At 69.8% G+C, this 54587-nt stretch carries 61 protein-coding genes, 1 tRNA gene and 1 pseudogene (1 of these 63 only partly in view); 35 read left to right on the plus strand and 28 right to left on the minus strand.

Annotation, left to right across the window (positions count from 1 at the left end; genetic code table 11):
• The first annotated feature begins 149 nt into the window (after positions 1-149).
• The 3 genes from rutA (at position 150) to ACFYXF_RS10160 (ending at position 2740) form a co-directional block, all read left to right on the plus strand.
• Entirely contained in the window at positions 150-1232 is a 1083-nt protein-coding gene (rutA, locus tag ACFYXF_RS10150; RefSeq protein WP_389349096.1) for a pyrimidine utilization protein A, read from the plus strand.
• On the plus strand, positions 1229-1891 hold the full coding sequence (locus ACFYXF_RS10155) for an isochorismatase family protein (RefSeq protein ID WP_389349097.1): 663 nt from the start codon (positions 1229-1231) through the stop codon (positions 1889-1891). The genes rutA and ACFYXF_RS10155 overlap by 4 nt, the downstream gene beginning before the upstream one ends.
• A 114-nt stretch (positions 1892-2005) precedes the next feature.
• Positions 2006-2740 (plus strand): ATP-grasp domain-containing protein, encoded by a 735-nt coding sequence (locus tag ACFYXF_RS10160; RefSeq protein WP_389349454.1) that lies wholly within the window; start codon positions 2006-2008, stop codon positions 2738-2740.
• A gap of 144 nt (positions 2741-2884) precedes the next feature.
• Here ACFYXF_RS10160 and ACFYXF_RS10165 read toward each other — a convergent pair whose 3' ends face one another.
• Positions 2885-3211, minus strand: coding sequence for a hypothetical protein (locus ACFYXF_RS10165; RefSeq protein WP_389349098.1), 327 nt, complete (start codon positions 3209-3211; stop codon positions 2885-2887).
• Positions 3212-3419: 208 nt separating this feature from the next.
• A complete protein-coding gene (locus ACFYXF_RS10170) occupies positions 3420-3545 on the minus strand; it encodes a hypothetical protein (RefSeq protein WP_389349099.1) in 126 nt (41 codons plus the stop codon).
• Between ACFYXF_RS10170 and ACFYXF_RS10175 the strand changes: the two genes are divergently transcribed.
• Positions 3544-4260 (plus strand): carbonic anhydrase family protein, encoded by a 717-nt coding sequence (locus tag ACFYXF_RS10175; RefSeq protein WP_389349100.1) that lies wholly within the window; start codon positions 3544-3546, stop codon positions 4258-4260. The genes ACFYXF_RS10170 and ACFYXF_RS10175 overlap by 2 nt on opposite strands.
• Here the strand turns inward: ACFYXF_RS10175 and ACFYXF_RS10180 are convergent.
• The 7 genes from ACFYXF_RS10180 to ACFYXF_RS10210 form a co-directional block, all read right to left on the minus strand.
• The gene (locus ACFYXF_RS10180) at positions 4235-5293 is read right to left on the minus strand and encodes an alpha/beta fold hydrolase (RefSeq protein WP_389349101.1); all 1059 of its coding nucleotides are present in this window, start codon (positions 5291-5293) and stop codon (positions 4235-4237) included. The genes ACFYXF_RS10175 and ACFYXF_RS10180 overlap by 26 nt on opposite strands.
• 159 nt (positions 5294-5452) lie before the next feature.
• Positions 5453-6487, minus strand: coding sequence for a hypothetical protein (locus ACFYXF_RS10185; protein WP_389349102.1), 1035 nt, complete (start codon positions 6485-6487; stop codon positions 5453-5455).
• A 160-nt stretch (positions 6488-6647) separates the two neighbouring features.
• Positions 6648-8657, minus strand: a complete 2010-nt coding sequence (locus ACFYXF_RS10190) for a beta-galactosidase (protein ID WP_389349103.1) — start codon at positions 8655-8657, stop codon at positions 6648-6650.
• Positions 8654-9994 (minus strand): glycoside hydrolase family 36 protein, encoded by a 1341-nt coding sequence (locus tag ACFYXF_RS10195; protein WP_389349104.1) that lies wholly within the window; start codon positions 9992-9994, stop codon positions 8654-8656. Before ACFYXF_RS10195 ends, ACFYXF_RS10190 begins: the two co-directional genes overlap by 4 nt.
• A 28-nt stretch (positions 9995-10022) precedes the next feature.
• Complete coding sequence (locus ACFYXF_RS10200) at positions 10023-10907, minus strand: carbohydrate ABC transporter permease (protein ID WP_389349105.1); 885 nt, start codon at positions 10905-10907, stop codon at positions 10023-10025.
• Positions 10904-11902: a carbohydrate ABC transporter permease gene (locus ACFYXF_RS10205; protein ID WP_389349106.1), complete on the minus strand. Its 999-nt coding sequence runs from the start codon at positions 11900-11902 to the stop codon at positions 10904-10906. Before ACFYXF_RS10205 ends, ACFYXF_RS10200 begins: the two co-directional genes overlap by 4 nt.
• Positions 11899-13212, minus strand: coding sequence for an ABC transporter substrate-binding protein (locus tag ACFYXF_RS10210; RefSeq protein ID WP_389349107.1), 1314 nt, complete (start codon positions 13210-13212; stop codon positions 11899-11901). Before ACFYXF_RS10210 ends, ACFYXF_RS10205 begins: the two co-directional genes overlap by 4 nt.
• Before the next feature lie 377 nt (positions 13213-13589).
• Here ACFYXF_RS10210 and ACFYXF_RS10215 point away from each other — a divergent pair, with 377 nt between their 5' ends.
• From ACFYXF_RS10215 to ACFYXF_RS10225, 3 genes are read left to right on the plus strand one after another with little or no spacing between them, the layout of a single operon-like run.
• The gene (locus ACFYXF_RS10215) at positions 13590-14885 is read left to right on the plus strand and encodes a glycosyltransferase 87 family protein (protein WP_389349108.1); all 1296 of its coding nucleotides are present in this window, start codon (positions 13590-13592) and stop codon (positions 14883-14885) included.
• A complete protein-coding gene (locus ACFYXF_RS10220) occupies positions 14836-17055 on the plus strand; it encodes an McrB family protein (protein WP_389349109.1) in 2220 nt (739 codons plus the stop codon). Before ACFYXF_RS10215 ends, ACFYXF_RS10220 begins: the two co-directional genes overlap by 50 nt.
• Before the next feature lie 4 nt (positions 17056-17059).
• Entirely contained in the window at positions 17060-18268 is a 1209-nt protein-coding gene (locus tag ACFYXF_RS10225) for an McrC family protein (protein ID WP_389349110.1), read from the plus strand.
• Here the strand turns inward: ACFYXF_RS10225 and ACFYXF_RS10230 are convergent.
• The 4 genes from ACFYXF_RS10230 to ACFYXF_RS10245 form a co-directional block, all read right to left on the minus strand.
• A complete protein-coding gene (locus tag ACFYXF_RS10230) occupies positions 18265-20133 on the minus strand; it encodes a copper resistance CopC/CopD family protein (protein ID WP_389349455.1) in 1869 nt (622 codons plus the stop codon). The two genes, ACFYXF_RS10225 and ACFYXF_RS10230, sit on opposite strands and share 4 nt — an antisense overlap.
• A gap of 222 nt (positions 20134-20355) precedes the next feature.
• Positions 20356-21123, minus strand: a complete 768-nt coding sequence (locus tag ACFYXF_RS10235) for an SDR family NAD(P)-dependent oxidoreductase (RefSeq protein WP_389349456.1) — start codon at positions 21121-21123, stop codon at positions 20356-20358.
• A gap of 5 nt (positions 21124-21128) precedes the next feature.
• Positions 21129-21608, minus strand: a complete 480-nt coding sequence (locus ACFYXF_RS10240; RefSeq protein ID WP_389349457.1) for a cupin domain-containing protein — start codon at positions 21606-21608, stop codon at positions 21129-21131.
• Positions 21609-21640: 32 nt separating this feature from the next.
• The gene (locus tag ACFYXF_RS10245) at positions 21641-24295 is read right to left on the minus strand and encodes a GNAT family N-acetyltransferase (RefSeq protein ID WP_389349111.1); all 2655 of its coding nucleotides are present in this window, start codon (positions 24293-24295) and stop codon (positions 21641-21643) included.
• Between the two features lie 91 nt (positions 24296-24386).
• Here ACFYXF_RS10245 and ACFYXF_RS10250 point away from each other — a divergent pair, with 91 nt between their 5' ends.
• From ACFYXF_RS10250 to ACFYXF_RS10270, 5 genes are all read left to right on the plus strand, one after another.
• Positions 24387-25157: a siderophore-interacting protein gene (locus tag ACFYXF_RS10250; RefSeq protein WP_389349112.1), complete on the plus strand. Its 771-nt coding sequence runs from the start codon at positions 24387-24389 to the stop codon at positions 25155-25157.
• A 133-nt stretch (positions 25158-25290) separates the two neighbouring features.
• Complete coding sequence (locus ACFYXF_RS10255; protein WP_389349113.1) at positions 25291-26778, plus strand: FG-GAP-like repeat-containing protein; 1488 nt, start codon at positions 25291-25293, stop codon at positions 26776-26778.
• Positions 26779-26857: 79 nt separating this feature from the next.
• Entirely contained in the window at positions 26858-27451 is a 594-nt protein-coding gene (locus tag ACFYXF_RS10260) for an HhH-GPD-type base excision DNA repair protein (protein ID WP_389349114.1), read from the plus strand.
• Between the two features lie 66 nt (positions 27452-27517).
• The gene (locus ACFYXF_RS10265; RefSeq protein ID WP_389349115.1) at positions 27518-27847 is read left to right on the plus strand and encodes a hypothetical protein; all 330 of its coding nucleotides are present in this window, start codon (positions 27518-27520) and stop codon (positions 27845-27847) included.
• 52 nt (positions 27848-27899) lie between these two features.
• Positions 27900-28031, plus strand: coding sequence for a hypothetical protein (locus ACFYXF_RS10270; RefSeq protein WP_389349116.1), 132 nt, complete (start codon positions 27900-27902; stop codon positions 28029-28031).
• Positions 28032-28059: 28 nt separating this feature from the next.
• Here ACFYXF_RS10270 and ACFYXF_RS10275 read toward each other — a convergent pair whose 3' ends face one another.
• Positions 28060-29706, minus strand: coding sequence for a helicase HerA-like domain-containing protein (locus tag ACFYXF_RS10275; RefSeq protein WP_389349117.1), 1647 nt, complete (start codon positions 29704-29706; stop codon positions 28060-28062).
• 104 nt (positions 29707-29810) lie between these two features.
• Between ACFYXF_RS10275 and ACFYXF_RS10280 the strand changes: the two genes are divergently transcribed.
• A complete protein-coding gene (locus ACFYXF_RS10280) occupies positions 29811-30107 on the plus strand; it encodes a type II toxin-antitoxin system VapB family antitoxin (RefSeq protein WP_003999914.1) in 297 nt (98 codons plus the stop codon).
• Positions 30108-30230: 123 nt separating this feature from the next.
• Complete coding sequence (locus ACFYXF_RS10285) at positions 30231-30878, plus strand: LytR C-terminal domain-containing protein (RefSeq protein ID WP_389349118.1); 648 nt, start codon at positions 30231-30233, stop codon at positions 30876-30878.
• A gap of 82 nt (positions 30879-30960) precedes the next feature.
• Here ACFYXF_RS10285 and upp read toward each other — a convergent pair whose 3' ends face one another.
• Positions 30961-31596, minus strand: a complete 636-nt coding sequence (upp, locus tag ACFYXF_RS10290; protein ID WP_369029007.1) for a uracil phosphoribosyltransferase — start codon at positions 31594-31596, stop codon at positions 30961-30963.
• 116 nt (positions 31597-31712) lie between these two features.
• Here upp and ACFYXF_RS10295 point away from each other — a divergent pair, with 116 nt between their 5' ends.
• From ACFYXF_RS10295 to ACFYXF_RS10340, 10 genes are all read left to right on the plus strand, one after another.
• Positions 31713-31895 (plus strand): hypothetical protein, encoded by a 183-nt coding sequence (locus tag ACFYXF_RS10295; RefSeq protein WP_369029263.1) that lies wholly within the window; start codon positions 31713-31715, stop codon positions 31893-31895.
• Between the two features lie 263 nt (positions 31896-32158).
• Positions 32159-32713 (plus strand): hypothetical protein, encoded by a 555-nt coding sequence (locus ACFYXF_RS10300; RefSeq protein ID WP_389349119.1) that lies wholly within the window; start codon positions 32159-32161, stop codon positions 32711-32713.
• Between the two features lie 62 nt (positions 32714-32775).
• Complete coding sequence (gene tadA / locus ACFYXF_RS10305) at positions 32776-33210, plus strand: tRNA adenosine(34) deaminase TadA (RefSeq protein ID WP_389349120.1); 435 nt, start codon at positions 32776-32778, stop codon at positions 33208-33210.
• Positions 33211-33272: 62 nt separating this feature from the next.
• Positions 33273-33357, plus strand: a tRNA-Ser gene (locus ACFYXF_RS10310).
• A gap of 74 nt (positions 33358-33431) precedes the next feature.
• Positions 33432-33608, plus strand: coding sequence for a hypothetical protein (locus tag ACFYXF_RS10315; protein WP_369029026.1), 177 nt, complete (start codon positions 33432-33434; stop codon positions 33606-33608).
• A 26-nt stretch (positions 33609-33634) separates the two neighbouring features.
• The gene (locus ACFYXF_RS10320; protein ID WP_389349121.1) at positions 33635-33928 is read left to right on the plus strand and encodes a Dabb family protein; all 294 of its coding nucleotides are present in this window, start codon (positions 33635-33637) and stop codon (positions 33926-33928) included.
• 175 nt (positions 33929-34103) lie between these two features.
• The gene (locus ACFYXF_RS10325; protein WP_389349458.1) at positions 34104-34985 is read left to right on the plus strand and encodes an RNA polymerase sigma factor SigF; all 882 of its coding nucleotides are present in this window, start codon (positions 34104-34106) and stop codon (positions 34983-34985) included.
• Between the two features lie 342 nt (positions 34986-35327).
• Positions 35328-36245 carry an RNA polymerase sigma factor SigF gene (locus tag ACFYXF_RS10330; protein ID WP_235476933.1) on the plus strand — a complete coding sequence of 306 codons (918 nt, stop codon included), beginning with the start codon at positions 35328-35330 and terminating at the stop codon, positions 36243-36245.
• Between the two features lie 72 nt (positions 36246-36317).
• Positions 36318-37049 carry a hypothetical protein gene (locus tag ACFYXF_RS10335; protein WP_389349122.1) on the plus strand — a complete coding sequence of 244 codons (732 nt, stop codon included), beginning with the start codon at positions 36318-36320 and terminating at the stop codon, positions 37047-37049.
• A gap of 244 nt (positions 37050-37293) precedes the next feature.
• Positions 37294-38148: an MHYT domain-containing protein gene (locus ACFYXF_RS10340; protein WP_389349123.1), complete on the plus strand. Its 855-nt coding sequence runs from the start codon at positions 37294-37296 to the stop codon at positions 38146-38148.
• 75 nt (positions 38149-38223) lie between these two features.
• Here the strand turns inward: ACFYXF_RS10340 and ACFYXF_RS10345 are convergent, their stop codons facing one another.
• The 4 genes from ACFYXF_RS10345 to ACFYXF_RS10360 all read right to left on the minus strand — a co-directional run bounded on the left by ACFYXF_RS10345 (position 38224) and on the right by ACFYXF_RS10360 (position 39985).
• Positions 38224-38427 carry a cold-shock protein gene (locus tag ACFYXF_RS10345; protein WP_389349124.1) on the minus strand — a complete coding sequence of 68 codons (204 nt, stop codon included), beginning with the start codon at positions 38425-38427 and terminating at the stop codon, positions 38224-38226.
• A gap of 206 nt (positions 38428-38633) precedes the next feature.
• The gene (locus tag ACFYXF_RS10350) at positions 38634-39191 is read right to left on the minus strand and encodes a GntR family transcriptional regulator (RefSeq protein WP_389349125.1); all 558 of its coding nucleotides are present in this window, start codon (positions 39189-39191) and stop codon (positions 38634-38636) included.
• Positions 39192-39249: 58 nt separating this feature from the next.
• The gene (locus ACFYXF_RS10355; protein ID WP_389349126.1) at positions 39250-39717 is read right to left on the minus strand and encodes a hypothetical protein; all 468 of its coding nucleotides are present in this window, start codon (positions 39715-39717) and stop codon (positions 39250-39252) included.
• Between the two features lie 70 nt (positions 39718-39787).
• Positions 39788-39985, minus strand: a complete 198-nt coding sequence (locus ACFYXF_RS10360; protein WP_164417708.1) for a hypothetical protein — start codon at positions 39983-39985, stop codon at positions 39788-39790.
• Positions 39986-40194: 209 nt separating this feature from the next.
• On the opposite strand from ACFYXF_RS10360, the gene ACFYXF_RS10365 reads away from it, so the two are divergent.
• The 3 genes from ACFYXF_RS10365 to ACFYXF_RS10375 are packed head-to-tail and all read left to right on the plus strand — an operon-like array spanning position 40195 to position 44031.
• Positions 40195-40665 (plus strand): MarR family winged helix-turn-helix transcriptional regulator, encoded by a 471-nt coding sequence (locus ACFYXF_RS10365; RefSeq protein WP_389349127.1) that lies wholly within the window; start codon positions 40195-40197, stop codon positions 40663-40665.
• A 51-nt stretch (positions 40666-40716) separates the two neighbouring features.
• On the plus strand, positions 40717-43197 hold the full coding sequence (locus tag ACFYXF_RS10370) for an MFS transporter (protein ID WP_389349128.1): 2481 nt from the start codon (positions 40717-40719) through the stop codon (positions 43195-43197).
• Between the two features lie 6 nt (positions 43198-43203).
• Entirely contained in the window at positions 43204-44031 is an 828-nt protein-coding gene (locus ACFYXF_RS10375; protein ID WP_389349129.1) for a YceI family protein, read from the plus strand.
• 21 nt (positions 44032-44052) lie between these two features.
• Here ACFYXF_RS10375 and ACFYXF_RS10380 read toward each other — a convergent pair whose 3' ends face one another.
• Positions 44053-44442 (minus strand): hypothetical protein, encoded by a 390-nt coding sequence (locus ACFYXF_RS10380; protein WP_389349130.1) that lies wholly within the window; start codon positions 44440-44442, stop codon positions 44053-44055.
• Positions 44443-44541: 99 nt separating this feature from the next.
• Positions 44542-44985, minus strand: a complete 444-nt coding sequence (locus ACFYXF_RS10385) for an ATP-binding protein (RefSeq protein ID WP_389349131.1) — start codon at positions 44983-44985, stop codon at positions 44542-44544.
• Between the two features lie 233 nt (positions 44986-45218).
• Here ACFYXF_RS10385 and ACFYXF_RS10390 point away from each other — a divergent pair, with 233 nt between their 5' ends.
• The 3 genes and pseudogenes from ACFYXF_RS10390 to ACFYXF_RS10400 form a co-directional block, all read left to right on the plus strand.
• Entirely contained in the window at positions 45219-46073 is an 855-nt protein-coding gene (locus ACFYXF_RS10390) for a helix-turn-helix domain-containing protein (RefSeq protein ID WP_389349132.1), read from the plus strand.
• A gap of 11 nt (positions 46074-46084) precedes the next feature.
• On the plus strand, positions 46085-46273 hold the full coding sequence (locus ACFYXF_RS10395) for a DUF397 domain-containing protein (RefSeq protein ID WP_389349133.1): 189 nt from the start codon (positions 46085-46087) through the stop codon (positions 46271-46273).
• 18 nt (positions 46274-46291) lie between these two features.
• Positions 46292-46438 (plus strand): annotated as a pseudogene (locus tag ACFYXF_RS10400) (hypothetical protein); the annotation flags it as partial.
• Here the strand turns inward: ACFYXF_RS10400 and ACFYXF_RS10405 are convergent.
• From ACFYXF_RS10405 to ACFYXF_RS10415, 3 genes are read right to left on the minus strand one after another with little or no spacing between them, the layout of a single operon-like run.
• Positions 46427-47275, minus strand: a complete 849-nt coding sequence (locus tag ACFYXF_RS10405) for a helix-turn-helix domain-containing protein (protein ID WP_389349134.1) — start codon at positions 47273-47275, stop codon at positions 46427-46429. The pseudogene ACFYXF_RS10400 and the gene ACFYXF_RS10405 sit on opposite strands and share 12 nt — an antisense overlap.
• Before the next feature lie 16 nt (positions 47276-47291).
• Positions 47292-47807 (minus strand): DUF6879 family protein, encoded by a 516-nt coding sequence (locus ACFYXF_RS10410; RefSeq protein WP_389349135.1) that lies wholly within the window; start codon positions 47805-47807, stop codon positions 47292-47294.
• Complete coding sequence (locus tag ACFYXF_RS10415; protein ID WP_389349136.1) at positions 47779-48033, minus strand: hypothetical protein; 255 nt, start codon at positions 48031-48033, stop codon at positions 47779-47781. The genes ACFYXF_RS10410 and ACFYXF_RS10415 overlap by 29 nt, the downstream gene beginning before the upstream one ends.
• 184 nt (positions 48034-48217) lie before the next feature.
• Here ACFYXF_RS10415 and ACFYXF_RS10420 point away from each other — a divergent pair, with 184 nt between their 5' ends.
• The 5 genes from ACFYXF_RS10420 to ACFYXF_RS10440 all read left to right on the plus strand — a co-directional run bounded on the left by ACFYXF_RS10420 (position 48218) and on the right by ACFYXF_RS10440 (position 50110).
• Positions 48218-48403, plus strand: a complete 186-nt coding sequence (locus ACFYXF_RS10420; RefSeq protein ID WP_389349137.1) for a hypothetical protein — start codon at positions 48218-48220, stop codon at positions 48401-48403.
• Positions 48403-48654 (plus strand): hypothetical protein, encoded by a 252-nt coding sequence (locus ACFYXF_RS10425; RefSeq protein ID WP_389349138.1) that lies wholly within the window; start codon positions 48403-48405, stop codon positions 48652-48654. The genes ACFYXF_RS10420 and ACFYXF_RS10425 overlap by 1 nt, the downstream gene beginning before the upstream one ends.
• Positions 48655-48759: 105 nt before the next feature.
• Positions 48760-48984 (plus strand): DUF397 domain-containing protein, encoded by a 225-nt coding sequence (locus tag ACFYXF_RS10430; RefSeq protein WP_389349139.1) that lies wholly within the window; start codon positions 48760-48762, stop codon positions 48982-48984.
• A gap of 94 nt (positions 48985-49078) precedes the next feature.
• A complete protein-coding gene (locus ACFYXF_RS10435; RefSeq protein ID WP_389349140.1) occupies positions 49079-49552 on the plus strand; it encodes a hypothetical protein in 474 nt (157 codons plus the stop codon).
• Positions 49553-49636: 84 nt separating this feature from the next.
• Positions 49637-50110: a PPOX class F420-dependent oxidoreductase gene (locus tag ACFYXF_RS10440; protein ID WP_389349141.1), complete on the plus strand. Its 474-nt coding sequence runs from the start codon at positions 49637-49639 to the stop codon at positions 50108-50110.
• Between the two features lie 42 nt (positions 50111-50152).
• Here ACFYXF_RS10440 and ACFYXF_RS10445 read toward each other — a convergent pair whose 3' ends face one another.
• The 4 genes from ACFYXF_RS10445 to ACFYXF_RS10460 form a co-directional block, all read right to left on the minus strand.
• Positions 50153-50563 (minus strand): RidA family protein, encoded by a 411-nt coding sequence (locus tag ACFYXF_RS10445; protein ID WP_389349142.1) that lies wholly within the window; start codon positions 50561-50563, stop codon positions 50153-50155.
• A 37-nt stretch (positions 50564-50600) separates the two neighbouring features.
• Positions 50601-51374 (minus strand): TetR/AcrR family transcriptional regulator, encoded by a 774-nt coding sequence (locus ACFYXF_RS10450; protein WP_389349143.1) that lies wholly within the window; start codon positions 51372-51374, stop codon positions 50601-50603.
• A 128-nt stretch (positions 51375-51502) separates the two neighbouring features.
• Entirely contained in the window at positions 51503-52996 is a 1494-nt protein-coding gene (locus ACFYXF_RS10455) for an MFS transporter (protein WP_389349144.1), read from the minus strand.
• 112 nt (positions 52997-53108) lie between these two features.
• Positions 53109-54587: the 3' portion of an ArnT family glycosyltransferase gene (locus ACFYXF_RS10460; protein WP_389349145.1), read on the minus strand. The gene runs 798 nt beyond the window's last position; the window shows 1479 of its 2277 coding nt (coding positions 799-2277); the start codon falls outside the window, past its right edge; it ends in the stop codon at positions 53109-53111.

Below are 54587 nucleotides of genomic sequence, written 5' to 3' on the forward strand. Positions count from 1 at the left end.
CCCTCAGGGCAAGTTGTGTGACATATCACCGTCATAGCGGCGATGTAGCGTCCCATTGACGGACAGTTGAGATTTGAACGTAACTGACTGTCGAGCGCTTCATATCGAAGCTTCTGTGTCGAGAACCGCACAACCGAGGAGCGATTCGCGTGGACATCGGCGTTTTCATCCCCATCGGCAACAACGGCTGGCTGATCTCGAAGAGTTCGCCGCAGTACATGCCGAGCTTCGAGCTCAACAAGGCGATCGTGCAGAAGGCGGAGGCCCACGATCTGGACTTCGCCCTGTCGATGATCAAACTGAAAGGCTTCGGCGGTGAGACGGAGTTCTGGGATCACAACCTGGAGTCGTTCACGCTGATGGCGGGCCTGGCGGCGGTGACGGAGCGCATCAAGCTCTACGCGTCGACCCCGATCCTGGCCCTGCCCCCGGCGATCGTCGCGCGCATGGCGGTCACGGTCGACTCGATCGCTCCCGGCCGCTTCGGCATCAACATCGTGACGGGCTGGGCCCCCGGCGAGTACGCGCAGATGGGCCTGTGGCCCGGCGACGACCACTTCGGCAACCGCTATGCGCGAGCCGTCGAGTACGTCACCGTCATGAAGGACCTGTGGCGCGACGGCGTCACCAACTTCAAGGGCGACTTCTACGAGATGGACGACTGCGTCCTCTCCCCGCGCCCGACGAACGGCCACATCGACATCGTGGCGGCCGGCCAGAGCGGCACCGGCATGAAGTTCGCGGCGGAGCACGCGGAGTACAACTTCATCCTGGGCAGCGGCGTGAACACCCCGACGGCCCTGTCGGGCAGCACGGCGACGCTGGTGGAGGAGGCGGAACGAACGGGCAGGGACGTGGGAGCCCTGTCGCTGTTCATGATCATATCGGCGGAGACGGACGAGGAAGCCCAGGCCAAGTGGCAGGACTACCACGACAACGCGGACCGCGCGGCGCTGGCGTACATGGCCGGCGAGACGGAGGCGGACACGACGTCCACGGGAACGTCGACGGCCCGCACGATCGCCCTGCCCGAGGGCGCGGTCAACTTCAACATGGGCACGCTGGTCGGCTCGTACGAGAGCGTGGCGAGGATGCTCGACGAGGTCGCCGCGGTGTCGGGCACGAAGGGCATCATGCTGGTCTTCGACGACTTCCTGGAGGGCCTGGAGAACTTCGGCACCCGCATCCAGCCGCTGATGAAGTCGCGCGCGGGGAGGGGGAGTTCGGCATGAGTGCGGCGGGTTCCCAGGAGTCTCAGAGGTCTCAGGAGGATGACTATGAACGGGCGGGACTGGCGGGCCAGTTGACGCCCGGCACCTCCCCCGCCCTCCTCCTGGTGGACCCGGCGCGGGCGTACGTCGATCCGGCCTGCCCCCTCTACGCGGGGGCGGGCGCGGAGGACGCGGCGAAGGCGATGCGGGAGTTGCTGTCCATGGCCCGCCGAGCCGGAATCCCGGTGATCGTGACGCGAGTCGTGCTCCGCCCCGACGGCAGCGACGGAGGAGTCTTCTACCGCAAGGTGCCGAGCCTGCGGGTGTTCGCGGAAGGAAGCCCGTACGGCGACTTCATCGAGGGCCTGGCCCCGACGGACACGGACCTGACGGTGACGAAGCAGTACCCGAGCGCCTTCTTCGGCACGGCCCTGTCCACGTACCTCACGTCCCAGGGCCTCGACACCCTCCTCATCGCGGGCCTGACGACCAGCGGTTGCGTACGGGCGACAGCGCTCGACGCCATGCAGCACGGTTTCGTTCCGGTGGTGGTGGAGGAGGCGGTCGGGGACCGGGACGCGAGGGTGCACGAAGCAAACCTGTTCGACATCCGGCACAAGATCGGTGAGGTTTGGGGGATGGGGCGGGTGGAGGCGTACCTGGCCCGGGGCGGGATCTGACGCGGGAGGGGACGGCTTGTGAGCGGCGCCGACGGGCGGAGGCCGGTGTTCCTCACCTCGGGACACCGGACCAGTACGACGGTGCTGCTCGCGGAGGCGGCGACCGGGCGGGGGATGGAGGTGCGGTCGCTGGCTGACGCGGGGGCCCTGACGGCATCGGCCGAAGCGGCGGTGCACTGGTACGGGGGCCCGCTCGCCGCCGACCGGATCGCCGACACCCTCGCCCTCGGACTGCTGGAACCGTCCGACAGCTGGCTGGCGGAGCTGCCGGAGGAGTTCACGGGACGGCACGTGGAACTGACGACGCTCGCGGAGGCGTGGCAGGGCCGGCGTCCTGTGTTCGCGAAACCGCCGAGCGACAAGTCGTTCCCGGCGGCGGTGTACGCGGACGGCTCGCGGCTCCCCCGTACGGGCGCGGGAGTCGCCCCGGACACGACGGTGCTGCTGTCGGACATCGTCACGTTCGCGGTCGAGTACCGCCTGTTCGTACTCGACGGACGGGTGACGGCCGGGAGCCGGTACGCGGTGTACGGCCGCCTCGATCCCGCGCCGCTCGACGGGGACGTACACGAGCGGGAGGTACGCCGGTTCGCGGACCGACTCCTCGCCGAGGAGCGGGACTCCCTCCCGAGCGCGGTCACCGTCGACGTCGGCCTCGTCCGGGATCCCGACCGGGGAGGACACGAACGGTGGGCGGTGGTGGAGGCCAACATGCCGTGGTTCTCGCACAGTTACGCGGCGCGGGTGGAGGGGGTGCTCGATGTCGTACTGCGGGCGGCGGGGCCTCGGGGGCGGGTCGGGCGGGGGGACGAGAGGTTCCTGAGGGCGGGGCCACGGGTGTTCGGGTGAGGGACGAGGCGTTCACAAGGCCGTGTTGAGGCGAACCCGCGAACCATGGCTCGGGTTCCGCCTGTATGGCACACCGACCGCAGACACTCCGGCAGACCTCCGGGGCGAGCGTGTGCTCAGGCGGACCCGGCGCTCCTCCAAGTCTCATTGGGCGTGGTGCAGCCAGCGCTGGAGGGTGTTGTTGACGTCTGCCGGCAGGGCGCTCAGCCGGTCGATGACGGCACGGTCTTCGGGCATCGGAGGGATACCGGCGACGGTGAGTGCCGCGTGCAGGGCGAGGCGTTGGTGGTCGTACGGGGTGAGGGGGTAGTCGAGGCGGTGGGCGGGGTTGGGCGGCGGCAGGAAGTAGTCGAGGTCATCGCAGGGCTGGGCGGCAGTCGGCCAGGCATCGTCACCGGGATGTGCGGCGTACGGGTCGACGACGGCACACAAACCGAGGCTCTCGTTGTTCCAGGGGATCAAGGTGGTCATCTCTGTCTCCTCACCGGCGAATTGCGGATCACAGGTCCAGAGCCCCACAAGGACCGCTTCGGTTGCGGCCGCGGCCGTACGTCACGCTGACGGCGCCATCGGCTGCTGATCACCTGGTGTGACCAGCAGACGGCTGCCTCTGAGGACCGTGTTGCCCGTTCAGCAGTACGGGTGACCTTGCGAGTTCGGGCGTGGCGGCGCGGGGAGGCTATGCGGTGACTCCTGCCAGGACCTCCGCCAGACCCTCCGTCAGTGCCTCCGCCAGACCCTCCGTCAGTGCCTCCGTCAGTGCCTCCGTCAGTGCCTCCGACTCAGCCGAAGGTGTTCCACCCATGTCCCAGACCCCACCCACGCCGTCCGCCGAAGACTGCCCGCCGCCGCGGAGCCCCGTCGACATCCGCCCGCAGGACACCGACTGCTCGGCCCTGCCACCGCTGCGGTTCCGCCATCCGGCGAGGCTGGACATGGAACTGCACTACGCGAGCCCGAAGCAGCACTGTCGCGGCTGCGCTCGGGACAACGAAGGCACCGTGAAGGCTGTTCCGGTGCGCGAACAGAAGTGCCTGCTGAGCGTGGGCGACGACACCTACGAACTGGAAGACGTGCACTGGCACACGCCGTCCGAGCACACCGTCGGTGGAGTGGCGTTCCCGCTGGAGCAGCACATGAAATACAAGCGCGAGGTCGAGTCGGGGGAGGCCGAGTACACGGTCGTCGCCGTCTTCGTGCATCCGGGGCAGCCCAATGACTCCCTGGACCGGCTGCTGTCCTCGGCCCGCCCTGCCGAACACTCCAAGGGCTCCTGGGAGGTCGCCGCCGTCCAGCTCGACACCCTCCTTCCGACCTGCACCGAGTCCTACCGCTACCTCGGTTCCACCACCGTCTGTCCCTACACCCCGGGGGTGCGCTGGAACGTCCTGACCCACCCCGTGCAGGCGTCCACCGCCGCCCTGGAGCACTACCGCGAGGTCTTCCCCAAGGGCAACGCCCTGGACACGCAGCCGCTCGGTGACCGGCGGATCGTCAGTGACCGCCATCGCTGGTGGTAGCGGCGGCGGGCAGGGAGGGCAGGGACTTGAGCCAGTCCGTCAGGAGGGCGTTGGTCTCCGCCGGGCGCTCCTGCTGGAGCCAGTGGCCGCAGCCTTCGAGGATGTGGGAGCCGGTGAGGGCGGGGAGGGTGACCGGGTAGGCCTTGATCGCGTCGGCCAGCCAGGTGGTGGAGGCGTCGAGGGCGCCGCCGATGAACAGTGACGGCTGGGTGACGGGGGCGCCGGTGTGCCCGCCGTTCGTCAGGTCCTCCCAGTCGCGGTCCATGTTGCGGTAGCGGGCGAGCGCGCCCGTCATGCCAGTGCGCTCGAACTCCCCGGCGTAGACGTCGAGTTCGTGGTCGGTGAGCCAGGCCGGGCGGCGGTCGCGGGGGAAGCGCTCGCGCAAGGTGCCGTCTCCTCCATTTCCTCCACCTCCTCCCTTTCCGCCGCGCGTCACGAAGTGCGGGTCCGGGGCGCCGGGTTGGGGCATGGTGTCGGCGGAGAGGGCGGCGTAGAAGCCCGCCAGCCAGCCTCGTACGTCGGGCTCGATCTCGGCCTCGGCGCGGCCGGGTTCCTGGAAGTAGGAGACGTAGAACTCCTCGTCCTCGCCACCGATGTGCGCGAAGACGTCGCTGGGGCGGGGTCCGCCGGGCGGGGTGTACGGCACGCTCAGCAGGGCGACCGCGCGGAACACGTCCGGGCGGAGCAGGGCGGAGGTCGCGGCGATCGTCGCGCCCCAGTCGTGGCCGACCAGTACGGCGGAACGCTCCCCGAGGGCGTGCACGACGGCCACGTTGTCCTCGACCAGGTCGAGCATCCGGTACGCGCTCGTGTCCTCGGGGCGCGAGGAACGGCCGTAACCGCGCACGTCGATCGCGACGGCACGGTATCCGGCGGCGGCCAGCGCCGGGAGCTGATGCCGCCAGGAGTACCAGGACTCCGGGAACCCGTGCAGCAACAGGACCAGGGGTCCGCTGCCCTGTTCGACCAGGTGGATCCGGCCGGCGGGGGAGGGGACCAGGCGGTGGGTGAGGGGGTGCGGGTGGGGCGGCACGAGGCCTCCGTACGTCGGCGATGAGCGACCGTTGGCGGTCACCGGCAATCGTGCGGCGGGGGGTCCGACGTACGCGAGGTCTGTTGCCGGTTCGGCAAACCGGCTCCCGGGGCCCTTCACTCCTCAGGGTGAACATCGCCAACTTTGTCAGGCGTACGCTCAGCCGACCGCCCTCACCGCCAGCCATGCGACGAGTACGGCGATCACTACCGCCGTCGCCGCGATGCCCGCGAGGCGGACGACGCGTTGCTTCGCGGGCCGTCGGACGACCTTGAGGGTGCCGCCGGTCTCCGGGCGTTCGGGGAAGGCGAAGTACACCCACTCCTGGTCCCCGACGACCATGACACGGGCGACCGGCAGGAAGTGGAGGGTCGCCCGGCGTGCCACTTCCCGCTTCGCGCGGGCCAGTTGGGGTTCGACCTGAGTACGGAGGGTGTCCGGCAGGTCGGCCGGGAGCTTGTCGGTGGCGTTGCTCAGGCTCTCCCGGCGCCAGCCTGCCCGCCGGGTCGGCCACCAGAGGTGGGCCGGGGTCGGAACCCGTTCCTGGTCCGACTGCACGGGGTGGGTGATCACCGCCTCGACGAAGGTGGTGAAGAACCCTGTGCCCGCGCACGGCTTGTGCCGGACGCGTTTCGAGCCCCCGCACGCGTCGCAGGGGCGGTGTCCCTTCCCCTCGCAGACACGGCAGGTCATCGTCTGCCGGCCGAAGCACTGGGGGCAGGCCATGTCGTGCGCGCCGCAGCGCCTGCACCAGTCGGTTCTGGTCCTGGCCTGGGTACGAGCGTTCGCGGGCGGCTTCCGGCTGCCCCGGTTGCGGGTGCCGCCGCACGACCAGCACGCGTCGGCGCCACCGCCGCAGCCCGCACACTTCACCCGCTTCGGGCAGTCCTGCGTACCGCTCCCTCCGCACGCGTCGCAGTCCCGCTTGCCTGCGGCACAGTCCGGACACGGCTCCTCGGCGACCGAGCCCCCGAGTACCAGTTTCACCGGCGGCGACGGGGCAAAGCCGGCGGGTACGTCGACGGGATGGGTGGGAAGGTCGACGTAGGTCGGTCGCTTGGAGATCTGCTTCAGCCTCTTTCCCGGCACCCGCCTCTCCAGCCCGCCGTGCCGCTCTTCGAACCGGCGGTCGATACGGAAGTCGAGCAACGGATGCCTGGTCAGCCCCGCCGTGCCGGGAACGATGAGTCGCACCCCACGACCCCGCCCGGACAGGTAACGCTCAACGGCCCGGAGCAGCTCTTCGTCGGACGGTTCGGACGGTGCCGTAGCCAACCCTGCTCCCCTGGTCGACGATCCAGGAGAGCAGAGTACGAGCCACCTGATACCCCATCAAGAGGGCGTACATGGACACCTATTGACGCCCGCGAGGCTCCCGCACCACCGCCACCCCACCCGCCGGAACCCGCACCGAACGACCCACCACCCGTTCCCCGGTGAGCAGTTCGGTCGCCCCCTCCGCCACCGCGACCTCGGCCCCGTCACCCGCGTGGTCGATCAGGAAGAGGAAGTCGGCATCCGGGCCCCGCCGCACCACCGCCTCCACCCCCGCCGGAGTCTCCCGCGCCGCCCCGACCCCCGCCTCCGCGCACATACGCCCGAGCAGCGCACCCAGCGTGGACGCGTCCGGCCGGGTCGCCACATACCAACCCACGCCCGCACCCACCGAGTTGCGTGTCACCGCCGGGACACCGGCCAACGGACCGTCCTCGTACGACAGCACCACCTCCGCCCCCGCCAGCCGCAACCGCTCCGACCACAGCGACCCGGTACGGCCCTCCCCCAGCCCCACCGACTCACCCGGCAGCAACGGGAACAGCTCGTCCGCCCGTACCCCGAGGGCCTCCCGGAACGCGCCAGGGTAACCCCCAAGCCGCACATGGCAGTTGGCGTCCACAGCCCCGCTGTGGAAACCGACGGCCAGCGTGCCGCCGCCCTCCGCGTAGCCGATGAGATTGCCCGCACCTGCCTCGTCCACCAGGTACAGGCTGGGCGCGAGCACCAGCCGGTATCCCTCCAGCTCATCGCCCGGGCGTACGAAGTCCACCGCCACGCCCGCCCGCCACAGCGGCTCGTACCAGTCCCGTACGAGGTCCTGGAAACGGAGTTCGCCGTTCGGCTGGGAGGGGAGTTCCAGGGCCCAACGGGCGTCCCAGTCCCAGACGATGGCCACCGACGCCGTGCCCTTGCTCCCACGCACCTCCGCCAACGCCCGCAGATCCGCGCCCAGTTGGACCACGTCACGCCAGATCCGGCTGTCCGTGCCGGCGTGCGGAAGCATCGCCGAGTGCCACTGTTCCGCGCCCGCCTTCGCGGCCCGCCACTGGAAGTACGCGATGCCGTCGGCTCCGTGGGCGACATGGGCGAGGGAGTTGCGGCGCAACTCCCCTGCCGTCTTTGCCCTGTTGACCGGCTGCCAGTTCACCGCGCCCGTCGAGTGCTCCATCAACAGCCAGGGGCCGCCCGCCAGCGAGCGCATCAGGTCGCCGCTCAGCGCGATGTCGATCTCCGACTCCGGGTCCGTCGAGCGGAGGTAGTGGTCGTTCGAGACGACGTCCAGCTCCGGGGCCCAGCGCCAGTAGTCCAGCGCGTCGAAGTTGTACATCACCATGAAGTTGGTGGTCGCCGGAGTCTCCGGCGCCGCCGCCCTCACCGCATCCCGCTCCGCCTTGTACAGCGACAGCAACTCGTCGCTGCAGAAACGGCGCCAGTCCAGCTGGTGCGTCGGGTTCGGGACCGCGCCCGTCGCGCGCGGCGGGATCACCTCGGCCCAGTCGTAGTACCACTGGCTCCAGAAGGTCGTCCCCCAGGCGTCGTTCAGCGCGTCCAGGTCCCGGTACTTGTCCCGCAGCCAGCGGCGGAACGACTCCGCGCTCTCGTCGCAGTAGCAGGCGGGGTTGTGGCAGCCGTACTCGTTGTGGATGTGCCACATCGCCACCGCCGGGTGGTCCGCGTAGCGTTTCGCCAGCGCGCCCGCGATCCGTAGCGCCGCCTCACGGTAGGCCGGGCTGCTCGGGCAGAACGTCTGGCGGCTGCCGTACGACAGTCGGCGGCCGTCCTTGTCCACCGGGAGCGCCTCTGGATGGGCGCGGAAGAACCAGGCCGGCGGCGCCGCCGTCGGAGTCGCGAGGTCCGCCGCGATGCCGTTCTCCTGGAGCAGGTCCAGGAGTCGGTCCATGCGCGTGAAGTCGTAGACGCCCTCGGCCGGTTCGAGCAGTGCCCAGGAGAAGATGCCGACGCTCACCATGGTGACCCCGGCCTCGCGCATCAGGCGCATGTCCTCGGCCCAGACCTCCTCGGGCCACTGCTCCGGGTTGTAGTCACCTCCGTACGCGATTCCGGGGAGGGCGAGTTCGCGCTTCATCGGTCAACTCCGGTCAGGAGGCGACGTGTTGTCTCCACGCCCCACTCGTCAAGGGACAACAGGCGGTCGCTCGACGCCATCAGGCCGCCGGTCGCCTCGACGTGCGCCGCCCAGCGCTCCCGCGTCTCCACGGCCGGGCGGGCCATCAGACAGTCGGGGTCGTTGACCCAGAGCCGGCCGTGCTGCCACTGGCGTCCCACGCCGGTGAACTCGGCGGCGTCCTGGCCGGGTTGGGAGTAGTCGTCGGCCTCGGGGCGGCGGTGCGGGGCGGTGTCCGCGCTGACCCGCATCGCGTCGAACAGACCGAGGGAGGGGAGGATCGGGGCGCCGCAGCCGAGGAGATAGGAGTCCGGGCCTATCGCCTCCCGGATCAGGGCGATACCCGCGCGGTACGCGGCCACCGCGGCCCGCTCGTCCCCGTCCCCCTCATGCCGTACGCCCTCCAGCGCGCCCGCGTACAGGAAGTCGACCTTGAAGTAGTCGTAGCCCTCGGCGCGCAGCGTCGTGAACACCTCGGTCAGGTACGCCGCCGCGGCCGGGTGGGTCGTGTCCAGGACGTACAGGTCGTGCCCCCAGTTGCGGCCCGCGTGCAGCGGCGCGCCCTGCACGTCTCTCACCAGCCACTCCGGGTGTTCCGCGGCCAGTTCGCTGCTCGGGTCGACCAGGAAGGGGGCCGTCCAGATGCCCGCCCGGCGGCCGTTGGCGCGGATGCGGTCGGCTGTGCCGGCCCGGGAGCGGAAGCGGCCCGAGAGGGTGAGCCAGTCGCCGAGCGCCTTCTGGTAGCCGTCGTCTATCTGGACGACGTCGATGGGCAGGTCGAGGACGTCCATCGCGCGCAGGTTCTCGTGGATGTCGTCCTCGGTGACCTCGGTGAAGTACTCGTACCAGGAGCACCAGACCGTGGGCGCCGGGCGGGGTGCCGGGAGCCCGAGCCCCTCGGCCCAACTCGCCAGTGCCGCCTGGATGTCACCCTCGTACTCCGAATACTCCAGCGACTCCACCGGGCCGTCCGCGCTCACCTCCGCCCGGCCGCCCTCCCTGAACTCCAGGCGTATGGAGGGGACTTGGCGGGTCGGGTCCGGTGCCGCCCACAGGCGTACCGGGGAGCCGTCGCCCGGGTCCAGGGCGAGCAGGCCCTCGCCCTGGAAGACGCCCTCGGGGACGGGATGTCCGGGGCGGTAACAGACCGTCGCCCAGTTGTCGTTCGTCGGACGGTACGGCTTGTCGCCCGGGGCGTAGGTGCCGCTGGGGCTCCAGGACTGCCAGCCCTCCTCGTGGACGCGGGCGCGACTGACGTCCACGGGTATGGAGGCAACGGGCGTGAAGGGGAGGGGCACTTGTCGTTCTCTTTCAAGCGAGGGTCGTTCAGCCCTTGTTGGCACCCAGCGTCAGTCCGCTGACGAACTGGCGCTGCAACGCGAAGTACACGATCAGTGTCGGGATCGCAGTCAACAACGCACCCGCAGCGACCAGGTTGGGGTCGGTGAAGTACTGACCGGAGAGATTATTGAGGGCCGAGGTGATCGGCATGTTCTCACCGGTCGAGATGAGCACGATGGCCCAGAAGAAGTCGTTGTAGATCCAGATGGAGAGGAGCGTGGCCAGAGCCGCCATCGCGGGGCGGCACAGCGGCAGCACGATCTGCCAGTACATCCGCCACACCGACGCGCCGTCGACCAGCGCGGCCTCGGTCAGCTCGTGCGGCAGCATCCGCATGTAGTTGGCGAGCACGAACGCGCAGAAGCCCGACTGGAACGCGATGTGGATGAGGACGAGGCCCAGCGCGGAGTCGTACAGCTTCCCGGAGTCGGTGATGCCCGGCAGGTCCACCAGGAGATAGAGCCGGTACAGCGGGGTGATGATGACCTGCTGCGGAAGCAGGTTGCCCGCCGTGAAGACCAGCAGCAGGAACAGGTTGACGCGGAAGTCGAAGCGGCTGACGTAGAAGGCGACCATCGACGACAGGAACAGCGTCAGCAGCACCGCCGGTACGGCGATGATCAGCGTGTTCATGAAGTAGTGCGTCATGTCCGACTGCTCGAACGCGTTGGTGAAGTTCGAGAAGCTCAGCTTGTCGGGCCAGGACACATAGCCCTTGTCGCTGGTCTCGGAGTACGGGCGCAGGGCCGCGTACATCGCCCACAGCAGCGGCGCGAGCCAGGCCAGCGACATGAGAACGAGGAACACGTGGAGCAGCACGCGGGCGGGGCGGACGGGGGCGCGCTGTTTCAACGACATGGAGGCGCTCATGCTCGCCGCTCCTTCCGGAAGGTGCTGACCAGGTACGGAATGATCACGACGAGCGAGATCAGCAGCAGCACGACGGCGATCGCGGACCCGTAACCGATCCGGCTGGACTCGCCGATGATGTTGTTCGTGACCAGGATCGACAGCAACTCGGTGCCCTGGGCACCGCCGTTGAAGACGTACACGAGGTCGAACGCGCGCAGCGACTCGATGATCGTGACGACCAGGACGATCGTGTTGGTCGGGCGCAGGGTCGGGAAGATGACGTTCTTGAACGTCTGCCACTCGTTGGCGCCGTCGAGCGAGGACGCCTCGCGCAGCGACGGGTCGACGCCCTTCAGACCGGCCAGGTACAGGATCATCATGTAGCCGGTGTGCCGCCAGGCGGCGGCGACGAGGATGGCCCAGAGGTTGAGGTCCGGGTCGCCGATCCAGTCGATGTAGTGGCCCGGCTTGTTGGCGCCGATCAGGCTGTTGATCAGGCCCGTGTCCGGGTTGTAGACCAGCTGCCAGACGAAGCCGATGACCGCCATCGACACCACGACCGGCAGGAAGAACGCCGTCTGGTAGACCCGGCTGAACCGGATGTTCTTGTCCAGCTGCACGGCCAGGAACAGGCCGAGCGGGGTCGGGATCAGGATCAGTACGACGAACCAGATCACGTTGTGCTGGACGGCCGGCCAGAACTGCGGGTTGCTGTCGAACAGTTCACGGAAGTTCTGCAGCCCGACCCACTTGATGGAGCCGAAGCCGATGCCGTCCCAGGTGGTGAAGGCCAGCGCGACCGAGGCGAGGGCCGTCACCCACACGAGGGCGATGTGCAGGAACGTCGGCACCCCGGCCATGAAGCCGAGGGCGACCCTGTCCTCGCGGGTGAGGAGCCGCCTGTGCCCCTGGGGAGGCTTGAGTCGCTGCGGGGAGGAAGGGGTGACGGTACCGCCCGGGGGCGGCTCGGCCGCCGCCCCCGGGATCACGGGAGTCGAATCGAAGGTGCTCATGAGGAGGCGAAGATCGTCTTCTTCTGGCGCTCGATGGACGAGAGCAGGCTGTCGATGCCCTTGGGATCGCGGATGAACTTCTGCAGCGCGGGCTGCATCACCGTGGAGGTGAAGTCTGGCCGGCTGTCGCGGTCCATGAACTGGGTGAGGCTCTTCGCGCCGGAGATCATCGCGTACGCCTTCTTCTGGAGGGCGCTGTACGAGGAGGTGTCGGCGGTGGTGGAGGCGGCGACGACGTTCGGGTCGGACTTGAGGTAGATCTCCTCGGCCTCCGGAGTGCCCAGGTACTCCAGGAGCTGGACCGAACCGGCCTTGTTCTTCGGGGACTTGCTGAGCATGAAGCCGTCGGTGGGCGCCTCGACCGTGTCCTGCCCGAAGGAGGGGTCGATCTCCGGGAAGGCGAAGAAGTCGAGGTCCTCACGGTCGGTCGCGTTCGTGAACTGCTGGCCCACGAAGGTGCCCAGCAGATACATGCCGGCCTTCTTCGAGACGAGCGTCTGGGCCGCGTCCTGCCAGGTTCGGCCCGTCGAGCCCTCCTGGTGATAGGGGAGAATTTCAGCCCAGTTGTCGAACGTGGCGCGAACCTTCGCGTCGGTCCAGGATGCCTTTCCGGCCATCAGCTCGGTGTGGAAGTCGTACCCGTTGGTACGGAAGTTGATCTGGTCGAAGGTGCCGAGCGCGGGCCAGGCGTCCTTGTCGCCGAAGGCGATCGGGACCAGGCCGTCCGCCTTCATCTGCTTGCACAGCGCGATGAACTGCGCCCAGGTGGTGGGCACTTCGTAGCCGTGCTCCTTGAAGACGCTCTTCCGGTAGAACATCGCCCAGGGGTACGTGTACAGCGGCACGAAGTAGTACTTGCCGTCCGCGCCCTTGCTGAGCTGCTTCATCGCGTCGGGGAAGTTGCCCCCGATCTTCTGCCACACGTCGTCGATCGGGCTGGCCAGGCCCTTGCCCGCGAAGAACTGCATGCGGTAGCCGGCGAACCAGGTGAACACGTCGTCCGGGGTGCCCTGGAGGTAGGAGTTGATCTGCTCCTGGAACGTGTTGTGGTCCTTCGTGTTCACGTCGACCTTGACGCCGGTCTTCTTCGTGAACGCGGCGTAGATCTCCGCGAAGGCCTTCTTCGGCACGGCGTCCGACGAGTTCGAGCCGAGGGTGACGGTCTTCGCGTCGGAGCCCGAGTCGCTGTCGCCGCCACAGGCGCTCAGCAGTGGAACGGCGGCGCCGAGCGCGGCCGCGCCACCGATCCCGCGCAGCAGGGTGCGGCGGCTCGGACCGGGGACGGACAGACCGGAGGGAGTGTGGTGCATGACGGCTCCTGAGGACAGACCCCCCAAACGGGGAGCAAGGTCACGACTACGCTGGGTCCATGCTGATCTAAATCGACCAGAAATCAACTTGACCAAACATCGTGGCGGTAATAAGAGCCCCATGTCCTGTCATGCGTCAAGAGCTGAAGGCCTCCGTTCCTGAAACGTGATGGACATCAAAAAGAGAAGGTTTGCTAACAGATAGACGGCAAACAGCTCACGCACATCTCGCCGCTCACTCCCTCGGCCGATCGGCCGAGCAGAGCACTCCGCCGGTCACGAACAGTGACCTTTCGGCCGAGGTGGGCGGACCGGTCCGGAAACGACATTGGTGGTGATCACCTCACCCGTCAGCCGGAGCCGGCAGGAGCCCGCCCATGCCCAGCACGACCACCGTCACGGCACCCGCCACGACGACGGCCACAGCAGTCGCCCCGGCACGCCCGGCCCGGCTCCCGGTCCGCTGGGACGTCGTCCACCTGCTGGCCTGCGCCGCCTTCGCCCTGGGCCTGGCACTGGTCACGACCCTGACCCCGCACCGCGTGTGGGGCGTCTGCGCGGCCCTCGGCTACGGCACGGCGGCGCTCCTGGCGGCCCGTGACCCGCGCCCCTGGACGGGCCGGGCGCTGCGCGCGGCCACCGTCGGCGCGGTACTCCTCCCCCTGGCCCTGCTGGTCGTGCTCGGCGGCGCCCAGTCCGAGGTCGGGGTCGTCGAACACTCCGGCGCCCTGCTCCTGCACACGGGCAGCCCGTACCCCGCCCACCCCACCACCGTGGACGACTACAACCCGTACCTGCCCGGCATGGCCCTCTTCGGCCTCCCCCACGCCCTCCTGGGCAACACGCCCCTGGCCCCGCTCACGGACGCCCGCCTGTGGTTCTGCGCGGCCTTCGTGGCCTGCATGTACGCGACGACCAGATCCCGTACGGGACACACAGCCGACTCGACCCGTACGGAACGAACCGCCGGCTCGACCCGTACGGCCCTGCTGCTCTCCTTCCCGGCCGTGGCCCTGCCCCTCGCCGTCGGCGGGGTCGACCTGCCGGTCATCGGCCTGATGTGCCTGGGGCTGGCGCTGGCGGGCCGGGCCGTTTCCGGCCCCGGACCCGGTGCCGGGGTCTCGGCCGGGCTGGCGATAGGCGCCGCGGCGGCCCTGAAGTGGACCGCCTGGCCCCTCCTCCCCGTCGTCCTGATCCTGATCGCCGTCACGGCGGGCCGCCTCACGGCAGTACGGGCTACGGCGACCGCCCTCCTGACAGCGGCGGCGGCTGTCATACCGGTCGCGCTGACCAACCCCCACGCCTTCGTCGAGCACGTGGTGCTGTTCCCGCTGGGCAAGGGCGGCATCCAGTCCCCGGCGACGAGCCCGCTCCCCGGGCATCTGCTCGCGGAGTACGTCCCCGGCGGCTTCGTCCTCGCGGTCGCGCTGCTGGTCGCGAGCGCGGTCGCGGTGGCCGCATCACTCGTGGTCCGACCACCGCACACGGTCCGGGCGGCGGCGGACCGCCTGGCCATCGGCCTGGGCCTGGCGATGTGCCTGATACCGGCCACCCGCTTCGGCTACCTGGTCTATCCGATCGTCCTGGCGGTGTGGTTCCGGGTCGGCGCCTACGATGAGCCGCGTGATCGAACAGACCGGGACAGGAACGGGCGTATACGGCACGACAGTTGAGGGGGCTCCGGTTGTCGCGGCGGTGCGGCGGGTGCTGCGGGACGGGCTGAGCAGCGGGGGCTCGGCGTTCGTGCCGGGGCTGGACATCTGGACGTCCGGGACGGCGACCGACCTGCGCCGCCGGTTCGTCGACCAGCCGGACGAGTCCTCCGACAACTTCCTGGTGAAGCTGGAACGGCAGTTGTCCGGGGCCCCGGACGAGACGATCGTCCTCGCCGCCGAACTCCTCTACGTGAACCTCGTACCGCTGAAGCCCGAGCAGATAGGCGTACCGAGGAAGCGGGAGATCCTGAACGAGGTGCTGTCCTGGGCCGGACGGGAGATCTCGATACCGGCCGAACTGGACGCCCCGCTCGTCGGGTTCATCAACGGTGGGCAGGCGTTCCTCAACTATCGGTGGGCGCAGTTCCAGTTCCTCATACTGCTGGTGGAGCGGCTGACAGAGTGGACGCCGGTCGAGCGAGAAGATCTGCTGTCCGGCCCATGGCGCTTCCGGGACGAGTGCCGTGCGGTACTCGCCGCCGAAGGCCACAACAAGGCCCGCGCCCAAGTGCACGTCCTCCAGGCCCTGTTGTTCCCCGAGACCTTCCTCCCCATCGCCAGCAGCAAGAGCAAGCAGCGCATCCTGACCGGCTACGGCGACCGTCTCCCCGACCTCACCGGTGACGACGACCGTGACCTGCTCGCCCTCCGCACCCTGTTGCAGCAGGAGTCGGAGGACCCGGTGAACTTCTTCGCCGAGCCCTGGCTAGGCCACTGGCGTCCCGGGTCGGCCCAGGTCGGTCAACAGGGCTGGCTGGTGAGGGGATCCAACGTCGGCGGGCAGAACTTCGTCCCCGACTGGCTGGCCCACGGCTACTGCTCGATCAGCTTCGGCGAGATGCCGGAGATTCCCCCGGGCGCCACCAAACCCGCGATCCAGCAAGCCGTTTCCGCCGGCCTGGCGGACGCCACCGCGCAGGTTCGCGGCCAGGCGACAGGCCAACTCCATCTGTTCCTCAGCCAGATGAAGCCAGGAGACGTCGTCGTCACCGTCACCCCCGACGAAGTGCACGTCGGCACGATCGAGGGCCCGGCCCGCTACGACCTCTCCGGCGGCCCCGACCGTGCCCGCCGCCGCACGGTCAAGTGGGCCACCGCAACCCGCCCCCTGCGCCGCGCCGAACTCCCCGAGCAGGTCCAGACGCAGCTCCAACGCCCGCCCACCGTCTACGACATCAGCACGGTCGCCGCCGAACTCGCCGAGGCAGCCGGCCTGACCGACTCCGTCGAGGAGGAACTGCTCAAGGTCGACGTGACCCGCCCGATCGAGTTGCCACCGGTCGGCGAGGACCTCGCGGACGACCTGCTCATGGACGTCCGCTGGCTGCGCGACACCGCCCGCCAGCTGGAACGGATGCGGCAGATCGTCCTGTACGGCCCGCCCGGCACCGGCAAGACCTTCCTGGCCCGGCGCCTCGCCCAGCACATGGCCGGACCCGACCGCACCCGGCTGGTGCAGTTCCACCCCTCCTACACCTACGAGGACTTCTTCGAGGGGTTCCGGCCGGTCAAGGGTGACGGCGGCACCGTGGCGTTCGAGGTGGTGCCGGGGCCGTTCAAGCTGCTGGTGGACCGGGCCCGCCAGGACCCGGCCAACCCGTACGTCCTGGTCATCGACGAGATCAACCGGGCCAACCTCGCCAAGGTGTTCGGCGAGCTGTACTTCCTGCTGGAGTACCGGGAGGAGCCGATCATCACCCAGTACTCGCCGGAGCAGCAGTTCGACCTGCCCAAGAACGTCTACCTCATCGGCACGATGAACACCGCCGACCGTTCCATCGCCCTCGTGGACGCGGCCATGCGCCGCCGCTTCGCCTTCCGCAGGCTCTCCCCGGACCGCCCGCCCGTCGCCGGTCTGCTGCGCCGCTGGCTGGACCGCCACAGCCTGCCCGAGCGCCCCGCCGACCTCCTCGACGCCCTCAACTCCCGCCTGGCCGACCCGGATCGGGCGATCGGACCGTCGTACCTGATGAACCGCCAGTCGGCCGACCCCGACGGCCTGGAGCTGATCTGGAGCACCCAGATCCTGCCCCTCCTGGAGGACCAGCTGTACGGCACGGGCGTCGACGTCGAGGAGGAGTACGGGCTCGACGCCCTCAGCGCCTCCCTGCCCTCCGCACCGGAGTAGTCCAGTGACCGTCGCAGCCTCCCCCATCTCCCTCACCGAGACCGGCCGAGGCGTCCAGGTCGCCCTGCGCCCCGCCCAGGTCGCCACCCTGATCAGGCGCCCGGACCTGGTCCGGCTCACCCCGGCCGCGAGCGGGCTGTGGCGTGTCTCGGGCCGGCAGCGCGTCGGCCTGATCCGGCTCGGACGCGGCGACGGCACGGTCGAACTCCGTATCCGCCCCAAACTCCCCGTCTCCCAGCTGCTGTTCCTCCTCACCCACGCCCCGGGCACCCCCTGGCAGGACCAGCCGGTCACCGCGTCGGCGTCCGACGACGACCTGCTCCCCGCCCTCGCCGACGCCTACGCCCGCGCCGCCCGTCGCGCCCTCGACCCCGGCGTCCTGCACGGCTACCGCGTCACCGACGACGAACTCCCCGTCGTACGCGGTCGGATCCGTACCGCCGACCAGCTGCGCCGGACGGGACTACCGCTCCCCGTGGCCGTCCGCTACGACGACTTCACCGCCGACATCGCGGAGAACCGCGTCCTGCTGGCCGCGCTGCACCGCCTGGAACGCCTCCCCGGAGTCACGCAGACGGCCCGCCGCACCCTGCGTCACCTGGCCGGACGTCTCCCCGAGGTCACCCCGCTGCGCCCGGGCCCCCCGCTCCCCACCTGGACGCCGACCCGCCTCAACTCCCGTTACGAGCCCGCCCTGCGCCTGGCGGAGCTGATCCTCACCGACCGGGGCATCACCCCACACGGAACGGCCCCCGTGACGACCGACGGCTTCGTCCTCGACCTGGCCCGGGTCTTCGAGCGGTTCCTCACCGACACCCTGACCGCCGCCCTGCTCCCGCACCGGATACGGGTCCAACCCCAGGACCGGCGCCACCACTTGGACCTCGGCTCCCGCGTCCGGATCATCCCGGACCTGGTCCTCTACCGCGCCGGCCGGCCCCTCACCGTCGTGGACGCCAAGTACCGTGACCTGGGCGCCGAACCGCCACCCCACGAGCACATGTACCAACTGCTCAGCTACTGCACGGCGTTGGCGCTCCCGCACGGCCATCTCGTGTACGCGGCCCAGCGGGGCGACGCCCCCGTCCCCCACCCGATCCGCAATGCGGGCATCACCCTCACCACCCACGCGGTCGACCTGGCCCGCCCACCGACGGAGATCCTCGCGTCGGTCACCGCCCTCGCCGACCACCTCGCCCAGGTCGGGGACTAGGGACTGATCTTCACCTTCCGCGACACGCTCACCTGGTCGACGTCCGAGGTACGGATCGTCACCTTCATCGTCCAGGTGCCGGCGATGGGCAGCTGAAGGGTGTTGGTGCCCCAGTAGCCGCCCTGGTCGGTGACGTCGGCGTTGAGCGGGCCGATGTCCTTGCTGGGGAGGGAGAAGGAGATCCGGAGTTCGGGGACGACCGCGAAACCGTCGTCGGGCCCGAACACCACGGCCTGCACACTGTTCTCGCCGACCCGGGCCGGTTCGAGGGTCACCTGCACCTTGCCGTGCCCGCCGGGCGTACCGACGTCGAAGGGGATCGTCGTCGTGGACGCGCTGATCACCCCGGGCACGGGAGCGTCCTGAGCGGCCTCCGCGGCCTCGGCGGCGGCACGCCCCGGCAGGGTCGCCGTGAGGATCGTCGTGATCACCAACACCGCCACCCCGACGGCCACTTCGACCAGCACGGAGCCGCGAAGCCGACGACGGTAGGAGTCGGAGGGAGAGGAGGACGGGGAAGGGGAAGAGGAAGGGGAACTCTCCGGGCGTACGTCGTCGGATGCGCCGTCGCCGGAAGCGTCACCGTCACCCGCGCTCACCGTCGTCGCCGCCGGACCCCCCACCGTCTCCGGCACCCGTTCCGCGACCTTCGCCTCCGCCTCCGCCTCGGCCGTCTCCGGCACCAGCAGCCGTGCGGTCCAGCGGCGCGAGAACCCGGCCGCCGCCAGCAGCGCCACCACCGCGCACAGCTTGGCGATCAGGATGCGGCCGTACGACGTGTCGGTGAACGCGTCCCACGAGCCGAGGCCGCGCCAGGACTGGTAGACGCCGGTGACGGTCAGGACGGTCACGGAGACGAAGGCCAGTCGGGAGAAGCGGGCGACGGTGGACGCGGAGAGCGGCTCCGCCGCCTGGAGGCTGGTGAGGAGGGCCGCGAGTCCGCCCAGCCAGGCTGCCATGGCGAGCAGATGCAGCACCGAGGACGTCATCGCCACCGGCACCTGGATACCGGCCGACGCGTGTTCGGCTGCGGCCCAGGTCAGCGTGAGACCGACGGCGAGCACGCCACCGACGGCGAGGAGGACCGGCTTGCCACTGCCCCCGTCACGCTCCCCGTCGAGCTGTCGCCGACGTGCAACCACCGTCAGCAGTACGGCCGTTGCCGCCAGCAGGGCGATCCGGGCCAGGAGTGCGAGGCCCGGCCTGCTGGTCGCGGTCCGTTCCAGGGTCGACAGGTCGAAGGCGGTGGCCGGGGCGGTGCCGGCCTCGTACGGGCCGCGCAGCAGGAGCAGGGCGACCGTGGACGCGAGGAGGGTCCACCAGCCCGTGAGGACCAGTTTGCGCAGGGGGTCCGTGCTGGACGGACGGCAGAACAGAACGAACACGACCGTGCCGACGAGCAGTGCCAGGGCCGCGTACGCCAGATAGCGGACGATGTCGTAGAGGGCGCTGGTGGCCGCGTTCTCGACGGGGCCGGTGTCGATCGTGGCCGGGGTCGCGGAGGGCTCGCCGATGGAGAAGGTGAAGGCGCCCGAGATGGGGTGGCTGTCCGCCGAGACGACCCGCCAGGCCACGGTGAACGTGCCCTCGCCGAGCCCCTCGGGCAGGCTCACCCGCACCGCGTCGGAACTCCCCTTCACATGCTCGGCCTCGCCGGTGCTCACGCGCCGGCTGTCGGGGTCGAAGACGCGGAAGGAGTCGTCGAGCAGCCCGACGGACTCGGTGAAGCTCAGGGTGACCTGTCGGGGCGCGGACTCGAGGACGCTTCCGTCGCGGGGGTCGCTGTCCCGGAGAGCGGCGTGCGCGGACGCGGTACCCGCCCCGCCGACGAGGAGGAACAGGACCAGCATGGTGCCCAGCAGCACCACCCTTTGAAGCCCCCGGGCGCCCCGGAGTCCCCTGAGTCCCCGGATTCCGTCCCTTCCGCCCCCTGGGTGTTCGCCCCCTGCGGCTCGTCGGTCATCGCGCCCTTCGTTCCGTAGTCGGCCCACGTACCTTCTCCGTCTCCGGGACAATCCGGCTCTCGTATACGTACGGACGATCCTGACGCCCCGCTCACCGGGCCGATACGGGATTCGCCGTGGCCTTCACCACGTGGGACGCGCGGACATCCCTCCGTCCACGACCAGGTCGTGCCCGCTGACCCAGGACGCCAGCCGCGAGGCGAGGAACACGCACGCGTCGCCGATGTCCTCGGCCCGCCCCAACCTCCCTACGGGCACCGCCTGTTGCCAGCGCCGCACCCCCTCCGGCCAGTCGCCCGCCAGCCCCTCCCGGTCGACGAGCCCGGGCGAGACGGTGTTGACGCGGATCCCGTACGGCCCGTACTCAAGAGCCGCCGACCGGGCGTGCATCACGACCGCCGCCTTCGAGGCGCTGTAGTGGGCGTGCCCGGGCGCCGGATGCGCGGCCTCGATGGAGGCGATGTGCGTGACGCTCCCCCCGAACTCCTGTTGCCGCATGATCTCCGCCGCGGCCTGCGTACAGGCGAAGACACTCAGGACGTTCGTGTCGACGACGGCCCGCCAGTCCGCGGCTGTCATCCCGGCCAGCTCCTGGACCGGCTGCACACCCGCGTTGTTGACCAGCGCGTCCAGCCGCCCGCCACCCCACTCGGCGGCCTCCCGCACCACCCGCCGGCACTCGTCCTCGTCGGCGAGATCACCCCGCAGTACGACGGCCCGCCCGCCCGCCGCCCCGATCCGCGCGACCACGTCCCGCGCACCCTCGTCCGACGTCCGGCAGTGCACGGCGACGGCGGCCCCCTCCGCCGCGAACCGCAGGGCGATCCCGCGCCCGATCCCGCCACCGCCGCCGCCGGTGACAAGGGCGACCTGGCCTGCCAGAAGGTTCATGTCTCTCATGGGCGACACAGTGCCCGGACACGAGCCGCCTCGGCCGGATAACGCGCGGCCAGTTCGACACCGTCCCCGTGCTCGTACCCCTCGTACGTGAACCCGGGCGCCATCGTGCACCCGAAGAAGGTCCACGCCCCGCCCTCGACGACCCGGGCGCCCATCCAGGTGCCGCCGGGCACGGTCACCTGGATCTCCTGCCCGTGCAGAACACCGGGCCCGAGCATCACCACCCGTGCCGTCCCGTCCGGTGCGAGGAGAAGCATCTCCAGCGGATCGCCGAGATAGAAGTGCCAGACCTCGTCCGACGGCAGCCGGTGCAGCGCGGAGAAGTCGTCGGGCGCGGAGGTCAGCAGCGCGACGATCGCCGAACCCTCCGGCCGCCCGTCGGCCCGCTCGGGTCCCGCCCAGGTACGCCGGAACAGCCCGCCCTCACGCGGGATCGGCTCCAGGCCGTAGTGGGCGATCAGGTCGTCGGGGTTCACCGGGTTTTCTGGAGTCACCGGGTTCTCTGGAGTCACCCGGGAAAAGCTACCTCCCGGGGAAGAAACGCCAGTTGGGCGCGCTTCTCGGGCAGATACACGTCCGGCAGGTCGATCTCGGGCAGCACGACAACCGGCCCGGCGACGAACCCCTGCCGAAGAAAACGGGCGACGGCCTTCTCGTTCCCCACATCGGGGTCGACCACGACCCGCCGCCGCCCGAGCCCGACCAGCACGTACTCCGCCAGCACCCCCATCAGCGCGGCCGACCACCCGGCCTGACCGCCCTCCGCCCCGGCGGGCGCGAGCAGCAGATGGACGCCGATGTCGCCTGGCTCGACGGTGTAGCGCTCGCTCACCCGGTCGGCCTCGGGCTCGTAGGTCTGGAGCAGCCCGACCGCCGTACCGTCCTTGACCAGCAGATAGGCGTGATGGGTGTCGAGGGTGTCCAAGTGACCGTAGATCTCGGCGACTTGCTCCTGCGTGAGCCCACCCATCCCCCAGAACGCGGCCCGCGGCTCACTCACCCAGCCGTGCACGACACCGGCGTCGGCGACGGGGTCGAACCGCAGCACGCGCACGGCACCGAACCCGTCGACGACCTGCTCATGGACGGCCACGCGATCCCCGTACGACGGGGGTTCCCTCGTCAGCCGCGCCCAGTCGGTGACGACCGGGACGAGGTCCCCCCTTGTCCACAGGGGCAGTTGATCGCGGTGATGGTCGGAGCCCGGGACCCCGGAGGCCCCGAAGGGCACCACCCACAGACTGTCCTCCCGCCGGGCCAGGTCCCAGACGTACCTCGCGGCGGGCCCGCGCGCGCTGAGGTCGGTGAGCCCGGGAACTGCGGAGGTGCAGAGCACGCAGTCGTGGTCGCCGGAGAGCCCCGGTTCGTCGTACGAGGTGCTGCCGAGCGCCCGCCAGGGTGCCAGCCGGTGCCGCTCGCCCCAGGTCACGGACGCCCCCACAGCCACTTCCGCGACAGCTTCCCGTACGAGGGCGGCGCGATCGATCCCGTACAACTCCCGCGCCCGCAGGAGCCCTTCGAGCGCGAAGCCGATCCGGGGGAGCAGGGCGAGCCAGGGGAGGAAGACCTCGGGGTAGGCGGGCGGGACGGCCAGTGCGGCGAAGGCGGGGTGGGCGGCGAGACGGCGTACGACGGCGGAGCGCAGGGCCGCGTAGGTCGCCGCCTCCGTGCTGTCGGCGTCCATCCGGCGGTCCCAGCGCAGGAGTTGGCCGCGGAGGGCGTCCTCGTGCGGGGTCAGTCCGTCCAGACCGGCGAGGAGGTCGAGGAGTGGGGCGGCGGAGGCGAGGTGGGTGTCCATGTGGAGGGCGGGCAGATCGGCCGCCGACCACTGGTCCTTCTCCGTCAGCAGGGCGCGGATACGGTCCGCCCGGTGCGGCGGCGCGAACTCGACGCCGAGGGGGGTCGCGGGGCCGCGCTGGTTGGCCATGACGGCGAGGCCGTCGTCGACGGTGCCGTACGGCGTCTCGTGCCGGCCGTGCCACTCGTGCCCGGGCTCCCAGGCCCGTACGAGCCGGGTCCGGTTGGCCTCGGCGCGTACCGGGACGTGCCCGGCGACCCGGTGCAGCAGCCCGCCCTCGGTGTCGGCGGCCTGGACGACGTTGACGGGCTCGGCCCAGAGATCGAGGGCACGGTCGATGTCGGCGACGCGGCGGGCGCGGAGAAGGGGGAGGAGAGCGGAGAAGCCGAGGTCGCGGGTGACGCGGGGCGGATAGCGCAGACTAATCGTTTCTGCGCCATCATCTCCGGGGCCGCCGATCACGACCGGCCCCCGCCCGGTCTCGATCACCTCGACCTCGACGGACTCCCCGCCCGCGACCTCCACGACCTCCATGTGAACGTGGGCGGCCCGCCACTCCCCATCGGGGTCCAGGGCCTCAACTCCCGCACCCCCACGGCGAATTCGCTCCACATACAAGTCCTGATAGTCGGCCATGGCGTTGGTGATGGCCCAGGCGACCGTGCTGGTGTGCCCGAAGTGGGCGATGCCGGGGACGCCCGGCACGGCCAGCCCGACGACGTCGAACTCGGGGCAGGACAGCCGGACTTGCTGATAGACGCCGGGATCCTCGATGTACCGGTGCGGATCGCCCGCGAGCAACGGCAGCCCGGTGACCGACCGTTCACCGCTCACCAGCCAGCCGTTGCTGCCGGAGGTGCCGGGACCGTCGGTGGCGAACAGGCCGATGGCGTCGGCGCCGAGGTGCCGCACGACCTGCTCCCGCCAGAGCTTGGCCGGGAAACCGGAGAACAGGATGTGCGTGGCGAGCCAGATGCCGAGCGGGGTCCAGGGCTCCCAGCGGCCGGGGGAAAGTCCGATGGCGGCGAACTCGGGCGCGACGGCGGCCCCTTGGTCGAGCCCCTCATTCACGCCATCCGCGTAAGCCCGTACCCAGGCGGCGGTTTCGGGGTCCCGTCTCTCCAGGGCGGCGTAGCAGCGTCTCGCGGTGTCGTCGAGGCGGGCGCGTCGGGCGAACACGTCCCAGCCGACGGCCTCGGCGCCGAGGAACGCGGCCGAGGTGCCCTGCGCGCGGTGGCGCTCGACCTCCAGTTGCCACGCCCGGTCGATTGCGGTGACGCGGCCCTGGCCATGGGCGAGTTCATCCGCGTCGCCCGCGCGCAGGTGCGGGATCCCCCAGGCGTCGCGGTAGATCTCGGTGGCCATATCTGTATCCTCACGGGGTCCGAAACTGTGCTTTAGGTTAGCCTTACCTAAGTAAGTCGTGACGGAATCGTACGCGAGAGGTGAAGAACCCATGGCGCAGGGGCGGGACCAGGACCAGGCACAGGACCGGGCACAGAGCCAGCAGCGGCGCGGCTGGGAGGGCGCGGTCCTCAAGCTCTTCCGCGGCAAGGACTTCGTGTTCACCGTGACCGGCGCCGAGGACGTCTCCCCGCGCTACCGGCGCCTCCACCTCACCGACGGCGGCATGCTGGCCGCCACCGGCGTCCACCCCACGATGTGGGTCCGACTGTGGTTCGACAACGCGGGCAAGCCGCACCAGCGGGCGTACACGCTGGTCGACCCGGACCCCGAGGCGGGCACGTTCAGCCTCGAGTTCGCGCTCCACGAAGGATGCGCCAGCGACTGGGCGCGGGCGGCGAAGCCCGGTGACACCATCGAGGCGACGGTCCAGGGCACCGGCTTCACGCGGCCCCAGCCGGAACCCTCGCACGTCTTCGCGATAGGCGATCCGGCATCGCTGCCCGCGCTCAACTCCCTCCTCGACACGCTGGGTTCGGTCCCGGCGACAATCTGGTTCGAGTCGGACCACGGCACCGACGGCTACCCCTTCCGCACCACGGCCGACCACCACGACATCCGCCCGGTCCCCCGCCGCGACGCGGGCGCCCACCTGGCCGCCGAGGTCCGCTCGGCCTTCCCGGACCTCCTCAGGCACAGCGCCGACCCCTACGTCTGGATCGCCTGCGACACGGCCACGACCCGAGCCCTGACGAGCTACTTCCGCAAGGAGGCGGGGCTGCCGAAGCAGCGGGTGCACGGGCTGGGGTACTGGCGGCCGTAGGGACGAACGGCCGTGGCGGCGCGCGGCTGTCATAACGACCTGGGAACGCCCGGGGCGGTGCGCAACCTTCTGTGAGACCCCTGTGTCCAAAGAGGCGACTGGTGTTCGAGCCTGTCCACACCAAGGAGTTCCGTTGCGCAGAGCCGTCATGGCGACAGCCGTGCTGACCACAGCCGTCGCCGCCACGCTCACCCCCACGGCCGCGTTGGCCGCCGCCCCGTACAAGGGCGCCAACACCGCCGCCGTCCAGGACGACTTCAACGGTGACGGCTACCGCGACCTGGCCGTCGGCGCACCGGGCGCGGCGAACGGCGGTGTGGAGGCGGCCGGTGCGGTCGTCGTCCTGTGGGGCGGCAAGTCCACGGTGAGCGTGACCCGCCGGACCGTCCTCACCCAGGCGACCACCGGAATCCCCGGCAACCCCGAGGAGGGGGACCGCTTCGGCGAGACGGTGGCCGCCGCCGACCTCGACCGCGACGGCTACGCCGACCTGCTGATCGGTTCACCGTCCGAGGCCGTCGGCAACAACAACCTCCGCGGCTCAGTCAGCGTCGTGTGGGGCGGCCCGGGCGGCCTCAAGAGCGGCGTGGAGATCACCCCGCCCGCGGGCTACGGCGCGGACCGGACCTTCTGCGGCTTCGGCACGAGCATCACCACCGGTGACATGAACGGCGACGGTGCCCCCGAACTCACCATCGGCTCCCGCTGCGACGCCACCTCCTACACGGGCCCCTTCAAGCGCACCGGAAAGGCGGCGGCCAACTACCTGGACCGGCGCCTGGGCGACACCCGGGGCGTGGTGATGGGCGACGTCGACGGCGACGGCCGGGCGGAACGGTTCTGGCTGCGCGGGCCGGGGGGCGGCGACAGCCGCGGCCCGGTGTACCTCGACCAAGGGCCGCCGATCGACTCGGCCCCCTGGGAGAACGCCGCGCTCGAACTCCCGTACGCCCACGGCCACACCGGCCGCATCGGCGACATCAACGGCGACGGCTACGGCGACCTGGTCACCGGCATCGCCATGGACAACTACCTCTCCTCGTCGACGAGCGGCGCCCACCGAGGCGGCGAGATCCAGGTCCTCTACGGCAGCGCCCAGGGCATCACCACCACCCAGCGTCCGAAGATCTTCCACCAGGACACCCCGGGCGTCCCGGGCAGCGCCGAGAACGCCGACATGTTCGGCCAGTCCCTCAGCATCGGCGACGTGGACAAGGACGGATACGCCGACGTCCTGATCGGCTCCCCGAACGAGGGCGTCGCGGGCAGGTCGGGCGCCGGTACGGCCGTACTCCTGCGCGGCTCCGCCAAGGGCCTGACCACGGCCAGGGCGGTCGGCTACACCGAGAACACGGCGGGCGTGCCCGACACCGCCGAGACGTACGACTACTTCGGCACCTCGGTCCACCTCACCGACCTGAACCGCGACGGCCGGGCGGAGACGGTCGTCGGCATCCCCGGCGAGAACGCCGACGGCTGCTTCTGGCTCGCCCGCGGCTCGGCCTCCGGCCCGGTCGTCACCGGCTCCCACACCTTGTGCGGCAAGAACACCGGCATCACGGTCCGCTGGCAGGACGCCCTCTTCGGTACGTCCCTGACCAGCCCGTACGTATACCTCTGACCGCCGTACGAGTCGCCCGGCCCATCCTTGGAGCCACGCCCCACACGCGGCCGGGCGACCGCCGAGGCATGATCGACCCATGGACGTCACTCTCCACCTCGCCCAGGACCCCGAGGCCGACGCGCTCCTCGGGCGCAGCCCGCTCGCCGCGCTGACCGGCATGCTGCTGGACCAGCAAGTGCCGATGGAGTGGGCTTTCAAGGGACCGGCCACGATCGCCCAGCGGCTCGGTGCCGACGATCTCGACGCGCACGAGATCGCGGCGTACGACCCGGAGGCCTTCGCCGCGCTCCTCTCCGACAAGCCGGCCGTGCACCGCTACCCCGGCTCGATGGCCAAGCGCATCCAGCAGCTCTGTCAGTACCTCGTCGAGCACTACGACGGTGACGCCGAGGGCGTCTGGCGGGACGCGGCGACCGGTCAGGAGCTGCTGAAGCGCCTCACCGATCTGCCCGGCTTCGGCAAGCAGAAGGCCCAGATCTTCCTGGCCCTCCTCGGCAAGCAGCTCGGCGTCCAGCCCAAGGGCTGGCGCGAGGCGGCCGGGGCGTACGGCGAACCGAAGTCCTTCCGCTCCGTCGCCGACATCACCGGCCCCGAGTCCCTGACCAAGGTGCGCGCCCACAAGCAGGAGATGAAAGCGGCGGCGAAGGCGGCGAAGGCCTCCGGCAAGTAGCAGCCATCCGGGCGGTTCTCGGCCCGGCGTGATCGGCCCTGTGCGGGGCGCGGGGAAAGACCTCCCATGAGCCCCGCCGCGCGCATCCCTTACGCCGCGCGCCGGGCTGTCCGGCTCCGGGTGCTCGTCCTGCTGCTCGCCCTGCTCGTGCCGGGAACGGCCGCACACTGCGGAGCGGCCGAATCGGTCGTCACGAGCGGTACGGCCGCCGAGTACGACGTCCACGACACCGCCGCCCGCCCGCCGGGCCGCTACGGCCACCGTCCCGTCGTACCGCTGCGGCCCGCACCCCGCCCACCGTCCGCACGGCACCCGGTGGCGACGGCGGGCCACCCGCTCCCCGTGCCGCCACGGCCCATGCCTCCCGCCCTGCGCTCGGTGGTCCTGCGCTGCTGACAGAACCGGCTCCCCGGTCCATCTGTCAGTCAACGGGACAAGGAACACCCCCATGGCGATCGACCCCTACGCGGTCCTGCGCGCCCTGCTGCGCGCCGAGGCCGTACGCAACGCACCGAAACCGCAGGTACCCCGGGTGAAGGAGGCCAAGCCGGAGCAGCCCGTGAAGGAGCCGGGCCGCTGACCGGGCGGCGGGGGCGGGACCCTGGTGGCTACCGCCTCCGCCGTGCCGTCCCGAAGAGGGAGCGGGTGATCTCCCGCCCGATCTGGGTGCCCACGGAACGGGCGAGCGACTTGAACATGCCGCTGCCCACCACCTGTTGGACGACGGAGGGGTCCTCCTTGGGAGCCCTAGGTGTCTCTGCCTCCTTGGGCTTCATCTCGTCCGGGCCCTTGGCTCCACCGGAGGTCCGCGCGGCCGTCAGCTTCTCGTACGCCGACTCTCTGTCCACAGCCTGTGCGTAACGTGCGTACAGCTGCGAGGACCTGACCGCCTCGTCGAGAACGGTGGCCTCGACCGGACCCATCAGGGACTCGGGGGCGCGGAGGCGCGTCGCGGCGACCGGCGTCGGGGCTCCCTTCTCGCTGAGCACCGTGACCACCGCCTCGCCCGTGCCGAGGCCGGTGAGCAGTTCCTCCAGGTCGTACGGCGAGTTCGGGAACGTCTTCACCGTGGCCTTGAGGGCCTTCTGGTCGTCCGGGGTGAAGGCGCGCAGCGCGTGCTGGACGCGGTTGCCGAGCTGGGCGAGGACGTCGGAGGGGACGTCCCGCGGTGTCTGCGTCACGAAGAAGATGCCCACCCCCTTCGAGCGAATCAGCCGCACGGTCTGCGTGATCGCGTCCAGGAAGGCCTTCGACGCGTCGTTGAAGAGCAGATGCGCCTCGTCGAAGAAGAAGACGAGCTTGGGCTTGTCGGCGTCGCCGACCTCCGGGAGGTCGTGGAAGAGGTCGGCCAGCAGCCACATCAGGAAGGTCGAGAACAGCTGCGGCCGGTCCTGTACGGCGGGCAGTTCGAGCAGCGAGATCAGGCCCCGGCCGTCCGGCGCCGTGCGCAGCAGCTCGGCCGTGTCGAACTCCGGCTCGCCGAAGAAGTCCGCCATGCCCTGCGCCTCGAAGGCGGTGAGGGAGCGCAGGATCACCCCGGCCGTGGCCGGCGAAAGGCCGCCGATGTTCGTCAGCTCGGCCTTGCCCTCGTCCGAGGTGAGGAAGGTGACGACCGCTCTCAGGTCCTTGAGGTCGAGCAGATCGAGCCCCTTCTGGTCGGCGTAGTGGAAGATCAGGCCGAGCGACTGCTCCTGGGTCTGGTTGAGCTGGAGCACCTTGGAGAGCAGTACCGGGCCGAAGCTGGTGACGGTGGCGCGGACCGGGATGCCGTGGCCGATGCCGCCAAGGGCGTAGAACTCTGCGGGGAATCCGGTCGCCGTCCACCGCTGGTGCACCTCGGCGGAACGGGACCGGACCCTGTCGTTCATCTCCCCCGGCGCCGAGATCCCGGAGACGTCACCCTTCACATCGGCCAGGAAAACGGGCACACCTTGGGCGCTGAGCTGTTCGGCGATCAGCTGGAGCGTCTTGGTCTTGCCGGTGCCGGTGGCCCCCGCGACCAGACCGTGCCGGTTGAGCATGGGGAGGGGGATGCGGATCTGGGCGTCCGGGAGGCAGGTCCCGTCCCAGATCAGGGCGCCCAGATCGAGCGCCGGGCCGGTGAAGGCGTATCCGGAAGCAATCTCCAGGGCCTGCTGGGGGAGTGCGGGAGCGCTCCCCGGCGCGCGGGGTGGTGATGCGGGCGCGTTTGCCGGTGGCAAAGACTCCGCGGCGGTCCCCGCGGTGGCCGATGGCACGGTCTCGCTGTCGCTCATGTCAGGCCCCTGTTCCGGTTTGCCACGCTTTACGGCATCTTTTCCAGCGTCGCACTCCGTCTCCATGGCTGCGCCCGGAACGTCTGGACCGGTAGGCTTTCCGTGTGATCTTCAAGCGCATCGGAAACGGCCGGCCGTACCCCGACCACGGCCGGGAAAGCACCCGGCAGTGGGCGGACGTCGCGCCGCGCCCGGTCCGCCTCGATCAGCTCGTGACGACCAAGGGCCAGCTCGACCTGGAAACCCTGCTCGCCGAGGACTCCACGTTCTACGGCGACCTCTTCGCGCATGTCGTGAAGTGGCAGGGCGACCTGTATCTGGAAGACGGTCTGCACCGCGCGGTCCGGGCGGCCCTCCAGCAACGACAGGTGCTGCACGCGCGCGTGCTGGAACTGGACTGACGTCCGTCCCGCTCCGTCGCCGCACCTTCTTTCAGCGGCCTTATTGGCCCTTTCGGGTACTACCCGGGCCAGGTCAATGATCATTTAGTAGGCATCACCGCCAGGGCGCACTACGCTGCGCCCATGAGCATGCTGACTCCCCCCGGAATGGGCGGCCAGTACCGCATCACGGGGGACAAGTACCCGCGGATGCGCCGACCCCGGGGGCGCCGCAGACTCGTGCTCGGACTCGTGGCCTCCGTCGTCGCCCTCGGCCTGATCGGCTGGGGCACCTTGCAGCTCATCGACGTCTTCACGGGCGGCGGCAGCAAGGCCACGGCGGCGGGTCCGAAGGCGGACTGCGCCACGAAGGTGACCCCCTCGCCCACGCCGACGACCCCGAAGACACTCCTCAAGCCCGGCCAGATCACCGTCAACGTCCTGAACGCCACTCCCCGCAGCGGCCTCGCCAAGCAGGCGGCGGACGAGCTGCGCAAGCGTGGGTTCCGTATCGGGGACATCGGCAACGCGACCAAGGCCTACGACAAGAAGATCGCCGGTGCGGGGATAGTGCTCGGTGCGAAGTCAGCCGCCCAGGCCGCGCTGCCCGTGCTCGGCACGCAGTTGGCCGGCGCGCAGCTGAAGACGGACGCGCGGGCGTCGGCGACCGAGGTCGACCTGCTCATCGGGACGAAGTTCACGGCGCTGACCAATAAGCAGGAGGCTGACCAGGCGCTGGCCGCGCTGGCCAACCCGGTGCCGGCGCCTTCCAGCTCCCCTAAGGGCTGCTGAACAATCCGGTAGTCGGTCGTCGTTCGGCTGCCGCGCCGTCGTGGATGGTCGCGCAGTTCCCCGCGCCCCTAAAAGCGACCGCCTACTCTGCTGCGCCGTAGAGGCGGTCTCCCGCGTCTCCCAGGCCCGGGACGATATAGCCGTGTTCGTTGAGGCGCTCGTCCACCGAGGCCGTCACGACCGTCACCGGGGTGCCCGCCAGCTCGCGTTCCATGACCTCGACGCCCTCCGGGGCGGCCAGCAGGACCACGGCCGTCACGTCGTCGGCGCCGCGCTTGATCAGCTCCTGGATCGCCGCGACCAGGGTGCCGCCGGTGGCGAGCATCGGGTCGAGGACGTACACCTGGCGCCCGGAGAGGTCCTCCGGCATCCGGGTCGCGTACGTGGACGCCTGGAGCGTCTCCTCGTCGCGCACCATGCCCATGAAGCCCACCTCGGCGGTCGGCAGCAGCCGGACCATGCCGTCAAGCATGCCCAGACCGGCCCGCAGGATCGGCACGACCAGCGGGCGCGGGTGGGACAGCTTGACGCCCGTGGTCGAGGCGACCGGCGTCGTGATGTCGACCTGTTCGGTACGCACGTCGCGCGTGGCCTCGTAGGCGAGCAGGGTGACCAGCTCGTCGGCGAGACGGCGGAAGGTCGCGGAGTCGGTGCGCTGGTCGCGCAGCGTGGTGAGCTTGTGAGCGACCAGGGGGTGGTCGACGACGTGAAGACGCATGGCCCTAACAGTAGCCGTGGTCCTCTGCGGGGGCTCGGCTCCCCGATCACTCCTCCGCTGGCATCAAACCGCCCGACGGAGGGAAAGTGGGAGGGATGGACTGGGGGTGTGTGCCTATGCCCGACCGGGAGCATCGGGAACAGAAGGCGTCGGAGACCGACGCCGAGCGGCGTCGGCGCCGGGCCGTCTTCCTGCGCGAGCTGACCGAGGCGCGCGAGTTGCGCGACCGTGTCCAGCCCCGCCGCGCCAAGGCCGCCCGCCTCCGCCACGCCATGCGCATGCGTACGTTCCGCTGGTAGTAGGCGCGTTGAGGGGGTGGCCGTGCGGGGGCAGCCAGGGAAGCCGGTTACGATCCGCTGGTGGCGGCAACGAGAGCGCTGGTGAAGGGCTCGGCCGACAAGCGATCAAAAGAGCCGGACACAGGGTGCCGAAGACGTCCCCTGAACGCTCCGTTTCTGCCACGATTCCGAGTGGGTGGGGCTCGGCGCAGAGCTTTCCCCACCCAAAGCCTCCGCCGGGGGGACCCCCAACCGGCACGCCTAGGACCAGTGGGAGAGTCACGGTGTACTTCGCCGCACTGCTCGCGCGCACCGAAGACGGGTGGGAAGCGAGCGACACAGAACTCGACGATGTGGAAACCCTGTCGGACCTGGCCGAACTGGCCCGTGAAGCCTCCCCCGAGGACGACACGGTGCTGGTGCTCATCGAGCAGGAGGACGCCTGGTTCGGCGTCGTCCGCGTCGACGGCGAGGACGACCCCCGGATCTACGTCTCGGACGCCGCCGCCGCTGCCCGTAGCTCGTACGGCGAGATCCTGCTCACGGCCGAGCTACTCGGCCGCGATCCGGACGCCGACGAGACAGATCTGGACGCCCTCGACCTCGACGGCACCGAGGACGGTGAGTCGGACTCCGGTCCGGCCACCGGCTCCGCCGACGACGACGAGGACGACGACACCTCCGCCGAGGCCGTACCGCACGGCCCTGTCGGCGACACCGAGATCCTCGACGACCTCGGCGTCGGCGAGAAGGAACTCCGCGCCCTGGACGCCGACGACGCGCTGAGCGCGATCGCCGACGCCCTCGGAGCGTCGGAGGTCCTGGAGACGGTGCGCTGAACGAACAGGGCCTGACCGTCGAGGGGCCGCCCGACCCCGTACGTGATCCATGGCGGGCCGCGATGCGGCTCGCCATGGCCGAGGCCGGGCGGGCCGTCCTCGGCGGTGACGTCCCCGTCGGGGCCGTCGTCCTGGCCGCCGACGGTACGACCGTCCTCGCGACCGGGCACAACGAGCGCGAGGCGACGGGCGATCCGACCGCGCACGCCGAGATCCTCGCGATCCGGCGGGCCGCGGCCGACCTCGGGGAGTGGCGGCTGTCCGGCTGCACGCTCGTCGTGACGCTGGAGCCCTGCACGATGTGCGCGGGCGCGCTCGTCCAGTCCCGGGTCGACCGGATCGTCTACGGCGCCCGCGACGAGAAGGCGGGCGCGGCCGGCTCCCTCTGGGACGTCGTCCGCGACCGCCGCCTCAACCACCGCCCCGAGGTGATCGGCGGCGTCCTCGCGGACGACTGCGCGCGCCTCCTGACCGACTTCTTCCGCAACGACCGCTGACCCTGGTTGCACCGCGAATACGGATTTCAGACCACGCCGTACCGTGCTGTAAGGTCTTTCTCGGTAGCGTGTCCGAGCGGCCGAAGGAGCTCGCCTCGAAAGCGAGTGTGGCGCAAGTCACCGAGGGTTCAAATCCCTCCGCTACCGCTGTAGAAGGGCCTCGCCGGACGGCGGGGCCCTTCGTGCGACATCAGTCGGGTCGGTTCTGAGGGGAGGCCGCGGTGGCGGTGAATTCGAAGAAGATCGCCGTCTATGTGCTCGTGGTCTTCGTGCTGTACGTGATCATCACGGACCCGTCGAAGGCGGCCGACTACGTCCAGATAGCCTTCGAGGGCATCTCGAACGCGGCCAGTGCCATAGGGGACTTCATGACCTGGATCGCCGACGGCGCCAAGTAGCAGGACGCAGCAGCCAGGGAGTACATGTGATCCGCCATCTGGTCCTCTTCAAGCTCGACGAGGGCGTCCAGCGCGACGAACCGCGGGTCGTGGCGGGCGCCGAGGCCTTCCGCGCCCTGTCCGGGAAGATCGACGAACTCCGCTTCTGGGAGTGCGCCTGGAACATCACCGACCGCCCCATCGCCTACGACTTCGCGATCAACTCGGCGGTCGACGACGCGGACGCCCTCAAGCGGTATCTGGAGCACCCGGACCATCAGGCGGCCGCCGCGCTGTGGCGCGAGTTCGCCACCTGGGTGATCGCCGACTACGAGTTCTAGGCCGAGCGCGTTCCAGGCCGAGCACACAACTGGCCCCGCACCGGAACGGTGTGGGGCCTTTTTGTGTCTTATGCACCACCCCTCCCTCAACACGGTGTTATGGGGTGCTTGCACACAGTGCACATGTCTTGTGATGCTATGACCGCTTTTGACGGATGAGTTGACCGATGAAGAGGTGGCGTTGACCGTGTCGGCCAGTACTGCGCCACCCCAGGAAGCCGCACCACAGCAGGCCGCACCGCAGGAGGCCGCCGCCCCGGAGGTCGCTCCCCAGGAGCCCGCCCCACCGCGGAGCCGCGGCGCGGACACCCGGGCGCTCACCCAGGTGCTCTTCGGCCAGCTCAAGGTGCTGGACCCGGGTACGCCGGAGCACAACCGCGTACGAGGGGCGCTCATCGAGGCGAACCTCCCGCTCGTGCGCTACGCCGCCGCCCGCTTCCGCTCCCGCAACGAGCCGATGGAGGACGTCGTCCAGGTCGGCACCATCGGGCTGATCAACGCCATCGACCGCTTCGACCCGGACCGGGGCGTGCAGTTCCCGACGTTCGCGATGCCGACGGTCATCGGCGAGATCAAGCGGTACTTCCGGGACAACGTCCGCACGGTCCACGTACCGCGCCGGCTGCACGAGTTGTGGGTGCAGGTCAACGGCGCGACCGAGGATCTGACGACGGCGTTCGGGCGTACCCCGACGACCGCCGAGATCGCCGAGCGGCTGCGGATCAGCGAGGACGACGTGCTCTCCTGCATCGAGGCGGGCCGTTCGTACCACGCGACCTCGCTGGAGGCGGCCCAGGAGGGCGACGGGCTGCCCGGTCTGGTCGACCGGCTCGGCTACGAGGACCCGGCGCTGGACGGCGTGGAGCACCGCGACCTGGTCCGCCATCTCCTGGTCCAACTCCCCGAGCGCGAGCAGCGGATCCTTTTGCTGCGTTACTACAGCAACCTCACCCAGTCGCAGATCAGCGCGGAACTGGGCGTCTCCCAGATGCATGTGTCCCGGCTGCTGGCGCGCAGCTTCGCGCGACTGCGCTCGGCGAACCGCATCGAAGCGTAGTCGCGGGGAGCGGGAGCGGCCGCGGGCGTCACCGCAGGAGTCACACGAGTCACCAGGCGGGCGGTCCGGGGAGAACCGGACACAGGATCGAGGCGTCACCTGGGAGAGCGAATCGCCCAGTGGCTCACTTCCTCCCACTTCTGGGGTGAAAAACCGTCAGACCCCCTCTTTCCAGGGCTGATTCGTGTCTTACATGTCGACATGTCACTACAGCGTGTTGCCGACATGTGACATTCTGCCGGAAGAGCGTTTGCCGTGGCTTCGGCTCCGGTATTCAGGTGAAGGCTGCGTTCCTCAGACGGGAGCGTCCGCCGCGACCGTCCGCGACCCAAAGGGGGTGGCATGTCCGCAGACCAGGGCAGCTCGAAGGTGCTCACGCTCACGAAGAGCGAGTCGGCGCCCGCCGAGCTTCACGACGTCCCGGCCCTCGTAGTGGAGGTCGAGGCAGAGGCAGCCCCGGCCGTCCCGGCCCTCCCGCCGGCTCCGCCGGCCACGGGAGCCATCGACACCCGCACCCTGTCCCGTTCCCTGTTCCTGCGGCTCGCCGCCCTCGACGAGAACAGCCCCGAGCGTGCGTACGTCCGGGACACCCTCATCGAGCTGAACCTCCCCCTCGTGCGGTACGCGGCGGCCCGCTTCCGCTCCCGCAACGAGCCGATGGAGGACATCGTCCAGGTCGGCACGATCGGTCTGATCAAGGCGATCGACCGTTTCGACTGCGAACGCGGCGTCGAGTTCCCGACGTTCGCGATGCCGACGGTCGTGGGTGAGATCAAGCGGTTCTTCCGCGACACCTCGTGGTCGGTGCGCGTCCCGCGCCGCCTGCAGGAGCTGCGCCTGGCCCTCACCAAGGCCAGCGACGAACTCGCCCAGAAGCTGGACCGCTCGCCGACGGTCACCGAACTCGCCGCGGTCCTGGGCGTGTCCGAGGAGGACGTCGTCGACGGCCTCGCGGTCGGCAACGCGTACACGGCCTCGTCCCTGGACTCCCCGGCCCCGGAGGACGACGGCGGCGAGGGCTCCCTGGCCGACCGCCTCGGCTACGAGGACACGGCGCTGGAGGGCGTGGAGTACCGCGAGTCCCTCAAGCCGCTGCTGGCCAAACTCCCGCCGCGCGAGCGCCGGATCATCATGCTGCGCTTCTTCGCCAACATGACCCAGTCGCAGATCGGCGAGGAGGTCGGCATCTCCCAGATGCACGTGTCCCGCCTGCTGACCCGGACCCTGTCCCAGCTGCGCGAGGGCCTGATCTCCGACTGAGGCTCCGATGAGGCCCCACTGAGGGGCCTCCCGAGGGTTCACTTCTGACGGAGCATCAGCGACGATGTCGCGATGCTTCGCCCGACCCGCACGACGCATGACCGCCGGGGCGCCATCGCCCTGACCACCTCGGCGGCCATCGCGACCTGCGCCCTGGCAGGGCTGTTGGTGGCGTGCGGAGGCGGTGACGGACAGGGCGAGGGGTACGTCGCGGTCGAGCGCCCGGCGAGCGGCGGTACGGCGGTCGCTCCCACCGGGGAGGTGACGTTCGTACCGCTGGAGGGACGTGAGCGGGCAACGGCGCCCGACTCGCCCCCGGTTCAGGAGATCCGGCCACGCGAATCCGCAACGGGCCCTGGATCACCGGCTCCTGAGGACGTGGGCGGCAACTCCGCGCGTACGAGCACGAGTTCCCCGTCGACGACGCCGAACCCTGCGCCCGCGCCTGCGTCCCCTTCGACGTCGACGCCAACACCGGTTCCCTCCCCGCCCGTTGGTCCCGCCCGTCTGACCACGGGTGCGCCCGTACGCGAGGCCACGGACAAACGCTGGTGCGAGAAGGTGACGCTCGCCTTCCACAACACCGGTGGCGCACCGGTCCGTTCGGGCACGGTGACCTTCGGCACGCACATCATCGACCTGCTCGGCATCGACTGGGCGACGGTCGAGTCGTCGGTGGCGCTTCCCGCGCCGATCCAGCCGGGGGCGACGAGGGAAGAGACCTGGACGGTGTGCGTCGACGCGTGGCGGGTGCCTTGGGGGATGCGGGTGGAGACGCGGGTCGTCGGGGTCGAGTGGGCGTAAGGGGACCTTCACCGGTATGCGCCGATGGATGCCGAAGGATGCCTAAGTCTGGCGAAGGATGGCGAAGTATCGATTCGGCAGTCGATGGACCCTCTATGTGTAGGAAGTGTGTGTTCCCCGTGATTGAATCGTGCACAACTCGGCCAGGTGGCTTGAACTGACCGCTCGGTTCCCCGTGCCCTGCTTCCCCGGCAGGGCAGATGCTGCGGTGCCGCCTGCCGTCACGCACGTGAAGGGAACCCGTATGACCTCCGCCGCTTCCGACGTCTCCAACTTCTACTACGGCGCCGTGACCCCGATCGCCGCCTATCTGATGGCCTGCCTCGGGGCGGCGCTCGGGCTGCGCTGCACGACCCGGTCGCTGCGCCACCCGCAGCGCAGAGCACGCTGGCTGGCCCTGGGCGCGACGGCGATCGGCTGCGGCATCTGGACCATGCACTTCATCGCCATGATCGGCTTCAACGTGCAGGGCGCGCTGGTCAGCTACGACACGACGAAGACACTCCTCAGCCTCGCGGTCGCCATCGCCTTCGTCTCCGTCGGCGTGTTCCTCGTCGGCTACCGGGGCAGTTCCCCGGTGACCCTGGCGACGGCGGGCACGGTCACCGGGCTCGGGGTCGCGGTCATGCACTACCTCGGCATGGCCGCCATCCACACCGACGGCACCCTCCAGTACGACACCATGACGGTGATCCTGTCCGTCGTCATCGCCGTCGCGGCGGCCACGGCGGCCCTGTGGGCGGCGGTCTCCATCCACGCCCTGTGGGCCAGCCTCGGCGCGAGCCTGGTCATGGGCGTGGCCGTGACCGGCATGCACTACACCGGCATGGCCGCCGTCTCCGTCCACCTCACGGGCCACTCCGCGACCGCCCAGTCGTCCACCGACCTGCTGTCGTTCCTCCTGGCCATGCTCGCCGGCCCGCTCGCCGTGCTCCTGGTGGCCGCCGTCATCGTCATGTTCGACCCCGACATGATGCTGACGGACGACGACTGGGACCGGCCGGCCCCCGCATCCGCCCCGCGCGGGACGGTGCCCGCCCAGCCGGTCCACGCCGAGCAGCAGGCGTCCCGGCCGTCGGGGTCGCGCACGTCCTGGTGACCGAGCAGTCGCTTGCAGATCCGCCCCGGTGCGGGTCTGCTGCGCTTCCCGCGCCTTGGGGCTCGGACGGGTGGGTCAGAGGGGGCGGACCTGTTCGGCCTGCGGGCCCTTGGGGCCCTGCGATGTCGAGAACTCCACCCGCTGGTTCTCGTCCAACGACCGGTGTCCGGACATGTCGATCGCCGAGAAGTGCACGAAGACGTCCGGTGTGCCGTCGTCCGGCGAGATGAATCCGAACCCCTTCTCCGCGTTGAACCACTTCACAGTGCCCTGAGCCATGTGACGCCTTCCCTGTGGGAGCCGGACGCGATCACGTCCGGGAGTACGCCGATCCTCTCCCGTCCCTTCGGACAGGAAACGGAGCAGCGCGCACTGCACACGTACGAGTGAGCACACCCTGTGGCCCGAACGGCTTCCGGTGCTGCGAGGCTCCCCGTCCGTACGGGCCGGCCGGTCGTCGGCGCCGGTCTCGGTACGACGTACCGCTATCCGATCCGGCGTTCATAGCGCAGGCGTTGGCGGTCGGCGGGCATCGTCATCAGGTCGGTCTGGAGGGGCCGGTCCTCCGCGTCCAGGGTGAGCCGGGTCAGCCGTAGGACCGGGGCGTCGGGGCCGATGCGCAGCGCCTGTTGCTCCGCCGCGTTCGGGAGCCCGGCGGTCACATCCTCACGTACCCGTACGCCCACGTGCCCGAGCCGCGCGAGCAGCGTCACGGCCCCGCCGGGGATCTTCGCGACACCGGCGAGCCCGGTGCCTGCGGCGATGTGCGCCGGGTAGTAGGTGTCCGTCAGCTCACAGGGCTCACCGTCGAGTTCGATGACCCGACGCCGTACGACCACGGCCTCGCCCTCGGCGACACCGAGCAGCCCGGAGACCTCGCCGGACGCCGGCACCTCCCCCGCGTGGACGATGCGCTGGGTTCCCCGGCGCCCCTTCGCCGCGGCCTCCTCGCTCCAGGCGTCGCCGGCCTGGCCGATCGCCCGCGGCGAAAGATAGGGCGTAGAAGTGCTGACCCAGTCCTCGCCGTCGTCTCCGCGGTCCATCGCGGTACGTCCTCTGGTCGGGGCGGCAGGAGCCGGGCTCGGCAGAAGCCGAGGTTCGTCAGATGTGGGCCCTGACCTGCCGTACGGGATGGCCGAGGGCGTTGCCGAGGGTGGCCAGTTCCTCGTCGTCGAACCAGACGCGTTCGGGGTTCCAGACGGCGATCTCGAACCGGGCGAAGCCGCACGGCCAGTCGTATTCCAGCTCGTCCAGCGAGGCCGCCGCACCGCAACAGGGGACTTCTGTCGCGAGGGTCGCGAAACCGTCACCCGCGGTGGCTTCGAGCAGGCCCGCCCACCACTCCGTGCCGATCGACGCGCCGCAGCGCGGGCAGCCGATCCTCCGCAGGTTCTGGCCGCAGTCCACGACGGTGAGCGTGTCGTGCCAGGTGACGTCGATGTCCACGTCCACCCCGCCAGGAACCCCTGGAGCCAGGTCCGCCGCGATCGCCGCCGCGCGGTCGGCCGCGACCCTGCCGGGTTGCCAGTACGGGTCGGTGGGGATGACGGACAGGACATCGTCGCTCATCGATCACTCAGGGGCTCTCGACCGGCCTCCGGAACGCGCTGGCCGCCTTGCCGACGCGGTCCCGTCGGTCCTACTTCAGCGCCAGCCAAGCCACCGCCGCCACAACCAGAACGGCGACGACCACGCCGACGATCAGGCCGATGCGGGGGCCCGCCGGGGCCGGTGCCTGGCGGCTGCCGCCCTGGGGGGTCTCGTCGACGAACGCTCGGAACATCTGGGTGCTGCCCGCGGGGTCGTAGTTGCCCTCGGGGCCCTGGGTGTTGGCCATGGTGGGGACCCTAGCGAACTCGGCGGGGCCCGCCCAAGTGGGGGCCCTCTCCCACCCCTCCCACCTGCGCGTTTACGTTCGCCAATACTTGCCTTTGCCAAGTTTTTAGTCCACCTCCTCCCCATTTCATTTGCCTGTAGCAACCAATCGTTCTTATGGTTGCCCCAAGCAACAAATAAAGGGACAGAGGCAGACTTCAGGGGGGTGTGATGGCCGAACAGGCGCAGTACGAGGAGTTGGTGCGTCAGTTCAGTGCCTTCGGGGCCGTGAAGCGGGAGTTGGGGCGGATCATGCCGCCCGAGTGTCCCGGTGGTTCCGCCGCCGTGCTGACGCTGCTCGACCGGCACGGGGACATGCGGATGAGCCGGCTGGCCGAGCTGCTCGCCGTCGACATGTCCGTGACCAGCCGCCATGTCGCCCATGTCGCCGGACGCGGCTGGATCGAACGGCTGCCCGACCCCGCCGACAAGCGCTCCCGCATTTTGCGGCTGACCCCATCGGGGCACGCGCAGATCGGCGAGTTGTCGCGGCGGACCACCGAACTGCTCGCCCACCGGCTCGCCGACTGGAGCGACGAGGAGGTCGGACAGCTCGTCCGGCTCATGGCGCGGCTCCGGGACAGCTTCGGCGCGCATGCCAACTCCCACGCCCACGCCCACCAGACGACGCAGCACACGTAGATGACGTACACGCAGAAGACGCACACGCGCCGAAACAGACAAGGAAGCTCAATGGCAACGACCACACCGGCCGGTGTGCGGGCGGCTCACGCCAAGCACGGGGGAGGCTCCCACGGCTCCGCCGACGGCGCGCCGATGTCGCACCGGCAGATCATGGAAGCGCTCACCGGACTGCTGCTCGGCATGTTCGTCGCGATCCTGTCGTCGACGATCGTCTCCAACGCCCTGCCCGACATCATCAAGGACCTCGGCGGCGGCCAGAGTGCCTACACCTGGGTCGTGACCGCGTCGCTGCTCGCGATGACCGCGTCCACCCCGCTGTGGGGCAAGCTCGCCGACCTCTTCTCCAAGAAGCTGCTGATCCAGCTCGCGCTCGTCATCTTCGTGCTCGGGTCGGCCGCCGCGGGCCTCTCGCAGAACGCCGCCATGCTCATCGGCTTCCGTGCCGTGCAGGGCATCGGCATGGGCGGGCTCTCGGCCCTCGCGCAGATCATCCTCGCCGCGATGATCTCCCCGCGTGAGCGCGGACGCTACAACGGCTACCTCGGTGCCACCTTCGCGACCGCGATGGTCGGCGGCCCACTGATCGGCGGTGTCATCACCGACACCAGCTGGCTCGGCTGGCGCTGGTGCTTCTACGTCGGCGTCCCCTTCGCCGTCGTGGCGCTCATCGTGCTCCAGCGGACCCTCCACCTGCCCGTGGTCAAGCGTCAGGCCAAGGTCGACTGGTTCGGCGCCTTCTTCATCACCGCCGCCGTCTGCCTCCTGCTCGTCTGGGTGACCTTCGCCGGCGACAAGTACGACTGGGCGTCCTGGCAGACCAGCGCCATGCTCGGCGGCACGGTCGCGCTGCTCGGGATCTTCGTCCTCGTCGAGTCGAGGGCCAGCGAGCCGATCATCCCGCTGCGCCTCTTCCGCAACCGCACGATCACCCTCGCCTCCCTCGCCTCGCTCTTCGTGGGCGTCGCGATGTTCGCGGGCACCATCTTCTTCAGCCAGTACTTCCAGCTGGCCCGCGACAAGTCGCCGACCATGTCCGGCGTCATGACGATCCCGATGATCGGCGGCCTGTTCGTCGCCTCCACCGTCTCCGGCCAGGTCATCACCCGTACGGGACGCTGGAAGGCCTGGCTGCTCGCCGGCGGTGTGCTGGTGACGTCCGGTCTCGGGCTCCTCGGCACCCTGCGCTACGACACCCCGTACTGGCACGTCGCCATCTACATGGCCCTGCTCGGGCTCGGCGTCGGCATGATGATGCAGAACCTGGTGCTGTGCACACAGAACCAGGTCGACCCCTCCGACCTGGGCGTCGCCAGCTCCGTCGTCACCTTCTTCCGCTCCCTCGGCGGTGCGATCGGCGTCTCGGCGCTCGGCGCGGTTCTCAGTCACCGGATCACCGACCACCTCAAGGACGGCCTGGCCACCCTCGACCCGAAATACGCCTCGGCGCTCTCCGGTTCGACCTCCAACACCATCCCCGACCTCGACAGCCTGCCCGCGCCGCTGCGCACGGTCATCGAGGGCGCGTACGGCCACGGCATCGGCGACGTCTTCCTCTACGCCGCCCCGGCCGCTCTGCTCGCGCTGGTCTTCTCCGTCTTCATCAAGGAGGTTCCGTTGCGGACGAAGGGCGCGTTGGCGCAAGCGGCGGAGGCCGCTGTCGAGGAGAAGGGTGCCCCTTCCACTCCGGTCGCGGAGACGGAGCCGGAGCCGGCGGCCGTCGCTGTCGCCACGGTCGCTGTCGAGGCCGCCGAGGAGTCCGCCCGTGGGGGGATTCCCGTACGGGGTCACGTGCGCGGTGCCGAGAGCGCGCCCGTTCCGCAGGCCGCCGTCACGCTGATCTCCCTCTCCGGACGCCAGCTGGGCCGCGCGGTCGCACAGGGCGACGGCGGCTACGCGCTGGACGCGCCGGGCACGGGCTCGTACGTCCTGATCGCCTCGGCGGACGGGTTCCAGCCGCAGGCCTCGACCGTCGTCGTCAACGGCGAGCCGGTCTCGTACGACATCCTGCTCAGCGGCACGAGCGGGCTCGGCGGGCTGGTGCGGGCCACCGAGTCGGGGTCGCCCGTCAAGGACGCGATGGTGATCGTGACCGATGTGCGCGGGGATGTGCTGGCCACCGGGACCACCGGTGAGCAGGGCGAGTTCACCTTCGCCGACCTGGTGCCGGGTGTCGTGACGATCGCCGTGAACGCCGCCGGGTACCGGCCGCGGGCGCTGCCCGTCGAGGTCGGCGGTGCCGGGGTCACCCGGGTCGAGGTGGAACTGGCGTCCGGGGCGCACGTCCAGGGTGTCGTACGGGCGCCGCACGGGCCGCTCGGGGACGCGCGGGTCACGCTCGTCGACGCGGCGGGCAACGTGGTCGGCACGTCGACGACCGGTGCGGACGGGGCGTACGCCTTCACTGATCTGGACAGCGGCGAGTACACGGTCATCGCGACCGGCTACCCGCCGGCGGCCACCGCCCTGACCGTCACCGGCAATGGAACCGACGGCCACGACATCGAACTCGCCCACCCGGGTGGGGAGTAGCGGGACATGGGCCTCAACGCACGGGTTCGTACCCGCGACGGGTGGGCGGTGTCGCACGCCGTCGTCACCGTGACCGACATGACCGGGCAGCAGGTGCTGCGGGCCGGGGCCGACGCGGACGGGGTCGTGCGCGACGCGACCCCGCTCGCGCCCGGCGCGTACACCGTGATCGTGACGGCCGTCGGGTACGCGCCCACCGCGTCCAGCGCGATCGTGACGGCGAGCGGCCGGACCGAGGTCGGGACGGTCACCCTCGCCCGCCTCGGTGGCGGCGCCGAACTGCCGCCGCCGGGGCCGTGGACCCTCGACCCGGCCCACTCGTCGGTCGGGGCGGTCGCCCAGCACCTGGGCATCTCCAGCGTGCACGGCCGGTTCAGGGAGTTCACGGCGACGATCGAGATCGCCCCGGACGAGGTCGCCAAGTCCCGGGTGGAGGCGGTCATTTCGGCCGCCTCGATCGATACGGGGAACGCGACGCGGGACGAACACCTACGGTCCGCCGACTTCCTGGATGTCGAGCGGTATCCGGAGGTCACGTTCCACTCGACGGGGCTCACCCCGGCCGCCGGGACCGACCGCTGGATCGTCCACGGCGAGCTGAGCATGCGCGGTGTCGTACGGCCCGTCGACCTCGACCTCGCCTACCTCGGCACCGGCGCCGACCCCTGGGGCGGCACGCGCGCCGCGTTCCGGGCGACGACCGAACTGCGGCGCGAGGACTTCGCCATGAACTACAACCAGGTGGTACGGGCGGGGATCGCGGCGATCGGTACGACGTTGCGGGTGGAGATCGACGTCCAGGCGGTGCAGGGGGACGCGCTGCCGACGGCGTGACTTGACTGACCGAGACCCGGGCTACAGGAGGCGGAGCAGGCGGGGCGGGACGAAGAGGTGCCGGACTCGGTGTTCCTCGGCGTTCATCACGGCGGCGGGCATCCGGTCGGGCCGTCCCTCCGCCTTCGCCAGGGCCTCCTGGCGTTCGGCGCAGGTTCCGCAGGCGGGATCCCACGGGGGCAGCAACTCGGCGTGCGCGTCGGCGAGATGACTGCCGAGCCTGAGCTGCGTTCCGAGGACACTGTCGGTGAAGTCCCAGTCGACGGAGGCATCCTCGGCCGTCAGTCCGGCCACTTCGGCCTGTACGTGGCGCATCTCCTCGTAGAGCCGGACGCAGTCGGCGCAGTCCCACATCCAGCCGGGGAGAAGCGGCCACTGGTCGGCGGCCCTGTCGTTCTCAGTGTTGTCCATACTGCGCTCCCCGCCCCCAGGCTTCTGTTGTCTGTTGTCTGTTGTCTGTCGTCCGTTGTCCGTCCGCTCGGATCCCTCTCCAGAACCGGCCGGTCTCACTCACCGGCCCACCTCGAACCACAGCAACTTCCCGGCACCGCGATCCAGTAGACCGTCCCCGAGGGGCCAGCCGCCCCAGCAGTCGGCGTACTCCTGCACGAGGCACAGCCCACGCCCGCCCTCGCCGTCGGCCGGTGCGAGCGGGACACGGTCGTGGGGCGGCGGGCCGAAGGGGGAAGGGATTCGTGGGTGACTGTCCCAGAGTCCGACGCGGAGACGTCCGTCGGCGAGGGCGGTGAGGCGGAGGGAGGCGGGGCCGTTGGTGTGCCGGTAGGCGTTGGTGACCATCTCGGAGGTCAACAGCTCCACGGCGTCAAGGATTTCGGGCCTGCCGTGGCTGTCCAGCACGGACCGTACGGTCATACGTGCGACCCGTGCCGCGCGCGGGTCGTGGGGGAGGCGGAGGGCGTACGTCCAGGTGTTGGGCGGGGATACGGTGCGCATGGGAACCTCCAGGACTCTCACAGGAAGGGGGCGTGGGCTCGCTCAACTGCTGTGCCGGGCGGTGGCATTGCCTGTGTTGGTGCGCTTCCGGCTTATGGGCGCGGGGAGTTGGGCGATACGTGACAACCGTAGAGCAAGTGGTTAGATGCATCTAACTAAATTCACTAAAGCCATCCATGCTTCACTCGTGTGAGTGAGCACAATGCCGCGTCGCGGCCAGGAAGGGAGACGCCGTGCCGCCCACCAACAGCCCCACGCTCCGGCAGCGGCGGTTGGGCGCAGAGCTGCGCAAACTCCGCGAGCGGGCTGGGCTCACCGTCACCGGTGCCGCCCAATTCCTCGGCGTCAACCAGGCACGCGTCAGCATGATCGAAACCGGCCGCACACCCATCGGCGCTGACCGGCTCCGCGCCACGGCGGGCGTTTACGACTGCAGCGACGAGCAACTGATCCACGCCCTCGCCGCGATGACGGGCCGACGCACCCGTGGCTGGTGGGAGGAGTACCGCGACCATGTACCGGTCGCCCTTGTCGACTTGGCCGAGCTGGAACATCACGCCTCCGGGCTCCGGGTGGCGCTCCTGATCCACATCCCGGCGCTGTTGCAGACCACCGACCATGCCCGCGCCCTCTTTCGGGCTGTGGTGCCACCGATGCGCCAGTACGAGATCGAGCACCGCCTCACGCATCGCATGAAGCGGCAGGGCGTCCTACACCGGGCAGATCCGCCGCCGTACACAGCGATCATTCACGAAGCGGCGCTGCGCATGAACTTCGGCGGCCCGGTCGTCGCCTGCGGCCAGCTCAAGCACTTGCTCGACATGAGCGAACTGCCCCACGTCACCGTCCGGGTGATCCCCTTCGGTACGGACCACTTCCCAACCACCGGCCAGTCGTTCGACTACGTCGAGGGCCCCGTCCCGCAGCTCGACACGGTCCAACTGGACTCGCATCATGGCGCCTGCGAATTCCTCGATGCCGAGGCCCAGTTGAGCAAATACCGCGCCGTACTGGACCGCATGGAGTCCTGTGCGCTGAACCCCACCAAGACACGCGACTTCATCCACCACCGCCTCCAGGACCTTTGAAGGAACCAACCGTGCAAACCCTCCACTGGCAGAAGTCCACCTACAGCGGCGACGGCTCGAACTGCGTCGAGATAGCCCCCACCCCCACCGCCATCCACATACGCGACTCCAAGAGCCCCGCCGGCCCCCACCTCACCCTCCAGCCCGCAGCCTGGGCGGACTTCCTCTCCGACGTGGCGCGGCGCTCTACCCGGAGGTGAAGCCGCCGCGCGGCCGGGTCAGGCGTGCCCGGCAACGACCTCTGGCTCCTCGACGACAGTTCGGTCGTCTTCCGCCACTTCGCCGCGCAACGGCGAACTGGCGCCGACTCGCCTGATCCCAGCGCCCTGGCCGACATGAACGCTGCATCGTTGTCACGTCAGTGACGCCACCGCATCAGCTATCAGGGACCGTGCTGCCGCTCCGCGCGCGGCGCCCTGGGACAGCCGCTCAAAAGCTCGGGCGTACAACTCGACCTGGCTTGGCTGCGTGAGGGCGGAAGCAGCATCCAATGTGTCCGCGTGCACCCTGGTGTCGTCGAAAACGGTGAAGGTCGGCATGGGCCACACAGTTCGTTGCGCCGAGAACGGGACGATACCCACAGCGACGTTGTGGAGATCCATGACCCCGAGCAGGTGGCCGAGCTGCGCCGCCATGGTCTCGGCGCCGCAGAGCCGGTACCGCAGCACCGACTCCTCCAGCACGAACGAGAACCGCCGGGAACCATTGCCCAGCACCGCGTTGCGTCTCATACGGGCCGCTACGGCATCACTCACGTCGTCCGGGGTCCCCCGGAAGTCCGCGATGGACGACAAGAGGGCGGTGGCGTACCCGGGTGTCTGGAGGAAGCCAGGAATCACGTCAGAAACGTAGACGCGGAACACCTTGGTTTGTTGGTACAGGTCGACCACGGACTCCTGCAGGAGACGGAGACCGCTCCGCTGGAGTCGCCTCCACTGCACATGGGCATCGGCGGTCTGCCTGTTCGCCGCGATCAGGTCGGCAGCCTGATCCTCAGAGGTACAGGCCCGGCACCACGCCTTGATGTCCGCGTCGGAGGGAGGGGTCCTGGCGTTCTCGATCCGGGACGATTTCGACTCCGACCAACCGCACCTGACAGCCAGCTCCCGTCCGCTGATCCCGGCATCCTTCCGGATCTCACGCAGGCGGCCGGCGAGGCCTTCGCGTGCCTTCTGGACACTTGACGAGGGATGCGGGGGCATGGAGCTGGCTTTCGTCTCAGATCTTGTACCGGTCGTGCGGTATCGCTCGCTCCCAGACTGTCTCGAAGGCAGTCGAGCACAGTTTCACGGCCTCCGGGTCTGCCGTGACCTCATCCTCGACCACCACTCCGTCACCGGAGAAGTGGTGTACCCGGAGCAGTGCGCCATCGAACAGCCAGAAGTCGTTTCCGGGAAGGGGGATGTCTGTGGTCCGTCGTCGCGGCAGCCACCGAACCTCCTCACCCGCCGTGACGTTGGCCTGAGTGACGTAGTGCTCCCATCGGATGTACTCCGACACGGGTTCGGAGACCACCCGTGCCCGGCGGATCGCGATACCACGGGCCGTGGCGTCCGTGATCAACTGGTAGAAGGGATGCCACCAGGCTGCACGGTCCGCCCAGTTGATCCGCTCGCCCCGCTTCCACGCCTCGAACCGGTCAGTCGAGGCGTAGCCGTCGCGTAGCTCCAGGTGGACGGCAGACCGCTCACACCGGCCAAGCAGCTCAGCGAAGCTGGGCACGCTCGACGGCATCACACGCCTCCCTGATCATCGGGATCATCCGAGCCGGAATCCTGACGACGGCCTCACTGTCGGGCACCCGGCCGTTCGCGGGGCTGCTTGCCTCGCACTCCGCCTGAGTCTCTGTGCTCGGCTTCCATCCCTGCAACAAGATCTCCCGCGCTTCCACGTCCGTCCACACCGTGGGGCAGTGGTCAAGATCGGTGTCGGGGTCGATTCCAACGAACTCTACGGCCATGACCGGCTCCTGGGTTCGAGGGCTTGCTGTGACTTGCATCAGCTTCGTTGAACTGCAGATACAGCGTCAATAGCGCCTTCGGCCAGACAAATTGGCGTGCAAGCCCATGCAAGTTCGTGGATCGGTAACTCGTCGGCTCCATATGTTCGTCGCACCGAGAGCCGATCAGTCACGGAGACGACACATGGCGACGCAGAAGCCGCAGGACTACGAACTGGCCGAGCTGCCCACCGAACTCTCCGCCGTACCTGGCTGTACCACGTGTCTCTCCCTCGTGGTCGCCAGACAGAACGCCCGCTCCGACGGTGACTACAGCGCCGTGTCCGACCGCAATGTGGAACTGCGCGGACATCAGGCCGGGTCCCACTGATGGACATGCAGACGTGGCGGGACAGCCGAGTTCGGGCCGACAACGCCACCACCGCACTCCGAGAGGCGTTCGCGGCACTGGGCGTTCCCGACCACGTGCAGCAGCACCTGCGGCCTGTGATCACCCACTCGGGAACGGCGTTCGTGCACATCGGGATGCTCCAAGCCGAGCACGTGGAGCAGATAGCGGAAGCGCTCCGTGCCGCGGCCACGTCGCGGAGTCTGTTGGCCGCTTCTCAGGAAGTCGAGTAGCGGCTCCGCGCATCAGGCTCTCTTCCTCACCTCTCATGAACTCCCGCCCCCGCGGGCGGCGGCGGTCAGCCATGGCCGCGATCAGTTGAGCAGGAAGGTGCAGTGATGCTGGACGGAAGTGATCTGTACGCGCTCGACATCAGCGGGGCCTCGTTCGTGAAGGCATGCGGCGGTCCATGCACCGAGGGGTGCGTGACGCTGGCCCGGATCGGTGAGGACTCGTGGGCCCTCGGCGACAGCAAGCGGCCTGACGCACACCCACTGCGGTTCACCACGGCGGAGTTGGACGCGGCCGGTATCGACCCGGCGCGGTTCCGCGTGTCTGTCTGACCCTTGCCCCTCCGGTCGGCCCCGCCCCCCCTTCTCCAAGGGGGGCGGGGCCGACTGTCCCCTCGACTCCTGCCACCTCGAACGGGAACGACTGGTGCACCATCACGGCTATCTGTGGACCGGGGCGAAAGGACGCTTCGATCAGGAGGCCCTACGACGGCCCCCGCATCCCGAGCCGCCCCCGGCCGGGAGCAAGCCGGAACTGATCCAGCGCTACCGGGAAGTGTCGGCGGAGTTCCCCACCGTCGATCTGCCGCCGCTGGAAATTGCGTACTGGCTGATCAAACCGCCTTCGCTGGTACGCGGCACCTGGGGCGAGGCGAAGGAGGCGGCGGCCTGGCTCGGAAAGGCGCTGACTGAGCACGCACACCGGTTGGCCTGCGCGTACGACCGGGACGCCACCTGGCTGGCCACGCTGGTCGACACGGTGGCCGAACAACTGCGGTCCGGCAGAGATGTGTCGTACGGCTTCTATCTCGAACACCCTTCATACCTTTCCTTGGCAGTGGTGACCTGTTCTCCGAACCACTCAAAGCCCGAACTGGTCTGTCCGGGTCCGGCCGGGTGAACGCCCTCACTCCCAGTGCCTCAACGCTGGACATAGGCCCAGCGGGGACAGGCCCCGCAGCCCGCCTGCCCCTAGGCTGGCCGTATGGCACCGAACATCGCTACGAACACCGCCGTCTCCCTGGACGAGCTGCTCGACTTCGTACGGCCCCGGCACCGGGCGATCCTCCTCACCCGGCGCGCGGACGGCTCCCCGCAGGCCTCGCCGCTGACCTGCGGGGTCGACGACTCGGGGCGGGTCGTCGTGTCGACGTACCCCGAACGCGCCAAGACGCGCAACGCCAAGCGGGACGAGCGCGTCAGTCTGCTCGTCCTGAGCGACGAGTGGAACGGGCCGTGGGTGCAGATCGACGGGACCGCCGAGGTCATCGACTCCCCCGAGTCGGTCGAGCCGCTCGTGGAGTACTACCGGAACATCGCCGGGGAGCATCCGGACTGGGACGAGTATCGCGAGGCGATGGTGAAGCAGGGCAAGTCGATCATTCGGGTCACGCCGGAGAAGTGGGGGCCGGTTGCCACCGGCGGGTTCCCGGCTCGGTTGGTGACCGGGGAGGCGTAGGCAGTACGAGCCCAGCTGATCGCCAGGACGTAGTCTCCGTTCTCAGTCAGGCAGCGCCACAGTGAGATCCACCTCTACGAGCTGTCCGGTGAAACCCAGTTGGGCGACGCCCAAGAGCGTGCTGGCCGTGGTGAACGCCGGGCCCAGGTCGGAGTCGGCGAACCGGCGCCACGCGGCTCCGAGAACGTCCCTCTCGTCGCTCCGTACGTAGATCACCGACCGCACCACGCATTGCGGCGGGGCACTTACCGCGGCCAGGGCGGCGAGCGCGTTCGCGACGACCTGGTCGATCTGTGTCTCGAGCGAACCGGAACCGACGAGGTCACCGCTCCGGTCAAGAGGGCACTGCCCCGCCAGATAGGCCGTACGGCCCGCCTCCACCACGGTGATGTGGTGGTAGCCGGGCGTCTCATGCAGCTGCTCGGGGTTGATGCGGGTGATCTTCTCAGTCATGTCCGCGAGTCTGACCAGCGTGGAGCCTGCACGCACCTCAATTTGAGGCCCTTTCCACCATCGCCTCGATGCCCGCCACCAGCAGCTCCAGGGCGAAGTCGAAGTCCCGTTCCCGCATCTCCTCCACTGTGCCGCCGCCCCGTGCCGCCATCATGTCCGCCGACTCCTGGATGAACTCGGCGGTCTCGGGGGCGGCACCGACCGCGCTCATGGCGTGCCGGAAGTAGGCGTCCTGGGTCATGCCGGCGTCCGCGCAGCGGGCGATGAAGTGGCCCTCCACCGTGCCGAACCCGTACACGAACTGGAAAACGGCGGCGATAGCACCCGTCAGCCCCCGCGGGGGCAGGCCGGTGCGGCGGAGTACGCGCTGGACCACACGCGAGAAGGCCTGCGAGTGCGGACCGATGTTGAGGTAGGTCCCGGCCAGCGGCGACACCCAGGGGTGGCGGACCAGCAGGGAGCGGTACTCACCGGCCAGCACGCGCAACTGGTCGCGCCAGTCCTCGCCGTCGGCCTCCGGGTCGGGCAGGCGCAGTTCGGCGGAGGCCGCGTCGAGGGCGAGTTCGAGCAGATCGTCCTTCGTGTCGACGTACCAGTACACGGACATCGCCGTCACGTTCAGCTCGGCGGCGAGACGCCGCATCGAGAACTTCGCCAGCCCCTCCGCGTCCAGCAGCCGGACGGTCACCTCGGTGATCCGATCCCGGTCGAGCCCGGAGGGCTGTCCCCCACGGCCACCACCACTCCGGCGCGCGGCTTTCCCGTCCAGCCACACACTGGTCCGCGCAGGCCGTTCAACTGCCTTCGCCATGGCGCGCCTTCCAATACGTACGTTCACTTACAAAGATGCTAGGCCGCAGCCGACCTAAAGGGGCGCGGGGAACTGCGCGACCAGCCACGACGCCGCAGCAGCCGCAATCGAACAGAACCCCCACCCCACTAGGCGACCACACCCACCTCAGACTCTGCCCTCTCCGCCCGACGCAACAACACCGCCGCAACAACCCCACCCAGCAACACAGCCACCGCCCCCACCAACTGACTGGTCTCCAGCCCAGAAGCAAACGCCTCCGTGATCCGAACCCTCTCCGCCGCCGACCCCGCCTCCGCCAACGCCCCCGGCAGGGAACTCGCCGCAACAGAAACCACCGCCGCGAACCGCGAGTTCAGCACCGCGCCCAGCACCGCGACCCCCAACCCCTGCCCGAACTCCGCCACCGTGCCGTTGATCCCCGCCCCGACACCCGCCTTCTCCGGCGGAATCGAGCTCATGATCGCGTGCGCCATCGCCGGACTGGCCACCGCGGCCCCCGTCCCGATCAGCAGCAGACCCAGCAACGTACCCGCGTAACCGCCGGAGGCAACCGTCGCGATGGAGACCAGGCCCGCCGCCATCGCCGTCATGCCGAGCCCGATGGCGAGCGGGGTGCCGAGCCTGGCCGACCATTTCGCGGCCACGCCGGTGAAGTTGAGGGCCACGATCGCGAGCGCGAGGGGCGCCGTGCGCAGGCCGGCCTCCAATGGGCCGTACCCGAGCACGAACTGCATGTGCTGGGTGAGGAGGAAGAGGGAGCCGCCCATCCCGAAGGTGATGAGCACCGCGCCCGCGACCGCGCCCGTGAACCGGCGGTTCCGGAAGAAGTGCATGTCGAGCATGGGGTACGGGATACGGCTCTCCCAGTACGCGAAGGCGCCCAGGACCACGACCGCGACGGCCGCCGGGACCAGTACGCGGCCGGAGGTCCAGCCGTGCTCCGGGCCGGAGATGATCGCGAACACCAGCGAGGACATGCCGATCGTCGAGAGCACCGCACCCACCAGGTCCGGGCGGTCGCCCTGCGGATTCTTCGACTCGGGGACCAGCGCCACGACCGCCACCAACCCCAGCGCCGCGACCGGCAGGTTGATCAGGAAGATCGCGCCCCACCAGAAGTGGTTCAGCATGAAACCGCCGATGAGCGGGCCCGTGGCGAAGCCGAGCGAGTTGACCGCGGCCCAGATGCCGATGGCCTTCGGCTGCTCCTCGGGCGTGAAGATCTGCATCGCCACGGCGAGCGTGGTCGTCATCAGCAGTGCGCCACCGACGCCCATCCCGGCCCGCGCCGCGATCAACTGGCCGGTGCTGTCGGCCAGTCCGGCGACCAGTGAGCCCACGCCGAACAGGGCGAGACCCGCGATCAGCATCTTCTTGCGGCCGTAGCGGTCGGCCGCGCTGCCGGCGGTGAGCAGGAGGCCCGACTGGACCAGCGAGTACGCGTTGATCATCCACTGGATGTCGGAGGTGGAGGCGCCCAGCTCCCGGGTGAGGGAGGGGATCGCGACGTTCAGGACGGTGTTGTCGAGCAGCACGGTGAGCTGCGCGAGACAGATGACACCGAGGATCAGCCAGCGCTGGGGGTGGCCCTGACTCCGGCTCTGGAGGGACGTAGACATGTTATACACCGTAGAACAGTTCCTGTACGGCGTACAACAAATAACAAAGCGGTGGCCCGGAGCGAGATCGCCCCGGGCCACCACCCTGGAAAAGAACCTCAGCGGATGCTGATCAGCTGCTGCTCGTCGGCTGCGTCAGGTCGTAGAAGGTGGCCGAACCCACCGTCACCTTCTTGAAGTTGCTCTCGATCCACGAGCTGATCTGCGACGACGTGCTCGTCGTGCTGCTGCTGCCGCCCATGCCGCCGCCGGAGCCGCTGGAGATGAAGTAGTGGATCTTGCCGTCCGCCACGTACTTCTTGAACTCGGCCAGCGTCGGGGACGGGTCGGTGCCGTTGAAGCCGCCGATCGCCATCACCGGGTCGCCGGTGGCCAGCTGGTAGCTCGCCGCGTTCTGCGCGCCGATGGCCGCCGCCGCCCAGGTGTATTGACTGGCATTCTTCTCCAGCAGGGCCTTGGCCTCGCTGGTGACGCTGGCGCCGTTGAGCAGACCGCCCACACCACCGCCGCCGCCCATGCCGCCGCCCTCGCCGGTCGTACCGCCGGGCATGCCGCCCTGCTGGTTGCCCTGGCCCTGGGTGTTGCCGTTGCCCTGGCTCTGGCCGTTGCCGCCGCCGGGGAAGCCGCCGCCGTTGCCGCCGGTCGGGGGCTGGCCCATGCCGCCACCGCCCTGCTGGTTGCCCTGGGTGTTGCCGTTGCCGTTCTGCTGACCCTGCTGGCCGCCCATGCCGCCACCGCCGCCGGGACCGCCACCCATACCGCCGCCACCGCCACCGCCGGGGCCACCGCGACCGCCCTGGACGGACGGACCGGCCGTGACGATCGAGCCGGTGTGACCCTCGTTGAGGGTGGTGAGGGAGTACGCCGTCGGACCGGCCAGCGCCGTGGCGAAGCTCAACCCGACGACCGCCAGGGCCAGTTGACGCCCGAGCCGGTTGACGAAGATCAGACCCAGCGCGGCGACGAGACCGCCCACCAGCACGAGCCACTTCAGCCAGGGCAGGTAGTCGGAGGAGCGGTTGAGGAGGACGTACCCCCACACCGCGGTCGCCGTCATGGCACCCGCGAGCGTCAGCGACGCCCACATCTTGTCCCGTTCCCGCCAGAGCAGGGCCGCGCCGATACCGATCAGCGGCGCGATGTAGGGGGCGAGGGCGACGGTGTAGTAGTCGTGGAAGATGCCCTGCATGAAGCTGAAGATCACCATGGTGATCAGCAGCGAGCCGCCCCAGAGGAGGAGCGCGGCGCGGACGCCGTCCGAGCGCGTGGCCTTGCGGCCGGCCCAGATGCCCGCGACGAGCAGGATCAGCGCGGCCGGGATCAGCCAGGAGATCTGGCCGCCGCTGGTGGAGCTGAACATCCGGTCCCAGCCGGTCTCGCCCCACATTCCGGTGCCGCCTCCGCCGCCACCGCCGCCGACGCTGCCGGTCTCCTCGCCGTTGATACGGCCGAGTCCGTTGTAGCCGAAGGTCAGTTCAAGGAAGGAGTTGTTCTGCGAGCCGCCGATGTAGGGGCGCGAGGACGCCGGCCACAGCTCGACGATCGCGACCCACCAGCCGCCTGCGACGACCATCGCGAGACCGGCGGCCAG

Origin of the sequence: Streptomyces sp. NPDC002680 (assembly GCF_042889145.1) — a bacterium.
Lineage (GTDB): Bacteria > Actinomycetota > Actinomycetes > Streptomycetales > Streptomycetaceae > Streptomyces > Streptomyces adonidis.

Bases quoted from the DNA above. Each gene is read 5' to 3' on its own strand.
- ACFYXF_RS10155 (WP_389349097.1), top strand. From the start codon at position 1,229: ATGAGTGCGGCGGGTTCCCAGGAGTCTCAGAGGTCTCAGGAGGATGAC.
- ACFYXF_RS10160 (WP_389349454.1), top strand. From the start codon at position 2,006: ATGGAGGTGCGGTCGCTGGCTGACGCGGGGGCCCTGACGGCATCGGCC.
- ACFYXF_RS10165 (WP_389349098.1), bottom strand. From the start codon at position 3,211: ATGACCACCTTGATCCCCTGGAACAACGAGAGCCTCGGTTTGTGTGCC.
- ACFYXF_RS10175 (WP_389349100.1), top strand. From the start codon at position 3,544: ATGTCCCAGACCCCACCCACGCCGTCCGCCGAAGACTGCCCGCCGCCG.
- ACFYXF_RS10170 (WP_389349099.1), bottom strand. From the start codon at position 3,545: ATGGGTGGAACACCTTCGGCTGAGTCGGAGGCACTGACGGAGGCACTG.
- ACFYXF_RS10190 (WP_389349103.1), bottom strand. From the start codon at position 8,657: ATGAAGCGCGAACTCGCCCTCCCCGGAATCGCGTACGGAGGTGACTAC.
- ACFYXF_RS10200 (WP_389349105.1), bottom strand. From the start codon at position 10,907: ATGAGCGCCTCCATGTCGTTGAAACAGCGCGCCCCCGTCCGCCCCGCC.
- ACFYXF_RS10205 (WP_389349106.1), bottom strand. From the start codon at position 11,902: ATGAGCACCTTCGATTCGACTCCCGTGATCCCGGGGGCGGCGGCCGAG.
- ACFYXF_RS10210 (WP_389349107.1), bottom strand. From the start codon at position 13,212: ATGCACCACACTCCCTCCGGTCTGTCCGTCCCCGGTCCGAGCCGCCGC.
- ACFYXF_RS10215 (WP_389349108.1), top strand. From the start codon at position 13,590: ATGCCCAGCACGACCACCGTCACGGCACCCGCCACGACGACGGCCACA.
- ACFYXF_RS10235 (WP_389349456.1), bottom strand. From the start codon at position 21,123: ATGAACCTTCTGGCAGGCCAGGTCGCCCTTGTCACCGGCGGCGGCGGT.
- ACFYXF_RS10245 (WP_389349111.1), bottom strand. From the start codon at position 24,295: ATGGCCACCGAGATCTACCGCGACGCCTGGGGGATCCCGCACCTGCGC.
- ACFYXF_RS10250 (WP_389349112.1), top strand. From the start codon at position 24,387: ATGGCGCAGGGGCGGGACCAGGACCAGGCACAGGACCGGGCACAGAGC.
- ACFYXF_RS10260 (WP_389349114.1), top strand. From the start codon at position 26,858: ATGGACGTCACTCTCCACCTCGCCCAGGACCCCGAGGCCGACGCGCTC.
- ACFYXF_RS10265 (WP_389349115.1), top strand. From the start codon at position 27,518: ATGAGCCCCGCCGCGCGCATCCCTTACGCCGCGCGCCGGGCTGTCCGG.
- ACFYXF_RS10270 (WP_389349116.1), top strand. From the start codon at position 27,900: ATGGCGATCGACCCCTACGCGGTCCTGCGCGCCCTGCTGCGCGCCGAG.
- ACFYXF_RS10275 (WP_389349117.1), bottom strand. From the start codon at position 29,706: ATGAGCGACAGCGAGACCGTGCCATCGGCCACCGCGGGGACCGCCGCG.
- ACFYXF_RS10285 (WP_389349118.1), top strand. From the start codon at position 30,231: ATGAGCATGCTGACTCCCCCCGGAATGGGCGGCCAGTACCGCATCACG.
- upp (WP_369029007.1), bottom strand. From the start codon at position 31,596: ATGCGTCTTCACGTCGTCGACCACCCCCTGGTCGCTCACAAGCTCACC.
- ACFYXF_RS10295 (WP_369029263.1), top strand. From the start codon at position 31,713: ATGCCCGACCGGGAGCATCGGGAACAGAAGGCGTCGGAGACCGACGCC.
- tadA (WP_389349120.1), top strand. From the start codon at position 32,776: ATGCGGCTCGCCATGGCCGAGGCCGGGCGGGCCGTCCTCGGCGGTGAC.
- ACFYXF_RS10330 (WP_235476933.1), top strand. From the start codon at position 35,328: ATGTCCGCAGACCAGGGCAGCTCGAAGGTGCTCACGCTCACGAAGAGC.
- ACFYXF_RS10335 (WP_389349122.1), top strand. From the start codon at position 36,318: ATGCTTCGCCCGACCCGCACGACGCATGACCGCCGGGGCGCCATCGCC.
- ACFYXF_RS10340 (WP_389349123.1), top strand. From the start codon at position 37,294: ATGACCTCCGCCGCTTCCGACGTCTCCAACTTCTACTACGGCGCCGTG.
- ACFYXF_RS10345 (WP_389349124.1), bottom strand. From the start codon at position 38,427: ATGGCTCAGGGCACTGTGAAGTGGTTCAACGCGGAGAAGGGGTTCGGA.
- ACFYXF_RS10350 (WP_389349125.1), bottom strand. From the start codon at position 39,191: ATGGACCGCGGAGACGACGGCGAGGACTGGGTCAGCACTTCTACGCCC.
- ACFYXF_RS10355 (WP_389349126.1), bottom strand. From the start codon at position 39,717: ATGAGCGACGATGTCCTGTCCGTCATCCCCACCGACCCGTACTGGCAA.
- ACFYXF_RS10360 (WP_164417708.1), bottom strand. From the start codon at position 39,985: ATGGCCAACACCCAGGGCCCCGAGGGCAACTACGACCCCGCGGGCAGC.
- ACFYXF_RS10365 (WP_389349127.1), top strand. From the start codon at position 40,195: ATGGCCGAACAGGCGCAGTACGAGGAGTTGGTGCGTCAGTTCAGTGCC.
- ACFYXF_RS10370 (WP_389349128.1), top strand. From the start codon at position 40,717: ATGGCAACGACCACACCGGCCGGTGTGCGGGCGGCTCACGCCAAGCAC.
- ACFYXF_RS10375 (WP_389349129.1), top strand. From the start codon at position 43,204: ATGGGCCTCAACGCACGGGTTCGTACCCGCGACGGGTGGGCGGTGTCG.
- ACFYXF_RS10380 (WP_389349130.1), bottom strand. From the start codon at position 44,442: ATGGACAACACTGAGAACGACAGGGCCGCCGACCAGTGGCCGCTTCTC.
- ACFYXF_RS10385 (WP_389349131.1), bottom strand. From the start codon at position 44,985: ATGCGCACCGTATCCCCGCCCAACACCTGGACGTACGCCCTCCGCCTC.
- ACFYXF_RS10405 (WP_389349134.1), bottom strand. From the start codon at position 47,275: ATGCCCCCGCATCCCTCGTCAAGTGTCCAGAAGGCACGCGAAGGCCTC.
- ACFYXF_RS10410 (WP_389349135.1), bottom strand. From the start codon at position 47,807: ATGCCGTCGAGCGTGCCCAGCTTCGCTGAGCTGCTTGGCCGGTGTGAG.
- ACFYXF_RS10415 (WP_389349136.1), bottom strand. From the start codon at position 48,033: ATGGCCGTAGAGTTCGTTGGAATCGACCCCGACACCGATCTTGACCAC.
- ACFYXF_RS10420 (WP_389349137.1), top strand. From the start codon at position 48,218: ATGGCGACGCAGAAGCCGCAGGACTACGAACTGGCCGAGCTGCCCACC.
- ACFYXF_RS10425 (WP_389349138.1), top strand. From the start codon at position 48,403: ATGGACATGCAGACGTGGCGGGACAGCCGAGTTCGGGCCGACAACGCC.
- ACFYXF_RS10430 (WP_389349139.1), top strand. From the start codon at position 48,760: ATGCTGGACGGAAGTGATCTGTACGCGCTCGACATCAGCGGGGCCTCG.
- ACFYXF_RS10440 (WP_389349141.1), top strand. From the start codon at position 49,637: ATGGCACCGAACATCGCTACGAACACCGCCGTCTCCCTGGACGAGCTG.
- ACFYXF_RS10445 (WP_389349142.1), bottom strand. From the start codon at position 50,563: ATGACTGAGAAGATCACCCGCATCAACCCCGAGCAGCTGCATGAGACG.
- ACFYXF_RS10450 (WP_389349143.1), bottom strand. From the start codon at position 51,374: ATGGCGAAGGCAGTTGAACGGCCTGCGCGGACCAGTGTGTGGCTGGAC.
- ACFYXF_RS10455 (WP_389349144.1), bottom strand. From the start codon at position 52,996: ATGTCTACGTCCCTCCAGAGCCGGAGTCAGGGCCACCCCCAGCGCTGG.